This is a genomic window from Paraburkholderia solitsugae, assembly GCF_013177695.1.
In the GTDB taxonomy this organism is placed as follows: Bacteria; Pseudomonadota; Gammaproteobacteria; order Burkholderiales; family Burkholderiaceae; genus Paraburkholderia; species Paraburkholderia solitsugae.
This window is the reverse complement of record NZ_WOEY01000173.1, coordinates 1-41,578: the sequence shown is the minus strand read 5'-3', so window position 1 is coordinate 41,578 and position 41,578 is coordinate 1. Positions and strand designations below refer to the sequence as shown.

The following is a 41,578-nucleotide window of genomic DNA, read 5'->3' as shown; positions in this document are numbered from 1 at the left end:
ACACTCCGTCGTTTACAAGCGCAATTCATCACCGGGTGCGAGCAAGTTGTCGGCCTATCTTCTCTGCAGGTTCACAGCCGCGGCGCACAGATGCCCCCGTGTTCGCCCCGGGTTATTGAGAAGCTACGAGATGTGGCGGATTTTTTATGAATCCCGGTCATACCTCCAATAGCAGCGCGGCGCGTTCGGCGTGCTGTTGTGATCGGTTGCGCTCTGATCCTGTGTTCGCTGTGCCAGCTATTCCCGCAAGGCAGCGGGACCGGCTACCTCCTGCCAGTCCGCCCACCCCCACCGATCCATCCCACGATCTCAGCAAACAGCTTCATGTCGGGCGGCACGGAAAGGTCCACCGCCAGACAATGGCGGTAATACGGGCTGAGATCCAGCCCGACACCCAGGCCCAGCACCTCCACATCGCGCGAGGCTTCATGGCGCGCCACGACGGCCTTGAGATGGTTGTCGAGATAGAAGGCGTCGTTGGCCTGGCCCGTCGCGCTGTCCATGGGGCTGCCATCCGAGATCACGATCAGGATTCGTCTCGCTTCGGGACGGGCGACGAGACGCCCGCAGGCCCAGTCGACCGCTTCGCCGTCCACGCCCTCGCGAAACAGGTCCGCCTTGAAGAGCGCGGCAATATCGGCGCGAGCGCGTCGCCAGCTCCGGGCGGCGTCCTTGAACACCAGATGAGACAGTTCATTGAGCCGGCCCGGATGAGGCGGCCGGCCGTGCGCCAACCAGTCGAGCCGGGCCCGGCCGCCGTTCCAGGCGCCGGTGGTGAAGCCTAGTACCTCGGTGGTCACGCCCGCCTGGTCGAGCGCGCGCGTGAGGATGTCCACCATGGTCGCCACCGGCTCGATATGCGCTTTCATCGAGCCCGAGCAATCGATCAGGAAGCCGACCGCGCAGTCGGCCATGAGCGTGTTCCGCTCGAGCCGGAACAGGCGCCGTTCAGCGGGAGAACTGACCAGTTGCGCGAGGCGTCGCCCGTCGATGCGGCCATGCTCTTCACCGAACGACCAGCCATCGCGTTGCGAGATCGCCAGCGCCGCCTTCAGTGCGTGCGCGAGCCGCGCCACGTTGATGCCCTGGGCCGCGACGCGTTCGTCGAGCCGCTCGCGAAACTCGCTGAGCAAGGCTTTGCGGACCAGCGCGCCAGGCGCTATCTCGCGGTCATAACGCGTCGTAAAGGCCCGATAGCCCTGCTCCGAGGCTTCGAACACGCGGCTCTTGCCGGTCAGCGCGACGGCCATGTCCTTGTACTCGTCGTCCTCGACATCGAACCACAACGAGAACTCCGTGCGCGGGGCCTTGTCGTCGCTCTCCTGCGGGTCATCCTGTGCATCGTCCAACGCCTCGGCGCGGACGGCACGGATCATGTCGCCCACTAGCCTTGCGAGTTCGAGCGCATGGATAGCGAACGCACCCTGCTCCTGCCGATGCCGGCGCAGGCCCGCCAGCGACACGCCCAGCACTGGCACGATAGCCGCGCGCGTGGCTTCGATCAGGCCTTCGGTCTCTTCGAGTACGGGCCAGCCTGTCAGGCGCGACCACGCAATCTGCGCCACCGTGTACAGAAGAATGCCGAGATGGTCCTCCGCAAGCCCGGAGCGGTAGAAAGCCTGCGACCAGGCCTCGAAACGATCGCACAGATTCTGCACCAGGCCCGGCATGCCGGGCGGGGTCTGCGTTTCGCACCGCAATTGCTCCAGCAGTTCGAACACCAGGCGTTCGACGCGATCGCTCGGGCATAACCGGCTGTGCAGCGCCGCATCGGAGTGCATGAGTCGCAAGGCCGCGCCATCGGCGGCGCCGCGCAGGGAGGCGAAGTCGTCTTGCTGTGGGTCGGTGCGAAGATGGGGGGCGTGCAGGGGCAAAGGCCGCATATCGCGGCACAACCGGCCTTCGCGGTAGTGCAACGCGGCGTCGCCGGTCAGCGCGCGCACGGCCGCCGCGCACAGCGCCTCGCGCTGCTCCGCGCGGAGGGTCGCTTGTCTGTCCGCCGTCATCAGCGGCTACCCGCTACCTGGTTTTCAGCGTTGGCCCCGACCTCGAGCTCAGTCCCGAAGCAGCGCTGGAAATACTCAGCCACGATCGAACGCTCGGCCTCATCGCACTTGTTCAGGAAGGTCAGACGAAACGCCATCGCGGGATCGTGGAAGATCTGGCAGTTCTCCGCCCAGTTGATCACCGTACGCGGCGACATCAGCGTCGACAGGTCACCGCTGGCAAAGCCCTTGCGCGTGAGCTCCGCCACGCTCACCATCGATTCGATCAGCGCGCGCCCCGCCTCGTCAGCGAGTTCCGGTACGCGCGCAAGCACGATGCCAGCCTCTTCCGCGCGCGGCAGATAGTTGAGCGTGGCCACCACGTTCCAGCGGTCCATCTGCGCGTGATTCAGCACCTGCGTGCCGTGATACAACCCGTTCAGGTTGCCCAGCCCCACCGTGTTGGTGGTGGCGAACATGCGGAAGTACGGATGCGGATGAATCACGCGGTTCTGGTCGAGCAGGGTGAACTTGCCGTCGCGCTCGAGAATGCGCTGGATCACGAACATCACATCGGGACGCCCCGCATCGTATTCGTCGAAGATCAGGGCAACCGGGCGCTGCAATGCCCATGGCACGATCCCCTCCTGAAACTCGGTAACCTGCAGGTCATCGCGCACCACGATCGCGTCTTTGCCAACGAGATCGAGGCGGCTGATATGGCCGTCGAGATTCACGCGCACGCACGGCCAGTTGAGCCGCGCCGCGACCTGCTCGATATGCGTCGATTTGCCGGTACCGTGCAAGCCCTGCACCATTACCCGGCGGTCACGGCTGAAGCCGGCCAGAATCGCCAGCGTCACTTCCGGATTGAAGCGGTAGACCTCGTCGATCTCCGGCACGTGGTCGTCGCGCTCGCTGAAAGCGGGCACCATCAGGCTCGAATCGATGCCAAAAACGGTGCGTACCGCGACCATTCTGTCGGGTTTGCCAGTCACGATATCAGTCACTTCATTCTCCTCCCCGCTACGGGGATATTCGTTCGGCGCCGCCGGGCGATGTTGTATTTTTCGGTACAATTTGTTCCGTTTATTATAAACGGAATCTCGCACCGTGGACGGCACTTCGTCCGCATCGCCGCGGCGAACCGCGCCGTCAACGCGCCGCCGCCATCTCGTCGAAGGGTTTCGCACGCCGTTCCATCGCGCGCGCGGCCCATGCCGAAAGCAGCGCCGACAAAATCACGTAGCCGCACACGTACCAGGGCTTGCCGCCATTCAGGCGTAGCAGCGCCGTCGCGATGATCGGCGTGAGGCCGCTCGCGAAGATGCCCGAAAACTGATACACGAACGAGATGCCGGTGTAGCGCACCTCAGGGTCGAACAGTTCGGCAAAGAGCGCGGCTTCCGGTCCATAGACCATGGCGTAGAAGATGCCGAACGGGATCACCACGCCGAGCCAGACCGCCAGCGTATTGCCGGCCTGCGTCTCCATCAGCCAGAACGCCGGCAGCACCGAGGCGCCGCAAATCAGCGAGCCCCAGCGATACACACGCGCACGTCCCATCAGGTCCGACATCCTGCCGAAGAACGGGATGAAGAAGCACATCACCATCGCCGCGATCATCACGCCGGTGAGCGCTTCCGTGCGGCTCATCGAAAGACGTTGCGTGAGGTAGCCGATCATGAACACCGCGAAGATGTTGAAAAACACCCCGTCGATCCAGCGTGCGCCCATGCCGAGCAGCACCGAACTGCGATAGCGCGTGATCATGTCGACGAACGGGATTTTCACGTCGCGGCGGTTGCGCTTAAGCGCGAGAAACTCGGGCGTCTCCATCACCTTGAGTCGGATGTAGAGGCCGAGCACCACGAGCAGCAACGAAGCACCAAACGCGACCCGCCAGCCCCACGAGAGGAACGCCGCTTCCGGCAGCAGCCGGGAAATGCCCGCGACGATCCCCGACGCGAGGCACAGGCCAATCGACAAGCCGATCTGCGGCAAGCTTGCGTACAGACCGCGCCGGTTCGGCGGAGCATATTCATAGGCCATCAGCACCGCGCCGCCCCATTCGCCACCGAGCCCGATGCCCTGCAACACGCGCAAGAAGAGCAGCAGAATGGGCGCCCAGATGCCGATCTGAGCGAAGGTCGGCACGAAGGCGACCCCCGCCGTCGAAATCCCCATGATGACGAGCGTGCAAATCAACGCGGACTTGCGTCCAACCTTGTCGCCGAAGTGACCGAAGATCACACCGCCGAGCGGCCGCGTCACGAAGCCGACGGCGAACGTGCCGTAGGCCAGCATCGTCGAGACAAGCGGATCGTGAGCGGGAAAGTAAAGCTTGTTGAACACAATGCCGGCCACCACGCCGTACAGAAAAAAGTCATACCATTCAACCGTCGCTCCAATCACGCTCGCGAATGCAACGCGGCGGATCACCCGCTTATCGATTGCCATAGCGCCTCCTCCAATGGTTTGCTTCGTTGCTTTTTCCTCAGTGATGCGCTTCCATGCTCTGCGATTGCACTTGTCCAGCCGGCAAGTCGCCGGCGCGGGCATCGTCGAGGATCATGCTGGACGCCTTTTCAGCGACCATCACGATCGGTACGTTGGTATTGCCGGAGACCAGCGTCGGCATGATCGAGCAATCGACCACCCGCAATCCTTGCGTGCCATACACGCGCAATCGTTCGTCGACCACCGCGCCCGGATCGCTCGCGACACCCATCTTCGCGGTGCCGGACGGATGAAAAATCGTCTGGCCGTATTCGCGGCAAAAGTGCAGCAACTCGTCGTCGCTTTGCGCCTGCGGGCCGGGACGCACTTCACGTTTCATCAGGGATGCCATGGGCTCCGTGGCAGCGACGCGGCGCGCGAAACGCACACCCGCGACCGTCGTGCGGCGGTCGAGATCGGTCGCCAGATAATTCGGCTGGATTGACGGTGCGTCGTGCATGTCGCCCGAGCGGATCCGCACGCTGCCGCGCGACTCCGGGCGCAACTGACAGATCGAATAGGTGCAGCCTGGAAACGCGTGGACGTCGCCGCCCGCGGTGTCGGCCGAGAGCGTTGAGAAGTGGAACTGGATGTCAGGGGTTTTGGCTTCATCCGGCAACGCGCGGCAAAACATGCCGCCCTGATTGATGCCGACGGATAGCGGCCCTTCGCGAAACAGTGCCCATTGCAGCCCCATCTTCGCGCGGCCCGTCCAGGAGTGCAGCAAGTCGTTCGTCGTGATCGGCCGCGTCACTTCATAGGTCAGGCGGACTTGCAGATGGTCCTGCAGATTCTCGCCGACGCCGGCTCGATTGGCGACCACCGGGATACCGAACTCATTGAGCAGTTTCGCCGGCCCGACACCCGACACCTGCAGCAATTGCGGCGACTGCAGCGCGCCGGCCGTCAGCACTACCTCGCGGTGCGCGCGCACTTCGTGCTCCTTGCCGTGCTGCACATAGCGAATACCCGTAGCACGCGTGCCTTCGAAGAGAATCTTCGACGCCAGCGCGTCGGTCTCGATCTGCAGATTCGGACGCTTGCGCGCGGGTTTCAGGTAAGCAACGGCAGTCGAACAACGCCAGCCATGCCGCGTGGTCAACTGGTAGTATCCGACCCCTTCCTGATCGCCCTGATTGAAGTCGTTGACCGTCGGGACGCCCAGGCGATTCGACGCAGCGATAAACGCATCCACGAGTTCGTGGCGCTGCTTGATCGTGGATGCCCACAACGGGCCGTCGACCCCACGTGTCGGCGACTCGCCGAGCTCGTTGTGTTCAAGCCGCCGGAAGTAAGGCAAGCACTCGTTCCAACTCCAGCCACGATTGCCGAGTGCCGCCCAGTGGTCGTAATCCTCTTTCTGACCGCGAATATAGATCAGCCCGTTGATGGAACTGCAGCCGCCCAACGTGCGCCCGCGCGGCCAGTAGAGTTTGCGGCCGTGCATGTTCGGATCCGGGTCGGTGTAAAAGCCCCAGTTGTAGACCGGATGAAACATGGTCTTGCCGTAACCGATCGGGATATGGATCCACAGAAAGCGGTCGGGCGGCCCGGCTTCGAGCAGGCATACCGAGTAGCGGCCATTTTCAGAGAGGCGATTGGCGAGGACACAACCAGCCGATCCCGCGCCGACGACCACGTAGTCGAAACTCCGTACCATTGATGTCTCCGTACCGATTCCGTTTGTTTTCAAAACCGGATCATTTCGTCCCAATTTATTGGATGATAGTTTCGACTTCAAGCAAATCCGGTTACGATTGATTAATCCGGTACGAAAACCGACTTTTTCGTTTCACTATTCAATCTGTCCGCGCGCATTCATCCGGGTTGTCACTGATCCGTTCGGGCTGCATTCACCTTCATCCGCCTCGGGAAGGAAAATGAGAGACACCACGCAGCTCCCCTCACCCGCTCACGAGCCCGCCGACGACACCCGCGTCCTGCGCGCGCTTAGCGTGCTGGAACAACTTGCATCCGCTGGACAACCGTCTTCACTCTCCCAGTTGTCCTCACGTCTGCAGATTCCGAAGGCGACCTTGATGCGTCTGATCGAATCGCTCGAAGCACGCGGTTACGTCACGCACATGCCGGACTCGCGCGGAGCCGATCGCGCTATTGCGCTCGGGCCACGCGCCGCGCAGCTCGCCCTGACCACGCTCGCAAACAGCACGTTTACGCGGGCGTGCCGCTCGTTGCTGCGCACGCTCGTGGAAACGCTCGGCGAGACCTGCAATCTCACCGTGCTCGACGGTGACACCGTGCTGTACGTCGAGCGCGTCGAGACGAGCGAACCCCTGCGTCTGCACCTGCAACCGGGCACGCGCGTCCCACTGCATTGCACCGCCAGCGGCAAGCTGTTTCTTTCGCAGATGACGCCGGCCGAGCGCGGACTCGTCATCCGGCGCTTGCCGCTCAAATCGATGACGTACCGCACCCTGACCGATGTCGATCTGCTGGAAGCGGAACTCGACCGCCTCGCCATGCGCGGTATCGGTGTCGACAACGAAGAGTTCGTGCGCGGGATGGTGGCGGTCGCGGTGCCGGTGCGCCACGTCGAGGATGGCCGTGTGCTCGCGGCGTTGGCCGTTCATTCGCCCACGGCGCGCTCCAGTCTGGAGGATCTGTTGAAAGCGGTGCCGAAGCTCAAGGAGATAGCCTTGCGCATCGGACCGCTGCTTCAGCCTGCTACAACGGGTGCGGTGGCCGTGTCGAAGTAGCAAGGACGCGCCGCCCGCTTGTCATGAGCAGAGTGCAGCGGCGATCGCGAACGACCCACCGCTGCACATCAAACAGCGCGCGTTAGGCAGGCCTCAATGGGTACGAGGCCGATAGTCCACGAATTCCGCTTCAGTTCCGGCCGCGCGGCGTTTGCGGGCCCGCCATGCATACGCCACGAGCAGCACGCCGAGACTCACCACGCCGAGCCACAGCGGCGTGCGCTGGGCCGGTATGAACGCCATCGCCACCAGAATGCCGACCATGCCGACAATCGCGAAACAGGTCAGATACGGATAGCACCACATCCTCACGCGCAACTTCTCCGGCGCCTCGCGCTCGAGCCGGGCGCGCAGCTTCAATTGCGACACGGCGATCAGCACGTAGACGAAAATGGCCACCGTGCCGTATGAATTGACGAGGAATGCGAACACCGTGTCGGGCGATACGTAAGACATGACGACCGACACATAGCCGAACAAGGTGCCGACCAGAATCGCGCGAACAGGGACGCCGCGGCGATTGACCTTGGCAAGCCCGGCCGGCGCGTCGCCGTGGCGGGTCAGCGCAAAAATCATCCGCGACGCTGCGTAAAGGCCGGAATTGAGCGCGGACAGCACCGCGGTCAACACGATCGCATTCATGACGTTAGCGGCGGCCGGGATACCCATTGCACTGAGCGCGCTCACATACGGCGTGGCCATGTGCGGCGAATTCCAGGGGACCAGCGCAACCACGAGCATGATCGAGCCGACATAGAAAATCAGCACGCGGGTGATCACCGAATTGGTGGCCTTGGCGACCGCCTTGACCGGCTCATGCGCTTCAGCGGCGGCAATGGTGACGATCTCGGCGCCGAAGTAAAAACCCGTCGCCGCGACGGCACCGCTCAGCACTGGCCCGATCCCCTTCGGCATCAGCCCGCCGTGCGAAAGCAACGTCGGTATCACGGCGGTGGTGTGCATCGACGCGGGCCACAGACCCAGTACATAGAGCCCGCCGAGGAACAGGAACACGACGATCGCCGCCACCTTGATGGACGCGAACCAGAACTCGAACTCCCCGTAGCTGCCCACCGAGATCAGGTTGGTCGCGGTCAACACGACCAGTAACACGAGACTGATCGCCCACGCCAGCGTATCCGGCAGCCAGAATTGAACCAGTTTCGCGCCCGCCACTGCCTCGACGGCCACGACGATGACCCAGAAATACCAGTACATCCACCCGGTCAGAAAGCCGGCCAGTTTGCCCGGCCCGCGCTTGCCGGCAAAGGCGAGGCGCGCGTATTCATAAAACGAGCCAACCGCCGGCATGGCGCACGCCATTTCTCCGAGCATGCGCATGACGAGCACGATCAGGCCACCGGTAATCAGAAACGACAGAACCGCCGCTGGACCGGCCTGCTGGACCACGACACCGCTGCCGACAAACAAACCCGCACCGATCACGCCGCCCAGCGCGATCATGGTCATGTGGCGCTCCTTGAGGCCGGTCTTCAGTTCACTTTTATTCGATACTTCCATGTCACCTCCACATCCTGTTGATGCCGGCGCCGGTCGCGCGGGGCTGCATGCAGGGCTGCGTGCATTCCCGCAACCTGAGCGCCGTCAATTCGGATCGAGTGAGGACGCGTATGCGCCTCGCTATAGTGTGTTTTTTCTTATGACTTAACGCGCAGACCTGTCTGGCTGCGCAACGCCGTGCGCGTGAGGCACGACGACCGGCGAATCACGTGCCGCGGGTGGCGCGGCACGCAGGCCGCGTTCAAGGTTTTTCGTCGCGCCGGAAATACAGTTGGTAGAGCATCCGTTGTCCGATACGACGGAACGGCGCGAACGGATGACCGGGCAACGGAGAAGTGAAAATCGGCAGCGTCTGCTTCGCCCCTTTACCCGCTATCCGTTCGGCGAGCCTGCGCCCCGCCTGCTGGGAATAGGACACGCCGTTGCCGCCATAGCCCAGAGCGTAAAACACCGACTGCTTCGGATCCGGCTGGCACACGCGCGGCATCATGTCGTGGCTCACATCCACCCAGCCCCACCATGAATAGTCGATCTGGACACCGCGCAACGCGGGGAACTTGCGGCCCATCCCTTCGACGAGCAACTCGTAATGGCGCGGATTCGGTGCATCGGCTCCGGTGATCGCGCTGCGGCTGCCGATCTGCAGCCGGTTGTCCGGCAGGAAGCGGTAGTAGAAACGCAAGGTGCGCGTATCGGTGAGCACCTGGGTCGTTCGAAAATTGCAGGCGGCGATTTCCTGCTGCGTGAGCGGACGCGTCACCATCGAATTCGACAGGATCGGCATCACCCGGCTCGTCAGCGAAGGATGAAGGTTCGGCGCCGTGTAGGCGCCGGTCGCGATACCCACGGAGCGGGCCCGCACGACGCCACCCGGCGTGCGCAGATGATGAATGCCGTTGATCGTTTCCCAGCCGATCACCGGGCTCGCCGGATGGACGCGCGCGCCCGCTTCGCGTGCCAGCCGCAGATAGCCATAGGCGAGTTTCAACGCGTGGATGCCGATGCCTTCGGGCTCGTGAAGCGCGCCGGCTGCCTCGCTATCGTTGACGTACTCGCGGCGGAACGTGGCCTGATCGATGAGCTCGGACGGGTAGCCGAACACGTCTTTCCAGACTTTGGCTTCGGCGGCAAGTTTGGCCATCATGCGCGGCCGATGCGCGATCAGAAAGTGGCCGCCCGGCTGCGGATCGCAATCGATCTCGGCCACCAGAGACTTGAAGTTGTCGAACCCTTCCTGGATCTCGTCGTGCATTTTCAACGCGACGTCTTTACCCCAGCGCTCGATCCATTGGGAACGCGACAGACGACCCGATGCATTCTGCCCTTGTCCGCCATTGCGGCTGCTGCAGCCCCAACTGGTTTTGTTGGCCTCGAGCACCACGGCCTTGATGCCATGGTCGCGCGCGAGACAAAGCGCCGTCGCGAGTCCCGTATACCCTGCGCCGATGATCGCCACGTCCACGTCGATGTCTTTCGTGATCGGACCATCGTCGGGCGGCGGCGTGCCGGCAGTCGCGGCCCAATAGGTCGGAGCGTACTGCTTGCCGTGCCCGGGCCCCGGCGAGACCAGCGGGTCGTATCTCGGGTCATATTGCGTCGCGCTGTCCGGCCCTGCAGACAGACCTTCGCCGACCCGTGTGATAACACTTTGCGCCATGTGAAGCTCCTCGTCGGCGTCAAACGTTCTGCTTCGGACGTTCCTTGCGGAACGCGCGCTTGACTGCGATCAGACCATCGCGGAACTCGAAGAGATCGCACCCTTCCGCTTCGATGCGCCAGCCTTCCGCATGCGTCCCCGTGAACACCCATTCGGACACACCACGTTCCCCTATGACGTAATGACGGCCCTCCCCCCAATGTGCATCCGGGAAGGTTTTGAAGACCGTTTCGAACGCGGCGCGCACCGCGTCGCGACCCACGAAACGCGCACCGTAGACTTCGCGTCCACCGGCGGCATCGAACACGCAGTCTTCGGTCATGAAGCTCATCAGTGCATTCGCGTCGTGACGGTTGAACGCATCGGAAAATGCGGCGAGCGTGTCCGCGGTAGCCTTCCCTGCGGACGTTTCTGTTGTGGCCATGCATGTCTCCTGCTCAGTGAATTAGGCCAAGCCTCGTGAGCTCGCCTGAACGGCGAACTCTCACTGAAAAGTGTAAGTTTGGGGTGGCCTCCACGGTAGGGCCAGTGCGCTGGTTTCGCCTGGTGCAGCGCGCGGCGAGGGCACGTGGGTTGACTGGCCTCGAACCGAGGTTTTCGGATGCAGGCCGTTGGGGTGCTTGGGGTGCTTGGGGTGCTTGGGGTGCGTGAGGTGCGTGGTGCGACTAGCGTCATTCGCACCAATAGCGCGGCACGCTGGCGCTAGTTCAACGCTTGCGTGCTTTCGAGGCAGCGCTTCACGGTACGCTCGTCTTCGTCGGTGAAACGGCCAATCAGGACGATCGTCGACTCGGCCGCAGCGTGCCCCGCAAAGGGCGTGATCAGAATGCGACCACCGACCACATGGAGCTCCTGCGGAGAAGCATCCTGATCAAGCCAGACGATGCCCTTCGCTCTCAATAGCGGAACAGAGAGGCCGCGAAACACCTCTCTGAGTTTTTTCCTGTCGAGGCGGAAGTCCGATCGAAAGGAAAAGCTGCAGATATCCTGATGACTATTGAAACGCTCGCCCGCCGCGAGGGCCTGCTCACCGGTACGATGACGAGGCGCGACACTCGCGTCGAAGATCAACTCCAGCGGGATGGATCCGTTTGCCGAGTCGAGCAAGATGGCCGTGGTCGCCAGCGACGACACCGCTTCTGTCGCCACCGCTTTTTCCTGTCCAGTGACGAGGTCGGTCTTGGTGAGCACGAGCGCCGTGGCGCCCGCGATCTGCCGGCGCACGATATCCCCGACATACGGATCGCGCAACGTGGCGCCGATCCGCTCCGTATCGACTGCCACGATAATCCCGACCAACCTGAAGCTCCGGTCGAGCAAACCGATCTGCGCGATCTTCACGGGGTCGGACACGCCACTGGCTTCGATGACCAACAACTCGGGGCGCTCGGGACGCGCGCTGATTGCCACGAGCGCGTCCACCAGGCGGCCACCGATGGAGCAGCAGACGCAGCCGTTCTCCAGGTTGATGACATCGTCGGTGCGTTCGCGGATCAGCGCGGCGTCGATATTAATATCGCCGAAATCGTTGACCAGCACCGCCACCCGGCGCTGACCCGCATTCGAGAGCACATGGTTGAGCAAAGTCGTCTTGCCGGCGCCCAGATAGCCGCCGAGCACGACCAGTGGAATGGGTGGCCGGGCGCGCCCGGCCGCAGCATCATTCATTTTTTCCCGGCGACTGAAACACACGCCCGCCCAGCACCGTGCCCCACACTTCGACGTCCTTCAATCGCTCGGCCGCGACCTCGGTCGGGTCGTCCGCCAGCACGGCGAAGTCCGCGAATTTGCCCACCTCGATACTGCCGATCAGATGGTCCATCTTGAGCGTATAGGCCGCACCCAGCGTGATCGCGCGCAACGCGTCCGCCACGGGGATGCACTCGCTCGCGCCCAGCACACGACCGCTGGCGGTCTTGCGCTGCACCGCGCACCAGGCGGTAAACAGCGGGCTCAACTGCGTGATCGGCGCATCCGAATGAAAGGCAAAGGGAATGCCCAGACGCCGCGCCGATCCCGCCGCGTTCATCCGGTTCGCCCGGTCGGGACCCATGGTCTGCGCGTAATGAGCGTCGCCCCAGTAGTAGATATGGTTGGAGAAAAAGTTGATGCACATGCCGAGTTTCGCCGCGCGGGCCAACTGGCTCGCGTCGGCCATCTGACAGTGCTGCAGCGTGTGGCGGTGATCGCTGCGCGGACAGGTGTCGAGCATCTTCTCGAGGGCGTTCAATACGACCTCGGTGGCTTCATCGCCATTGGTATGAATATGGAGTTGCAGCCCGGCGCGATGAAACGGCGTGAAGACCTCCTCCAACTGGCTGGGCGGAATCAGCCACAAGCCGTTCGGCTGTCCGCCGACATAACCCGGCCATTTCAGCCGCGCCGTGAACCCCTGAATCGACCCATCGACAATGAACTTGATCGGGCCGAATCTCAACTTTTCGGTGCTGTCGCTGATGGCCGACAGTACTTTTTCGACGCCGCCCTCGGGGCTTCGCTGCGGCGCAAACGCGGGCACGATCCTGACCGGATACTGCGGATCCGCCGTGACTTCACGCAGATTGCGATTGCCCAGCGCCGACAGATCGTTGACCAGGTCCGTCGCGGTCGTCACGCCGGCGAGTTGCGCGACCTTGCCGAAATTCCAGATGGCCTCGGTCTTTTCACTCGCCGCAATGGAAAGCTGGCTGCCGATCACCTGGTACACGGGGAACATGGCGGCGAATTCCTGCAACTCGCCGGTTGGCTGGCCCGCTTTGTCTTTATCGATCCCATCGATGTCGGTGTTCTCGTCGATAGCGGCGAGCGCCAGCATGGCGGAGTTGACGTTCATCAGGTGCACACTCGCGTGCAGCACGACAATGGGCCGGCGAGTCGAAACGGTATCGAGTTCCTTGACCGACAAGCGGCTCTCGCCGAAGAAAATCGGATCGAAGCCCCATGCAAGCAGCGGTGCCGTCGCGTCCGTCATGGCGCGTTGCGCAACGGCCAGCCGCTCGATCACCTCGTCCAGCGTTTTCAGACCTCGCCACACCTTGCCGTCGGGGCCGCGCCGGTCGTAGTAGCCGAGATACACGGCGTCCCACATCGCGCCTTCCATCAGATGGCAATGCCCCTCGACGAGACCCGGCATCAACACCTTGTCCTTGAACGTATCGACGATCTCAGCCTCGCCCCACCGGCTGACGTCTTCCAGCGTGCCGACGGAGAGAATTCTGCCGTCTCGCACGGCAACATGCGTGGCGTGCGGTTGAGCCGGATTCATCGTCAGAATCTTTCTGGCGACGAAGACGGTGATGGGACCTCGTTCAATCTGATTCATAGATAAGTGTTAATGGGTTTAGGACGCAGTCCGAACGGTCAGGACAAAGCATGCACCGGCTTACGCTTCCAACCATGATTCAGCACGGCGGTCACCGCGATATTGATCACGAGACACAGCAGGCCCAGGTTGAATCCACCGAGCTCGGCATGAAAGAGGTAAAGGATGATCGCGAGTATCTGCCCGGTCAGAATACCCGTTGCAACGGCGGACGGTTTGACTCGAAGCGAAAACAGAATGATCATCACGCCGGGGAAAAACTGGGTCACACCGTAGTACGCGGTATTGATCAGCGTGAGCATCAGATTCGGCGTCAGCAAGGTCATCACGATCGAGACCAGCAGGTAAATGACGATCACCGTTTTCGCGGTGGCTTTCTGCTTGCTCTCGGGCATCTTCGGCAACAGATTGCGCGTCACGAGCGGGCCGATGGCGAGGCAGATGCCCGTCAGCACCAGCAGGCCGGAGAGCGCGGCGCCGGCCGCGACCAGACCCAGCAACCAGCCTGGCAGCAGCCGGATCGCCGCCGCAAAGAAGGCTTCATTCGGCGACGCAAGGTGCAGGTTCTGACTGATCGCGTAGTACGAAGCAATGACCAGAAACGGATACATCAGCATGTACAGCGGCATGGCGACCTGGGTACGCCGGATCGTGTTCGGACTGGTGGCCGTGAAGAAAACCTGCACGGCGAACGGCATCACGTAGAACCCTAACGACTGGAACAGCATCGTGCTCATCGAAAACGTCAGTTGACTGGCATTCATGCTGTTGCTGACGTGCAGGCTCGCGGCGTGAAAAACTTCCGTGACGCCGGCTTGCCACGAGACCGCCAGCCCGGTGATCACGATCGCCGCGACCATCAGCACGTCCTTCAGGATCGCAATGTACGCCGACGCCCGCACCCCGGAAATGGCGATATAGGTGAATGCCAGCATCGCTGAGATCAGAATCAGATAGAGCGGCTGGAAATTCCAGCCGAGGCCCTTGAACGCCGCAACAAGCCCCGTGAATTGCAACTCGCCCCAGGGCAGCAAAAACAGGATCGCCGATCCGCCGACGATCACCTCCAGCGCACGGTTGCCGAAATAGCCTTTGAACAGATCGGGCAGCGTAATGGCGTTGTAGCGTTTGCCGGCCTCCCAGATTTTCGGTCCGATGAAATAGCCGACGGGATACGCCAGCAGGATATATCCCAGGAACCAGACCCCATAGGTTGGCCCCTTGGCATAGATGCCGCCTGGAAAGCCGACCATCGTGCCAATACTGTAGATTTCGCCCGCGGCGAGGAAAAAGACCAGATACGCGCCAAACTGCCGGGACGCGACAAAGAAGTCATGAACGCTTTGCGCGCCATGCCCTTTTTTGGACCGTATCGCCAGATACAGCGAGAAGAGAATAAAACCGAGAAAGACAACGGTGGACATCCTGGCTCTCCTGCTGCGTCAGTGGGTTTGCGGAGGGGCATCGTCCGCGGGACGATCGAACAGATGCCAGCACACCTGCAGGCAGATCGACGTCAGGACAAACCACGCGAAAATCCACGCATAGATGAACGGCACACCGAGGACGAATCGATCGACCGAAGCGACCCAGGGCAGCAGGCCTATCACACCGATATAGGGGATGCCGATCCCAATCAGGAACTTGAGCATGGAGTCTCCGTCTGCTTTTTTTGATCGATGAAATCATGTCTGCTGAATCCGCCTGCCATTGAAAGACCGGACCGGGTGGTAGCAGTCAGCGGCGAGCGGAGGTGGCACGGCGGCCAAGGCAGACAAATTCAGTATCGGTGGCCGAAAATGCACCTGACTAGTACCAGCGATAATAAATCGCCTGGTCCACATGCGGGACCCTGAGCAGACATTGCGCCCGCTCCTATGCCTATGGCAAAGTCGTTTTTACGTGACTAGGGCGACCAGCCCGGAACACAGCAACAAAGCGCTCACGAGATGTTCGAGCCGGCGCACCGGCACGCGTGGACCCAGGCGCTCCCCCAGGCAGACGCCGAGCACGAACACCGGCACGAGCAGCACCAGCGAACTGAGCTGGGGCGTGTGAACCTGATGCTCGGCCACAAAAAGGGCCACCACGCCCACATAGAGCACCGCAAAATAAGCGAGGAGATTGGCGCGCAGCGTCGACCCCTGGCCGATGCCGTTGAAGTAGTAGACAGCCGGCGGACCGCCGATGCCGCCCAGTGCGGTCAGCGCGCCGCTCATTGCGCCTGCTGTGAAGGTCGGTCGCCAGCCGCTATTGTGAAGCCAGCGCCAGCCCCGCATGTGCATCACCGTGGAGGCAAGAACGGCGACCGCTACGAGCCGGCGAAGCTCCACCGCGTTCTCGCTTGCCATCCACCGTGTCGTGACAGCGGTGCAAACCATGGCGACCAGCGCGAGTGGAACCACCGTTCGCCAGCGCACCGCGCTCGCCCAGCTGCGCACACCTTGCAGCGAGGTCGCAAAATGGATCAGGACGATGAGGACGCCGGCTTCGGGCGCGGGTATCAACAGGCCGAACAGCGGCGCCATGACGAGCGCGCCGCCGAAACCGGTCAAACCTTTTGCCATGCCCGCCACCAGGGTCACCAGGGCGAGGCACCCCAGTAAGGAAGGAGTATCGGCAACATTCATGAGTCGTGTGTTCGCAATAGACGGAGAATCGAAGGTCAAATCGATTGCTACGTTTCGCGCACGACGACATCTTCAGGGAAGGGCCGGTATCGTCGCAGTATTCCTAACGCGCGCGTAGTGCCAGCGGCGTCCTTTCGATGGTGCCAACCGCGACTGGCGCTCCGAACGCCCCGTTATCGATGGCACTCGCAAAGGGGCGCTTACCTTACATTTTTTGCCCTTTTTCGTGGCCGACCGCACTCACCAGGCATCACTGCCTGCATAACGCGTCGCCACGGCCAAAGCGATGCCCCAGACCAGCGCGGCGAGCAGCGACAGGCCGATCGCCAGATAGACCGCCATGCGAATGCCCGTGTCGAGCGGCTGGATCGCGCTCATCAGCGCGCCGAAGATCGCGACGCAAAATGCAGACCCTGTCTGCCGGCTCGCGTTGAGCACGCCCGCCGCGACGCCGGCGCGCGCCTTGTCCACCCCCGCCATCAACGCGGCGGTCGCTGCCGGCGTAATCACCCCCGCCCCGAAACCCACAGCCGGGCAGCAAAGCGCAATACGCCAATACGGCGCATCGTCCGCTAGCGCGACAAGCCCGGCAAAACCGAGTGCATATAACAGGAAGCCACCGCAGACGAGCCGGTGCGCGCCACACGCCCGGTTCAGCGCGCCGGATACGAAGCTGCCGAGGGTCACCATCACGGTCAACGGCAGGAATGCCAGGCCGGTCTGCAACGGTGTCCATCCGCGAGCAGACTGGAAGTACAGGCTCAGCAGGAAAAACAACCCGTAAAAAATCAGGCCGGAAATCAGCGAAACGAACGCCGATGCCGAAAACACCGGACTCCGAAAGAAGCCTAGCGGCAGCATCGGCTGTTTGCGTTTTGTCTCGACCCACACGAACGCAATCCAGGCGGCGAGCGCGACCACGGCGCCTGCACGGATGGCGCCCACGTGCCACCCGAGCTTCGCCCCCTCGATCAACACGGCGACCGACGCGCCGAGCGCCACGATAGCGAGCATCTGACCGGCGATATCCATCGGCCGGCCCGACGCGGCCGGACGGACCGATTCGACGCGCGTCGTCAGCCAGGCACCGATCAGCGCGATCGGCACGTTCACCAGAAAAATGCTGCGCCAGCCCAGCAGATGAATCAGCAGACCACCGGCCAGCGGCCCCGCCGCCATCGCAATACCGCCGCATCCGGCCCACACGCCGATTGCACTGGCGCGCTGCCGTGCAACCGGAAAAGCATGATTGATAAGGGTCAGCGAACACGGGACCAATAATGCCGCGCCGACGCCCTGCAAGATCCGCGCGGCAACCAGAATCTGCAGATCCGGCGCCAATCCACATAACGCCGAGGCGCAGGCGAAAACCAGCAATCCGGCGAGATAAGCGGTTTTCGCGCCGATCCGGTCGCCTAAAGCGCCGCCGCTCAGCAGCAGACTGGCAAATGTCAGCGTATAGGCGTTGACCACCCATTGCAGGCCGGAGATATCCGAGCCCAGACTGGCCGCAACCGGCTCCAGCGCGACGTTTACGATCGATGTGTCCAGTATGACAATGACGTAGCTGAGGCTCGTCGCGGTCAACACCCGCTTCTGATATTCACGTTCATTGTTCAAGAGTTCCAACCCCTGGTTATCGGTTCGCCGTTGACTATAAGGCGGCTCGCACCGAGAATGCTTCGGGCTGTATCGAAGTGTGCAACCGAACGGTTTTCTTCGACCGCCAGCGGGCATCAAACGCGCATCAATGACGGAGGCTGCGAATAAATGGGCCAGCACAATATTTCGAGCGTTGCTCACCTGATCGCCGAGCCGGTTCGCTCGGTGATGCTGATCACGCTGGCCGACGGCAGCGCCCTGTCGGCCAGCGCGCTTGCGGAAGCGGCCGGCGTAACCGCGCAGACCGCCAGTTCACACCTCGCCAAGCTGCTCGACGGTGGCTTGCTGAGCGTCGAAAGCAAGGGCCGGCATCGCTATTACCGGCTCGCCGGCGCACACGTTTCGCACGTGCTTGAAAGCCTCGCGTCGGTTGGGCCGGTCACTCCGGCCTGGCGCAATACGCCCAATCGCGCGGCCCAGGCGCTTCGCTTCGCGCGCTGCTGCTACGACCACCTCGCAGGTCAAATCGGCGTCGAGGTGACGCAAAGCATGCTCATGCGGGGCTTCATTGTCGAGGCGGCCGAGCGCCAGTACGCCCTCACCGCGTCCGGCCGCGCGTGGCTGCAGCATCTCGGCATCGACATGGGAGATCCGGCGTTCGACCACGCGGAACATGCGCGCCAATGTCTTGACTGGACCGAACGGCAGTATCACGTCGCCGGGCCCTTAGGCGCCCGGCTCATGGACGCCTTCCTTGCATGGGGCTGGATGCAGAGGTCGCCCGCCGCCCGGTCGGTAACCGTCACGGCGCTCGGCTGGGACGGCCTCAACCAGCATTTCGGCATCGTGCGCGAAGCTTGCGAAGCTAACCCCGGAAACACCGCCGCTACACCCGCCTAATTGTTAAATCCCCGCCGCGCCGGTTCGTTTTGTTGATGCCGGCTCACCGAGGGGAGGCAATGTGCACGCACAGAAACATCATCGCGGAGCTCATCGCCCCCCGTATCTGAAAGCGGTCAAGCCAACCGATCAGCCGCGTCCGGGACCCCAACCCGGGCCAGAACAGAAACCAGGGCCGACGCTCAGGAAAGCGAGTCCCGCGCAGCAAGGCCGCCTGGCGAAGCTCGCAACCTTCACGACTGACCTGCGCATGGTTTCGCTGAACCTGCTGCTGCTCATCGGCGCGTGTCTTGCCGGGGCCATGCTGTGGAAGCTGGTATTCGCACGCGAGACCCTCATCGAAAATATCACCGTGCCCGAGGCGTTCACCCGAATCGGCTATTCCAGCGAGGCGTTCCAGTCATTCGTTGCGGGCCATCTGATCGCCCTCGAAGCGCGCGCGGCGGACGTGATACCCGCCTCGGCCAAAGAAGAAATCAAGCTCGATTCCGACATGCCGGATTTCTCGGTGCCCGGCACGTCGATTTCCGCGAAGACGATCCTGCAATACGTGCGCGAGGCGCTGCCGCTTCCGGTCTCGACCATCTCGGGCAGCGTAACCGGCACCCCGGATCACTACGTTTTGCATCTGGTCCTGGCGGAGCGCGGCGCGGTGTATCGCTTTGCTACGCCCGAAGGCTCGATCGCCGTTCTGGAGCAGAATCTCTCCAATCTCGCCTTGGACGTGCTGAAGAAGCACAGCCCTTATATCTACGCGTCGTATGAGTCCGCCGAAGCTCAGGCGCGTTGCTATTCCGGCAAGGGGGCCTGCGATTTCTCCGAAGCTGAGCGGGTATTTTCGAGCATTGTCGACGCCGGAGACGAACAGCCGAATTACAAATGGGCCCTGCTCGCGTTATCGAAGATCGACGAGGCATACCACGATTACAACGGCGAAATCAACGCGGCCAGCCGCCTCTCCGCCGAATACCCGTCGTCGTGGAGTTTCTATAACTGGGGGGTCGCACTCAGCGAGCTCGGTTGCTACAAGATGGCGATCGGCGCGTTCGACCGGTCCATCGCCTTGCGTTCGTCGCGGGAAGCCGCGTTCAATGCAATCGGCCGCGCCTGGCTGGCACTCGCCAAACGGGTGCCGGATCTTCATTCCACAGAAGCCAGAACCGACCTGCACAACGCGCGCGACGATTTCCGCGTAGCCGTTTATCTGAAACCGGACTACCAGGAGGCGCACGTCAATCTGGCGGAGTCGCTCAAGCTGCTCGACGATGACAAGGGCGCGCGCCGCGAATACGTGAGCGCCATCGAGATGGATCCGACACACGCGGGTCTTGCGTATGCCAGGTACGCCGAACTGTTCGGGGATCCGAAAGAGCGAAGCAAGCTCCTCGGCTTTGCGAATTGGGCCGACAACTTGCACGATGAATGCCGCGCGACTAACTCCACCTCGCTACTCGAAGCGCTCGGTTGCAGTGTCGCCATGCAAGCCAAAACGACCCATGTCGCGAAAACGGACAGTCATGGCGGAATCGAGACCGTTGCAGCGGCGGGTCCGGCAGCGGGTTGCCGTGGCCTCGCGGTCGACGACAGACTTCCGCCTGAAGAGGGCTGGCCCGATTTCGCGCAGATTGCACCTTGAAACCGGGTTCTTAAAGGCGCACCGACGCGGACCGCGCTTCACCTCGATCACTTACGCCAGACATGGAATGCGCGACTCACCTCGCGTTCCGCCCCCAATTCCTTCAACTTGACCCCCGGCAGATGCGAAGGCAATCTACGAAGGTAACCTTCACATCTGCCGGTATGTCCAGCAACGACACTCAGCCCACACGCCCCCCCTCCGACCCCGACGCCCTGCACGCAACGGCGGAAGACTTACGCGTGCTGATCGGCAAGTTGCGCCGCCGCTTGCGAGAAGAAGCGCATGTGGGCGATTTCACGCCGTCGCAGGTGCAGGTTCTCGGCCTGCTGGAACGCGAAGGTCCGGCAACGGTCACTACGCTCGCACGCCTCCAGGGTATGCGCCCGCAGTCCATGGGCGAGACGCTTTCGGTTCTGAAAGCTGCCGGACTCGTGAGCGGCACACCGGACCCGAACGACGGGCGGCAAACCGTTCTCTCCCTCACGCCCGCCTTCCGCAAAAAGATCAAGGCAAGCCGCGCGGCCCGCGAAGACTGGCTATTCCGTACGATGCAGACCCGCTTCTCCGCTGCCGAACAGAAACAACTCGCGATCGGCGTCGACCTGCTCAAACGCCTCGTCGACTCGTAACTCCCAGGAAAACACCATGGCTCTCACCACGCTCGACGCAAAGACCGCATTGGTCGTCATCGATTTGCAACAAGGTATCGTCGCGCTGCCTACCGCCCACCCCACCGGCGAAATTGTCAAACGCTCCGCTGACTTGGCCGATGCATTTCGCCGTCACGGTCTGCCCGTGGTGCTCGTCAATGTGGCGGGCGGTGCGCCCGGCCGCGCGGAACAGTCGCGTCCCGCGGGTGACTTCCCCGCCGGCTTTGCGGACCTCGTTCCCGAACTGAATCAGCAGCCGTCGGATCATCAGGTGACCAAGCGCACCTGGGGCGCGTTCACGAACACGGATCTCGAGGCGTATCTGCGCAAACAAGGCGTTACGCAGATCGTGCTGGTCGGCGTGGCCACCAGCATCGGCGTCGAGTCCACCGCGCGTTTCGCACACGAACTCGGCTTCAACATCACCTTCGCAGTCGATGCGATGACGGACATGAGCCTCGACGCACACACCAACAGCCTCACGCGAATCTTCCCGCGCCTCGGCGAAACCGGCACCACGCAGGACGTCCTCGATCTGCTCGAACGGTCGCGCGTATGACCACGCGTTTGAACCGATGCACGGCGCGGATCGTCCACACGGAGATGTCCCAGTGAGTGGCACATTCCGTTCGCTGCGCACGTTCAACTACCGGGTCTGGGCCAGCGGCGCGATCGCCTCTAACATCGGGACATGGATGCAGCGCACGGCACAGGACTGGCTCGTGCTCACGGAACTCACGCATCACAATGCAACGTCCGTGGGCATTGTGATGTCGCTGCAGTTCGGGCCGCAAATGCTCCTGCTGCCCCTAACCGGCTATGCGGCCGATCATTTCGACCGCCGCAAGCTGCTGTTCGCCACCCAGGCGGCAATGGGCACGTTGGCGTTATGCCTCGGGATTCTCACCGTAACCGGCCTCGTGCAGTTATGGCAGGTCTATGTGTTTGCGGGCTTGCTCGGCTGTGTCACCGCGTTCGATTCACCGGCGCGTCAGACCTTTGTCTCCGATCTGGTGAGAGAAGCCGATCTGTCGAACGCGGTCGCGCTGAACTCCACCTCGTTCAACGCGGCGCGCATGATCGGGCCTGCCGTCGCGGGGCTGTTGATCGCCTCAGTGGGCACGGGCTGGGTGTTTCTGATCAACGGGCTCTCCTTCGTCGCCGTGCTCGGTTCGCTGCGCATGCTGCGCATCAGCGAACTGAATTTGAAGCCACATGCGACACGCACGCGCGGCAGCTTCGTGGAAGGCTTCAAGTATGTGTGGACCCGTCCCGATCTGAAAGCCGCGCTGTTGATGATGTTTCTGATCGGTACGTTCGGGCTGAACTTCCCGATCTTCATCTCGACCATGTCGGTCACCGCCTTTCATGCGGGTGCGAGTCAATACGGCGTGCTGAGCTCGACCATGGCAATCGGTTCGGTAACCGGTGCGCTGCTCGCCGCACGCAGAGCGAAACCTCGCATGGCTCTTCTGCTCGGCGCAGCGGCGGTTTTTGGCGTGGGCTGCACGGTCGCCGCGCTAATGCCGAACTACGTATTGTTCGGCCTGGCACTCGTCGTGGTTGGCGTGGCGACACAGACGTTCAACACGTCGACAAACAGCCTCGTGCAAATCTCTACCGAGCCGGCCATGCGTGGCCGGGTCATCGCGATCCTGCTGGCCATCGCGCTAGGCGGCACGCCGCTCGGCGCGCCGGTGGTGGGTTGGGTCGCGGATCGTTTCGGCCCGCGTTGGGCACTCGGCGTCGGGGCTGCATCGGGTTTCGCCGCGGCGATCGTCGGCTTGATCTATCTGATGAAGTATCGTCAGTTGCGCGTGTATGTCGAAGCGGGCCGGTTGCGCTACAGCATCGACGACCCGCGCCAGGCGCCGCCTTACGTCAGCCCCGTCACGGCAGTACGGAATGCCGTGTTGAGTGAAGCGGAAGAGGATACATCCGCTGGGATTTGAGGAACGCTGCGCGAAACGCGCCGAAGCGCAACGAAGCGCCCCGTCAATTCGTCGAGCAGTGCCGCCGGCCCGCAGCTATACTCAAGTGCATCATGAAGCCCGCCGCATTGTCTTTCAGCCGCAGCCGCCACGCCGATCCGGCGTGCGCGCATGCACGCCTCGCCATGGCGCGCCTCAATCCCCTGCTGAACGTGATTCTCGCTTTCTGGGCGATCTGGCATTGCCGTCACGCACGCCCCCCGCTGTTCTCTCTGCATCCGCTCTCCTGAGCTGAATCCGGCGCCGCCATCCGCGCGGCTCTTCCGATTTTTTCGTCACTCCGCGCGCCTGATGCGGAGGACGATGCACGCGCCAACGCGCAGAGAGAACCGACATGCAATTCGCCCACGAACAGGAAGCGCTGAGTTTCCTCGAACAGTATCCCGATATCGATCTGATCGAACTCTTTATCGTCGACGCCGCCGGCGTGCCGCGCGGCAAGCTGCTTCATCGTGAAGAACTACTTGCCGTGTATCGCAGCGGACGGCCGCTGCCGAGCGCGATCATGAATCTGACCATCAACGGCGACGACACCGAAGACAGCGGCCTCGTCTGGGACGTGGGCGATATCGACTGCCGCGCCTATCCGCTGCCGGGCAGCCTCGTGCGCCTGCCGTGGCGCAAGATGCCGACCGCCGCCGTGCAGGTTCAGATGCATCCCGAAGAAGGCCTGCCCGCCGGCGTCGCCGATCCACGGCAACTGCTTGCGCGCATCGTCGACGGTCTGCAAGCGGATGGTTTCTTTCCGGTGATGGCGTGTGAACTCGAGTTCTATCTGCTGGATGCAAAACCCGATGCACAGGGCCGTCCGCAACCCGCGCTCGATACGGACGGCCGCCGGCCGCGAACGACCCAGGTGTATGGCCTGCGTGAACTCGAACAGATCGAACCGTTCCTGAAGGATCTCTACGATGCCTGCCGCGAACAGAACATTCCGGTACGCACCGCGATTTCCGAATACGCGCCGGGCCAGGTGGAGATCACACTCGAACACGGCCCCGCGCTCGAAGCGATGGATCACGCCGTGCGCTACAAGCGCATCGTCAAGGGAGTCGCGAACGCGCATGGCATGAACGCATGTTTCATGGCGAAGCCGTTCGCCGACATCGCAGGTTCGGGCATGCACATGCACGTGAGCCTCGCCAATGAAGCCGGCGACAACCTGTTCGCCTCCGAAGACAAAGCCGGCACGCCACTGCTGCGCCAGGCAGTGGGCGGCATGTTGCACGGTCTGCTCGATTCGATGCTGATGTTCTGCCCGAACGCGAACTCGTATCGCCGCTTCCAGGCAAACAGCTACGCGCCGTGCACGCCGACATGGGGCGTCGATAACCGCACAGTCAGCCTTCGCGTGCCGGGCGGTCCGGCGCCGAGCCGGCACGTCGAGCATCGCGTGTGCGGCGCCGATGCGAATCCGTATCTCGCTGCCGCGGCCATTCTCGCGGCCTCGCACCACGGCATTCGCGAACGCCTCGACCCGGGCGCGCCGATCGAAGGCAACGGTTATGCGCAAGCCACCACACTGCTGCCGACCGACTGGTTGAGCGCCTTGAACGCGCTCGAACAGTCAGACTGGGCGAGGGACGTATTTGGCGCAAAATTCCTTAAGGTGTTTCTCGCGATCAAGCGCGCCGAGTACCGGCAGTTCATGGGCGAAGTCGGTGAGCAGGACTGGCGCTGGTATCTGAACCAGGCTTGATTGTTTGTCACTGCGTGCCGCGTGCACACTGCTGATTCATTGCAAAAAAGCCGCGCCTGAAATCAGGCGCGGCTTTTTAACTACGGCAACACTGCTCTATTGCTTACTTCGCCACCGGCATCGTGAACTCGGCACCCTTCGCGATGCTATCCGGCCAGCGCTGCATGATGCTCTTGTAGCGCGTGTAGAAACGCACGCCTTCTTCGCCATACGCGTGGTGATCGCCGAACAGCGAACGCTTCCAGCCGCCGAACGAGTGCCATGCCATCGGCACCGGAATCGGCACGTTGATGCCGACCATGCCCACCTGAATCTGCCGGCCGAACGCGCGCGCCACACCGCCATCCGACGTGAAGAGCGACACGCCGTTACCAAACTCGTGCGCATTGATCAACTCGACCGCACTCGCAAAATCGGGCACGCGCACCACCGCCAGCACCGGGCCGAAGATTTCTTCCTTGTAGATCTTCATCTCCGTGCCGACCTGGTCGAACAGCGTACCGCCGATGAAGAAGCCGTCTGCGTTCGTGACCGGATGCGCGCGGCCATCGACGATCAGCTTCGCGCCTTCCGCCACGCCCGAGTCGATATAGCCGGCCACCTTGGCCTTATGCTCGGCTGTAACCAACGGACCCATTTCAGCGTCGAGGTTCTCGCCGTTCTTGATCACCAGCGACTTCACGCGCGGCACCAGGCGCTCGATCAGTTCATCAGCGACATTGCCAACCGCCACCGCAACCGAGATCGCCATGCAGCGCTCGCCCGCCGAACCGTACGCGGCGCCAATCAAGGCGTCGACAGCCTGGTCCAGATCGGCGTCCGGCATCACCACCAGATGATTCTTCGCGCCGCCGAGCGCCTGCACGCGCTTGCCGCGCTTCGATGTTTCCGTATAGATGTACTCGGCGATCGGCGTGGACCCGACAAACGACAGCGCCGCGACGTCGGGGTGTTCGATCAGCGCATCCACGGCCACCTTGTCGCCGTTCACGACGTTGAACACGCCGTCAGGCAAACCGGCTTCCTTCAGCAGTTCGGCAATGCGCAACGACGCCGACGGATCACGCTCCGACGGCTTCAGCACAAACGTGTTGCCGCAGGCAAGCGCAACCGGGAACATCCACATCGGCACCATCACCGGGAAATTGAACGGCGTGATCCCTGCCACCACGCCCAGCGCCTGACGCAGATTCCAGTTGTCGATCCCGCCGCCGATCTGGTCGGTGAAATCGGTCTTCAGGAGGTTCGGAATGCCACAGGCGAATTCGACGACTTCGATGCCGCGGACCACTTCGCCTTGCGCGTCCGTGAACACCTTGCCGTGTTCACGCGTGATCAGCATCGCGAGTTCGTCGTGATGCTTGTTCAGCAGTTCCTTGAACTTGAACAGAATGCGGGCGCGCTTGAGCGGCGCGGTTTCGCTCCAGGCGGGAAAAGCGGCCTTCGCGGCCTTGACCGCCGCGTCCACTTCCTCGACCGACGCCAGAGCGACCGAACCGGTCACCTGGCCGGTGGCGGGATTGAACACGTCCTTGAAGCGGCCGCTGGTTGATGCAGCCGGCGCGCCGCCGATGTAGTGGCCCAGTTGCTGCACCGACAACTTCGCTTGTTCGTTCACTGCATTCATTTCGTTACCTCGTGTTCGGGATAGGCCGCAAGAGTTGACCTGCCAACTGTATCGACGGCGCCGGCCATATTCCCGATACAGCACAATAAAACCGCGCCTCACTGTATTGATTTTCGCGCGGCAACTGTATTGGTCGGTGAGGTCGGAGCAGTATCAGGAAAGGACGCCCAACTCAGCGCCATTGCTCGGTCAATTCGTTGGCCAGCACCATCTTCTCGCGGACGAGTTCGATAAAACCGGCGTCGGCTCCGTTCTGCGTCTTGAGGAACTTCAGCGCCGCGGAATGAACGGCCCGCATCGACCGGCCGTCGATCCCGACCATGCGCGCCGCGCTGCGACGCGTTTCCTCGACCAGATCGCGCGCGCTGCCGAAGTCAGGCACCAATCCGCTCTGCGCCTGGAACCCGGCGCGCAATTCTGCCGCATACTCGCGCGACTGCCCCAACCGGTCGACGTCGATCATCAGATCGACGCCATCCGCCATACGCGACGCACAGAGCATCCACAACGCGATGAACGCCCGATATGCGTTGTTGCCTTCCGCCGTGCGCGCATAGTGCTCGCACGCCACGGCGTAGGCGTCATCCGAAACCGGCACAGCGGGCGGCAAGCTCACGCCGCAGATTTCGATGGCCTGCCGGACCAAGGGTTCCGACTGGTTCAGACCCAGCACGCGAAACGGCGCGGCCACGAAGAACGGATTGCTCCATTGCTGATTGAGCAGCCACCCAGAGGCAAACTGCGATGCGGGATTTCGCAGCACCGCCGCATGCATGACTTGCGGGAATGCACGCTTGAGCCACGGCAACCGGCCTGACGAACGGCAAAACTTGAAGACGGGTACGCTACCGTGCTCAGCGGTACGCTCGCACAGGTTGGCCAGATAGGCCTGCAATGCGGGGAATTCCGCGTCGGGTGCAGGGGAGAAGCGATCGGTGCCGAAGCGCTTCCTGTATCCGGCTACACCGCGCGCGCGCTCCTGGAGAAACGGCCGGTATTCTTCGAAATACGGCGCGGCAAGCGGCGGGTGTCCAGAGGTCAGCGTAGGACGGGACGCGGAAACGTCCGCGAGGCTCAGATCGGCGAGCACGTTGCTAAACGGTTCATAGAACCCAGTGACGGAATCGAGTGCGCGCAGACGCGACCAGATCCACGTTCCTGCGCTGCGCCAACCCGTGTGCAGGAATACGCCCTGTTTCAGGGCGCTTTTCTGCGCGGCGTCGCCCGGACTGATAGCCGGGTCATTCGACATGCGGGTCAACCCCTCAGCAGCGCCTGATGGACCAACTGAGGGACCGCTCGACGGTTCATGTGGCAACGGCATTGGCCTTCTCTTCAAATGGAAGCGACAACGAATCGATGGACGGCAGGCGCAGCCTGCCCCCTTGGCTCAAACGCACACTTTAGCGGGTCAAGCTGTCGACTGCGTTACGAAAGTATCCGTTTGCCTTGCGATCACGTCCTGTCATGCACTGGAACAGCGCATTCAAACGCTTTAAGCTGCCAGTCTTCCGAACTCAAAAGTGGCTGCCATGAACAACTCAGCCGACATCCGGTTTCTGCTGACCATCCGCGAGAGTGGCAGCCTGATCGCCGCAGCGCGAAAACTGGGACTGTCGCCCTCCGCGGTGACCCAGCGCCTGCAGCAACTGGAAAAGAAACTCGGCACGCAACTGCTCAACCGCACCGCGCGCCGTTTGCAGTTCACGGAAGAAGGCACGCTCCTGTGCGAACGCGGCGCCGAACTGGTCCAGCAGTTCGACTCGCTGTTCGAAGACTTGCAGACGCGCCGGGGCGGTCTGATCGGCACGCTGAAAATCAATGCGCCGCTGGGATTTGGCCGGCGACACCTTGCGCCCGCCATCGCCGACTTCCAACAGCAGAACCCGGCTATTGACGTGGTGCTCACGCTGTCCGACCAGCCGTTGACCGAGACAATAGACCGCTTCGACATTGTCGTGCATATCGGCGAGTTGCCGGTATCGAATCTGGTCGGCTATGCGATAGCACCGAATGCGCGCTTCGTATGCGCCGCACCGGCGATCATCAAGCGGCTTGGTCAGCCGGAGTCGCCGGAAGAATTGAGCAAGCTGCCATGCATCGTACTGCGCGAGAACAACGAAGATGTCTCGCTGTGGCAGTTCAGCAAAGGCCGCACGCGTCGCAGCGTGCGCGTTTCTCCGCATTTGAGTTGCAACGACGGCGACGTGATCCGCCAATGGGCTTGCGAAGGCCGCGGTGTAATCCTGCGCTCCGAATGGGACGTGGCCGACGACATCGCCAAAGGAAAACTCGTCCGGCTGCTGCAAGGCTGGAAAGCGCCGGAGGCTAACGTGATCGCGCTGACGCATCAGCGGGCGGGATTGCCGGCGCGCACGCGGCATTTCATGCAGTATTTGCAGGGTAGATTCAGGCCATTGCCACCGTGGAGGAGATAGAGCGTGAAACGGGGTGAATCACTTCGCGAATGGCACGTTCACTCAAACTGAATTTGAGAGTTAGCCTGACTGAACTCCACGCGAGTAATGAAACTTTATAATCGGCTTACCGTCCTTCGCCGGTTAAATCAATGACTTCTGTTTCGACCCCAACCGCCTACCCCAAGGCGGTCCTCTTCGACCTCCTGACCGCCTTGCTCGACTCGTGGACGTCATGGAATCACGCCGCGGGCTCCGAAGCGGCGGGCCGTGCGTGGCGTGCCGCCTATTTGCGCCTGACCTACGGCTGCGGTCGCTACATTGCGTATGAACAATTGGTGCGCGCGGCAGCCACCGAAGTTGGGCTGCCGGAATCCGCCGCGCTCGCGCTCGAAGCGGACTGGCTGAAGCTTGCGCCATGGAGCGGCGCCGTCGATGCATTGCAGGCGCTCAGTCCACATTGCAAACTGGCGGTTGTCACTAACTGCTCCATTCGCCTCGGTACGCAGGCCGCCGCGTTGCTCCCGATCCGCTGGGACGCCATCGTCACCGCTGAAGAAGCCGGGATGTACAAGCCGGACTCGTTGCCTTACCGGCTCGCGCTCGGCAAACTCGGCGTAAGCGCGCATGAGGCCGCGTTCGTGGCAGGCTCCAGCTACGACATGTTCGGCACGGCTGCGGTCGGCTTAAGGACATACTGGCACAATCGTGTCGGTCTGCCGCTGGTGGCGGGTGCACAGCCGCCCGAAATCGAGGCGCCGACGCTCGACTCGCTGATCCCATGGCTCAGCCGTTTCGGCCACGCGGAAAGCCACTCTATTCCCCGGTGAAAGCATGAAACTCGACCGCATCGACACCCCTGCCGCGCTGATCGACATCCCCCGGATGCAGAAGAACATCGCGCGGATGCAGGCGCACATGAACACGCTGGGCGTGGCATTCCGTCCGCACGTCAAAACCACCAAATGCATCGACGTGGTCCGTGCGCAGATCGCCGCCGGTGCGCGCGGCATCACGGTCTCGACTCTCAAAGAGGCGGAGGCTTTCTTTGCGGCCGGCGTCAGCGATATCCTTTACGCGGTCAGCATCGCGCCCTCAAAGCTGCCGCGAGCGCTGGCGCTTCGCCGCCAGGGTTGCGATCTGAAACTCGTGGTGGACAATCCGACCGCCGCCACGGCCATCACCGCATTTGCGGACCAGCACGGCGAAACCTTCGACGTGTGGATCGAGGTGGACACCGATGGCCACCGCTCCGGTATTACGCCGGAACAGGACACGCTGCTCGAAGTCGGCCGGATTCTGCATGAGAACGGCATCAAGGTAGGTGGCGTGATGACCCACGCCGGCTCCAGCTACGAGCTTCATACGCCGGAGGCGCTAGCCGCGCTAGCCGAGCAGGAGCGCGCAGGCTGCGTGCGCGCGGCAGAGCGGCTGCGCGACGCAGGCATTCCGTGCCCGGCCGTCAGCGTCGGATCGACGCCCACGGCGCTGGCCGCCGGGCAACTGGATGGCGTGACCGAAGTGCGAGCGGGTGTGTACGTTTTTTTCGATCTGGTCATGCACAACGTCGGCGTGTGCGGACTTGAAGATATCGCCCTCAGCGTGCTGGCCACCGTGATCGGCCATCAGGCGGACAAGGGCTGGGCGATTCTCGACGCAGGCTGGATGGCGATGAGCCGCGATCGCGGCACCTCGAAGCAGCCGCACGATTTCGGCTACGGCCAGCCGTGTTTGCTGAACGGAACACCACTAGCGGGTTTCGTCGTCAGCGGCGCCAATCAGGAGCACGGGATTCTGTCGTCATCGGAAGAAGGCGCGCATGTGGACGACATCGCGCAGCGCTTTCCGATCGGTATGAAGCTGCGCATCCTGCCGAATCATGCCTGCGCGACCGGTGCGCAGTTTCCGGAGTATCACGCTGTTTCGGCGGATGGCAGCAGTGTCGAGTGGAGACGTTTTCAAGGTTGGTGAGGGACGGGTAAGGCGCTGACGCGGCGCCTCGCCTCGCCGTGCCGTGCCATGCCATGCCATGCCATGCCATGCCATGCCATGCCGTCCTCATTGAATCAGAACCGATGCTGCCACGTCGCCCGACACGACCAGTTGCCGGTCGACCAGTTCGAGCTTGAGTGGCGCATCTGCCGACAGTTTCTTCTTCGGTACCACGCGACGCCAGGTTCCATTCGAATTCGGGTCCCGGTAGAACGCGACGATACCCACGTATTCCGTGTCGGGTTGCATCGGCTGCGACACGCTTGCGGAAGCGCCGGGATTCACTACCGTCGCAACGCTGGCCTGCAGATCCTGCGCGAGGACGGTCTTGTCGTTCTTCAGCAGATCGTCATACGACGCCTTGTCGAAGAGCTTGCGATCCTTGAGCTGGTACACACGCACGGCGACTGAGGTCGATCGCATTGCTTCGTCGGGGTTGACCGCAGCGCGCGCGGTGAGGTCGACGTTCAGCACTTTTACCTGTTTGTAGAAGACGGCGTGAACCACGCTTGAGGTCGAGTCCGACACTGTCTGCCATGCACCACATGCGCTGAGCATTAGACTGGCGGCAAGGAGAGTCGTCGTTAAACGGATGGACATACGGGTACTCCAGAATCAGTCAAGCGGCGCAAGGAACGGGTTCGGCTCCGGAGCCGGAAATGCTTCGTAAGAACCGAGCGGAATGGTGATCAGACGTTCGTCGTCTGAAGGCAGGATCGTGGTCCACGCAAGACGTGGCGCCGGACCTTCGTGCGCCGCGCCGATTTTCGGTGCGGGTGCGATGCGCGACGATACTTCCATGCGCAGGAACACGTCGGCCTTCGTACCAGCGTACAGGCGGATAAAGGCCATCAGTTCACGGTGCAGCCACGCTCCGGGCAACAGGTCGTGGGCCTGTTCCGCACTCGCTGGCCGCAACGTGACGCGGGCGGCCCGGCTCCGGTACGCGACGCGCGTGCCCAGCACGTAGCCGCCACCGAGGCCACGGCGCCTGCCCTCGCCCTGTGCGCCGTCGGCAGTGCCCGCAGACGTGAGCGGTTGAGGCTTGCCCGCGCCCTTGAGGGTCGGGAAGAACTCGTCGACAAGAACATCGACACCGGGCACGGCGAGTGCCACGACACCGGCAAGACCTTCAGGGGTACGCGTACGCTGGATCAGCAGTCCTAGCAGCGGGAGTACCCGCGAGTCGGGCAGCCCGGCGCGCGCCGGTTTCTCACCCCAGCCGAAGCCGGCGAGACTCAGCAGCTTGCGCGAATGGGCATCGGTGCCGCCTGGACGAAAGCCGATCGGATAGCGGTACTTCTTCGACGCGCGATACAGTAGCGTGACAATCCGGTGATTGAACTGGTCGAGGAACGCTTCGAGTGCTTCGTGTCCTTCCGTTCGCAGCACGATGTCGTCGATCATGTGCGAGGGCATTGCCGCGTCCACGCCGTACAAACCCATGAACGTCGTGCGCACAGTCGGCGGGGCATTGGATCCATACGTGACGCCCTCCTCGTCAAACTCGACTGAGGCGATTTCGCCGGCCGGAAAGCCGACGCGAGCTCGCGGGCGGAATCTCACGGGTTCATGTTCCGGCGTATCACGCGTACCGAAGCCAGGATGCTCCGATACGCGCACTTCGAGCAGCCGACACAACTGCATGAAGTTCATCTTCGGAGCGCGTGCGAGCAACGACGCGACCAGCGGCTCCAGGTTGGGTAGTTCTCTGGGCCTCATAGCGGGGAGCGCAGCGCCTTGCTGCGCGGCCATTCAGTACGCTGCTGCGACGGCAGGCTCACGATTGCGAGCTTCGTGAACAGGTTGATTTCCGCGTATAGCGCGAAGAACTGATGCAGCAGTTCACCGAACAGCATCACGTCGCCAACGCCTGCGAATGCGTGACTGTCGAGCGTGACCTCGATCAACACGCCCCGCTCGACCGACCCACCCGACACCTCTTCCAGCAATTCCTCCGACACGTGCAGGATGCCCGCGAGGCGGCGGCGGTTGAGCTCGTCGTTGGTCCAGTCATAGAGCGCGAGAGCTCCCCGTCGATCGAGATCAAGTGGTACAAGATCGATGATGCGGGCAAGGAGAAGGAATACTTCAACACGAAGCTCGACAACGTGAAAGTCGTCGCGGTCAAGCCGAAGATGCTCGACATCAAGAACCCCGCCTACGAGAAGCACAACCACCTCGAAGACGTCGAACTGCGCTACGAGAAGATTACGTGGTCGTACAAGGACGGCAATATCATTCACGCCGACAGCTGGAACGAACGCTCGTAAGGTTCTCAAGGAGGCTGGCACGGGCTACTTGATCCCTCGAGGTCGGGGACTGCTTCGCCTCCTTTCGCCAGTCCGCCTTGCACGGGCTGGCGCTTCTTATTCATGCCGCCCGTACCTGACGGAGAACGCGATGCCAGTCGGCCCTTCCTTGTACGACAAACTGCTTGGCCAGATCGGTGGTGAGCCGCTGGATGCCTACGACGACAGGACACTCGAGATACTGAGCGTCCAGCAAAACATCCGTCGCATTCTCAACGCACGGGCGGGCGCGCTCAAGCACCTGCCCGATTACGGACTACCGGATCCCACGAACATCTACAAGGCGCTACCTGCTTCGGCGCATTCGCTCAAGCAGCAGATGGAGGCGACACTGCTTGTGTACGAGCCTCGCATCCGATCAATCGACGTGGAATACATCGACAATCCTGACCCCGGCGTCCTGGTGAGCTACGAAATGACGTGTCACCTGAAGAAGGCCGGACTGGTACGGTTCGGAACCTACTTCGAGCCACCGGGCCGTATGCGTGTGCAGCGGATTCAGGGGGAACGCTGAGCTGGGCCGGTCAGGCGAAACCAGCTAAAGCGTTGTACCAGTATCGGATCTAATCACGGTGATAAGTGCGGCTGTGCCACCTCATCCGTTACAACCTCGATCGCCCCAGCCGTTCAAACGCGGTACGGTCGCGTTGCTTGAGTTTCTTCGCCGCGAGCACGCCAGCCACTGCGAAGGTCGGTAGCAATGCGGTCAACGCGTACGACACGCCCACGCCCGCACCGATCAGGCCGAGCAGGACGCCGATCATCTCGTCGCGGAGACAACGCTGCTGCAAACGCGCCGACGCCCGGCCAGGGCGATTGAACCGCTGCGTCACTCGTCCTCTTCTTCGAGGCCGGCAAGCAGATCGTCGACCGCGCGATACACGCGCTCGACGATTTCCGGCCCGACCTTGCGCTCCAACTCGCGATAGTGCGCTTCGAGATCCTTCGAGATCACGCGCACCAGATCCACACTCGTGTCGGTGAGCGACACCAGCACGCGGCGCTGGTCTTCCGCGAAACGCTCCTTGGTGACCAGCTCCATGCTTTCCATGCGCGCGAGCACGCCGGCCATGCTCGGGCTCGAAATCGTGCAGATATCGGAAATGTGACGCGGCTCCATCGGACCGTGCTCATTGAGCGCACGAATCACGCGCCATTGCTGTTCGGTCAGTCCGTGCGCGGTAATCAATGGGCGGAAGCGCTCCATCATTTTTTCTCTGGCGCGCAGCAACAACATCGGCAGGTTGCGGTGCAAAACTCGGGTAGAGGCGGAAGCGGACATGGCGGAAGATAGGTAAAGGCAGCCGTCGAAACTTAAGGGAAAACCCGCAATCAGCCGACAGGCTATTGACCGTGGATGATATCAAGCGCAATACTACTAACATGTTAGTGTTTTTCCCGGGAGACAGCTGCTTTATGTTTGCACTTGCCGATCACCTGCTGCATCCGGAAGGCGACGCGCTGCCTCGCGACGTGGATGCGCACACCGTTGCCGCGCTGCTCGCACGTGGCGTGGCCTGCCGCGCGCCGGTTTCCGGCGCTGTCTATGGAACGTTGCTGAACGACCGCGCCGCGCTGGAAGCATTGGGCGACGCGGTGCATGCCGCTCCGTATAAAGCACCGCCCAAAGCGCCCGTTCTCTATCTGAAGCCGCGCAATACGTTCGCGGGTCATCGCGCCCGTGTTGTCGTGCCTGACAACGCATTTGGTGTGGAGGTCGGCGCTTCGCTGGGTATCGTGATTGGCCGCACTGCTACACGCGTCAGTGCGGGCCAGGCGTTCGACTATATCGCCGGCTACACGCTGGTTGCCGATCTGAGCGTGCCGCATGCGAGCGTGTACCGGCCGTCGGTACGGTTCCGGGCGCGCGACGGCTTTTGCGTGATCGGACCGGCGGTGGTTGCGGCGCGTCATGTTGCTGCGCCGGACGATCTGACGATCAAGGTTGCGCTTGCCGGACGTGAGGTCTTCACTGCGGGAACTGCCTCGTCGGTACGCAACGTGGCGCGGTTGATTGCGGACGTCAGCGATTTCATGACACTTAACGCGGGTGACGTCATTACGCTTGGCGTGCCTCATGGTTCGCCGGTTGCCCATATCGGCGACACGGCCACGCTATCGATTGGCGGATTATCGCCCCTCGATGTGTCGTTTGTCGGTGCAGACGAACAAGATGGAGAACAGCAATGATGCGCGGCCGTGTTGCGTATGCAGGGGCGATTCACGAAGCCTATCCCGACGCCAACGGCGTGCGCCTCGCCGATGGGCGCGTGCGTCGTGAAGATGAAGTGGTGTGGCTCGCGCCGATCGAGGTCGGCACGATCTTCGCGCTCGGCTTGAACTACGCGGAGCATGCAAAGGAATTGCAGTTCAACAAGCAGGAAGAGCCTTTGGTCTTTCTCAAAGGCCCGGGCACGGTCATCGGTCACCGAGGCTTCACGCGCCGCCCCGCCGACGTCACCTTCATGCACTACGAGTGCGAGCTGGCTGTCGTGATCGGGCAAACCGCGCAGAACGTCAAGCGCAAAAACGCCATGCAGCATGTGGCCGGCTACATGATCGCCAACGACTACGCGATCCGCGACTACCTGGAAAACTATTACCGCCCCAACCTGCGCGTGAAGAATCGCGACGGCGGCACGGTGCTCGGCCCCTGGTTCGTCGATGCCGCCGATGTCGAAGATGTCACGCAACTCGAATTACGCACGTTTGTGAACGGCACGCGGCAGCAACACGGCAACACGCGCGATCTCGTCACCGATATCCCGGCGTTGATCGAATACCTGAGCAGCTTCATGACCCTCGCACCCGGCGACGTGATCCTGACCGGCACGCCGGAAGGCATCGTCAACGTCAATGCGGGCGACGAAGTGGTCTGTGAAATCGACGGCCTTGGCCGTCTCGTCAATACGATTGCATCCGACGCGGACTTCGGCCGCGCCTGATCGACAGGCTTTGCATGGGATTGGAGTAAGTGCTTTGCACCAACTCCGATCGACAAAAGAGAAAGGACAACGCAATGCGAATCGACCATCTGATCAACGGCAAATCCAGCGCCGCGAAAGACTACTTCGAGACCGTCAATCCGGCGACGCAAGACGTGCTCGCCGAAGTCGCCCGCGGCGGTGCGGAAGAGGTCGACGCCGCCGTGCGCGCGGCCAAAGAAGCGTTTCCGGCATGGGCCGGCAAACCCGCGGCGGAACGCGCAAAAATCATTCGCAAGCTCGGCGAGTTGATCGCGAAGAACGTGCCGGACATCTCGGAGACCGAGACGAAAGACACCGGCCAGACGATCTCGCAGACGCGCAAGCAACTCGTGCCGCGCGCCGCTGACAACTTCAGCTATTTCGCGGAGATGTGCACGCGCGTCGACGGTCATACGTACCCCACCGATACGCATCTGAACTACACGCTGTTCCATCCGGTCGGCGTCTGTGCGCTGATCTCGCCGTGGAACGTCCCATTCATGACGGCAACGTGGAAAGTCGCCCCCTGTCTCGCGTTCGGCAATACCGCTGTGTTGAAGATGAGCGAACTGTCGCCGCTGACCGCTTCGATGCTCGGCAATCTCGCCCTCGAAGCCGGGATTCCCGCAGGCGTGCTGAACGTCGTGCACGGCTTCGGCAAGGACACTGGCGAACCGCTGGTGGCACACCCGGACGTGCATGCGGTGTCGTTCACGGGTTCGACGGCAACCGGCAACCGTATCGTGCAAACGGCCGGCCTGAAAAAGTTTTCAATGGAACTGGGCGGCAAGTCGCCCTTCGTGATTTTCGACGACGCCGATTTCGAGCGCGCCCTCGATGCCGCCGTGTTCATGATCTTCTCGAACAACGGCGAACGCTGTACCGCGGGTTCACGCATTCTGGTGCAACGCTCGATTTATGCGCGTTTTGCCGAGCGTTTCATCGAGCGCGCGAAACGCTTGACGGTGGGCGACCCGCTGGCTGACAGCACGATCGTCGGCCCGATGATCAGCCAGGGGCACCTGGCCAAAGTGCGCAGCTATATCGAACTGGGTCCGAAAGAAGGCGCGACGCTCGCGTGCGGCGGACTCGATGCCCCCGACTTGCCCGACGCCATGCGCAAAGGCAACTTTGTTCAGCCGACGGTGTTCGTCGACGTCGACAACCGCATGCGGATCGCGCAGGAAGAGATCTTTGGCCCGGTTGCCTGCCTGATTCCGTTCGACGACGAAGCTGACGCGATCAAACTCGCCAACGACATCTCCTACGGTTTGTCGAGCTACATCTGGACCGAGAGCACTGGCCGCGCGCTGCGCGTCGCTGCAGCCGTCCAGGCGGGCATGTGCTTCGTCAACAGCCAGAACGTGCGCGATCTGCGCCAACCGTTCGGCGGCACGAAAGCATCGGGCGTGGGCCGCGAAGGCGGCACGTGGAGCTACGAGGTGTTCCTCGAACCGAAGAACGTGTGCGTATCGCTCGGCTCGCATCACATTCCGCGCTGGGGCGTCTGACGTGCCGGTCATTTTCGCGCGAGTGCATCACGCCTTGCGCCACACAGAATAGGAGACCGCGATGGGCAAACTCGCGTTGGCAGCAAAAGTGACCCACGTCCCGTCGTTGTATCTGTCCGAACTCGACGGTCCGCATAAGGGCTGCCGTCAGCCCGCGATCGACGGCCATCATGAAATCGGCCGCCGTTGCCGGGAATTGGGTGTGGACACGATCGTCGTATTCGACGTGCATTGGCTGGTGAACAGCGAATACCACATCAATTGCGCGCCGAAGTTCGAAGGTGTCTATACGAGCAACGAACTGCCGCACTTCATAAAGAACATGCCGTACGCGTATCCCGGCAATGTCGGACTCGGCGATCTGATCGCGGAAGTCGCCAACGAAATGGGCGTCAAGAGCCGCGCGCACAGCGAGACCACGCTCGAACTCGAATACGGCACGCTGGTGCCCATGCGCTATATGAATAGCGATCAGCACTTCAAGACCGTATCGGTAGCCGGCTGGTGCATGTGGCACGACCTCGAAACCAGCGCGCGCTTCGGCCTCGCGGTACGCAAGGCCATCGAGGAGCGTTACGACGGCACCGTGGCGATTCTGGCGAGCGGTTCGTTGAGCCACCACTTCGCCAACAACGGCACCGCCGAGCAGTTCATGCACAAGGTGTGGAGCCCATTTCTCGAACAGATGGACCGCAGGGTGGTCGAATTGTGGGAAGCTGGCGACTGGAAGACCTTCTGCGAGATGCTGCCGCTCTATAACGAGAAATGCTGGGGCGAAGGCGGCATGCACGACACGGCGATGCTGCTCGGCGCACTCGGTTGGGATCGTTACGACGGCAAGGTTGAGGTCGTAACGCCGTATTTCGGCAGTTCGGGCACCGGCCAGATTAATGCGATCTTCCCCGTGACGCCCCTGCCCGCTTAAGTCCTGAGAAAGGAGCTTGCTGTGCCACATTTGACACTCGAATACAGCGCCAATCTTGCTGATGAAGCAAGCATTGGGCAGCTTTGCACATCGCTCGCGGCTTGCCTTGACACGCAGCGCGAGAACGACCAACGCGTTTTTCCGCTCGGCGGCATCCGCGTGCGCGCCTTGCGTTGCGAGCAGTACAGCATCGCTGACGGACGGCCCGACGCCGCCTTCCTGCATGCGAACCTGAAGATCGCCGCGGGCCGCTCGGACGCCGCAAAAAAGGCGACCGGAGACGCACTGTTTGATGCGATCAAACAGCACTTCGCCGCAGAGTTTGAAAAACACGGCTTGGCGTTGTCGCTGGAGATCAATGAATTCAGCGAAGCCGGCACGTGGAAACACAACAATTTGCACGCACGGCTTAAGGCCTAATACCTAGGCTTGAGGCCTGAGCCTGAAACCTTGGCCTGAAACCTTGGCCTGGGACTTGGGCCTGGGACCCGGGCTTGACGCTCCGGTTTAATATTCCGACCCGGTAGCTGGGCGCGGCAGCCGCTAATAGAGAATCCATCATGCTAGACGAACAGACAATCCGCGATCTTGCGGCGGAACTCGACAACGCTGAGAAAACGCGCACTCAGTTGCGCCACTTCTCGGCCAGGTATCCCGGGATGACGGTAGAAGACGGGTACGCGATTCAGCGCGAGTGGGTGAAGCTCAAACTGGCCGAAGGCCATGTGATCAAGGGGCGCAAGATCGGCCTGACTTCGCGCGCGATGCAGCGTTCGTCGCAGATCGACGAACCGGACTACGCGCCGTTGCTCGACAGCATGTTCATCGAAAGCGGCCAGGACATCCGCACCGACCGCTTCATTGCACCGCGAGTGGAAGTGGAATTGGCATTCGTATTGAGCAAACCCTTGAAGGGTCCTGGCATCACGCTATTCGATGTTCTGGATGCCACGGCTTACGTGACGCCTGCGGTGGAAATTATCGACGCGCGCATCGAACAATTCGACCGCGAGACGAAGGCGCCGCGCAAGGTGTACGACACCATTTCGGACTTCGCGGCCAATGCCGGCATTGTATTGGGTGGCCGTCCGGTGCGTCCGATGGACGTCGACCTTCGTTGGGTAGGCGCATTGCTTTACAAGAACGGCGCTGTGGAAGAAAGCGGACTCGCTGCCGCGGTGCTGAATCACCCTGCCACGGGCGTTGCATGGCTCGCGAACAAGATTGCTCCCTACGATGAAGGACTGAACGCGAACGACGTGATTCTGAGCGGCTCGTTCACGAGCCCGATTCCGGCACGAGCGGGCGACACGTTCCACGTTGACTATGGCCCGCTCGGCGGCATTGGTTTGAATTTCATTTGAGTTGCCGACATGTCCTTACCGCAAAACACATTCAAGCGCGCGCTGACTGAAGGCAGGCCACAATTCGGCTTATGGGCGGCGCTTGCCGATGCCTACGTGACCGAATTGCTGGCCACGGCCGGATTCGATTGGCTGTTGATTGACAACGAGCACGCACCGAACGATGTACGCAGCACGCTGGCGCAATTACAGGCTGTGGCTGCGTACGCATCGCATCCGGTGGTGCGTCCGGTGCGCAGCGATAGCGCGTTGATCAAGCAGTTACTCGATATAGGCGTGCAGACCTTGTTGCTGCCGATGATCGACACTGCGGAGCAGGCTGCGGATGCTGTCGCGGCGACGCGCTATCCGCCGCAGGGTATTCGTGGCGTGGGGAGCGCGTTGGCGCGGGCATCGCGTTGGAACCGGATACCGGACTACCTGCACACGGCGGCGGCGGAGTTGTGTGTGGTGGTGCAGGTAGAAACCGTGCAAGGCATGGAGAATCTTTCGGCGATTGCGGCGGTGGACGGCATTGACGGTGTGTTTTTTGGTCCGTCGGACCTGAGTGCATCGATGGGATTGCTGGGTAAGCCTGGTGATGCGGGTGTACGCGACGCGATATGCAAGGGCATCGGGAAAGTGCGGGGCGCCGGCAAAGCGGCGGGCGTGCTAGCACCGGACCCGGGGATTGCCGCGGAGTATGTCGCGGCGGGCGCGACGTTTGTGGCGGTGGGGACGGACACAGGTTTATTGAGTCGCGCGGCGGCGGATCTGGCTGCAGCGTACAAGAAGACTGCCTGTGCGGCGACGCCTGTGAAGGGCGGGTATTGAGAGGTAAGGGGTGCCTGCCAGGCATCAGGGGCGCCGCGCGGCGGGCTTGTTTTTGCCTTCGCGGTGCTTGGTCTGCTGTTTGCCTGCGGCGATGGGCCTTGATTGGTTTTTTGCCTTCGCGGCGCCTGTTTGTCTGCATGCCTACGGCGTTGGCCTTTCCTTGAATTGATGTTGGTTTATTAGCGTCGCCCCTGTGCGGGGCTAGGCAAAAGAAAGCGGCTCAAACCGCAAATTCTTAAGCGGGTCCCTCGCACAGCCACGGTAGTGGTGCATCTGGAATCTGTGTTCTCGCACATTCCGCCCTGGTGACTAAGCAGTCATACTTCCGGCGGCGCTGCGCGCGCCGACGCGCATTTCTTAAACCCGCGCGCTGCGTTTGGCTCCCGCGTCTTTGCTCGAACACTAGCGCGTCATTGCGCGGCCACCGCCAGACATTGCATTCGAAGTGAGGCTTCGCTCGTAAGGGCACAGACGCGTCGCCGAGGCGAAGCCGATGGCCCCCGCCACGCCCAAACGAAGCACCAGGTTTCCCTGGTAGACCCATCCGCGACGCACGCAGTGCGGAGTGGGAGCTGATGACTCCCTTGTCACTAACGCAGAATGCGCGAGGGCACGGATTCCAGATGCACCACTACGCCCTCCAAGCCAGGGGACCCGCTTATGAGCTAGCGGTGTGAGCCGCTTTCTTTTGCCTACTTTTCTTTGCGGCAGGGTAACTATTCAGCAGTTAAGGGCGAAGGCACATGACCGGCGAAGCTCAGAGCGAGAGCATCAACAAGCGGACGGCGTTGTTTGCGTAAGGTAGCCAAGTACGATCGGATCGTGCAAAACGCCTGAAG

The 41,578-nt window shown here is 62.1% G+C and carries 38 protein-coding genes and 2 pseudogenes; 20 read left to right on the top strand and 20 right to left on the bottom strand.

What is annotated here, in order from left to right; translation table 11 throughout:
* Positions 1-263 precede the first annotated feature (263 nt).
* The 4 genes from GNZ12_RS41970 to GNZ12_RS41955 all read right to left on the bottom strand — a co-directional run bounded on the left by GNZ12_RS41970 (position 264) and on the right by GNZ12_RS41955 (position 6,144).
* Positions 264-2,006: a cobaltochelatase CobT-related protein gene (locus tag GNZ12_RS41970; protein WP_172318618.1), complete on the bottom strand. Its 1,743-nt coding sequence runs from the start codon at positions 2,004-2,006 to the stop codon at positions 264-266.
* On the bottom strand, positions 2,006-2,995 hold the full coding sequence (locus tag GNZ12_RS41965) for an AAA family ATPase (protein WP_172318616.1): 990 nt from the start codon (positions 2,993-2,995) through the stop codon (positions 2,006-2,008). The genes GNZ12_RS41970 and GNZ12_RS41965 overlap by 1 nt, the downstream gene beginning before the upstream one ends.
* A 145-nt stretch (positions 2,996-3,140) precedes the next feature.
* On the bottom strand, positions 3,141-4,445 hold the full coding sequence (locus GNZ12_RS41960) for an MFS transporter (RefSeq protein WP_172318614.1): 1,305 nt from the start codon (positions 4,443-4,445) through the stop codon (positions 3,141-3,143).
* A 37-nt stretch (positions 4,446-4,482) separates the two neighbouring features.
* Complete coding sequence (locus GNZ12_RS41955) at positions 4,483-6,144, bottom strand: GMC family oxidoreductase (RefSeq protein ID WP_172318612.1); 1,662 nt, start codon at positions 6,142-6,144, stop codon at positions 4,483-4,485.
* A gap of 220 nt (positions 6,145-6,364) precedes the next feature.
* Between GNZ12_RS41955 and GNZ12_RS41950 the strand changes: the two genes are divergently transcribed.
* Entirely contained in the window at positions 6,365-7,201 is an 837-nt protein-coding gene (locus GNZ12_RS41950) for an IclR family transcriptional regulator (RefSeq protein WP_172318610.1), read from the top strand.
* Between the two features lie 93 nt (positions 7,202-7,294).
* Here the strand turns inward: GNZ12_RS41950 and GNZ12_RS41945 are convergent, their stop codons facing one another.
* The 9 genes from GNZ12_RS41945 to GNZ12_RS41905 form a co-directional block, all read right to left on the bottom strand.
* Positions 7,295-8,722: an amino acid permease gene (locus GNZ12_RS41945; protein WP_172318608.1), complete on the bottom strand. Its 1,428-nt coding sequence runs from the start codon at positions 8,720-8,722 to the stop codon at positions 7,295-7,297.
* Positions 8,723-8,963: 241 nt separating this feature from the next.
* Positions 8,964-10,379 carry an NAD(P)/FAD-dependent oxidoreductase gene (locus GNZ12_RS41940; RefSeq protein WP_172318606.1) on the bottom strand — a complete coding sequence of 472 codons (1,416 nt, stop codon included), beginning with the start codon at positions 10,377-10,379 and terminating at the stop codon, positions 8,964-8,966.
* A gap of 19 nt (positions 10,380-10,398) precedes the next feature.
* Positions 10,399-10,803 (bottom strand): nuclear transport factor 2 family protein, encoded by a 405-nt coding sequence (locus tag GNZ12_RS41935; protein WP_172318604.1) that lies wholly within the window; start codon positions 10,801-10,803, stop codon positions 10,399-10,401.
* A 278-nt stretch (positions 10,804-11,081) separates the two neighbouring features.
* Entirely contained in the window at positions 11,082-12,047 is a 966-nt protein-coding gene (locus tag GNZ12_RS41930) for a CobW family GTP-binding protein (RefSeq protein WP_172318602.1), read from the bottom strand.
* On the bottom strand, positions 12,040-13,701 hold the full coding sequence (locus GNZ12_RS41925; RefSeq protein WP_172318600.1) for an amidohydrolase: 1,662 nt from the start codon (positions 13,699-13,701) through the stop codon (positions 12,040-12,042). The genes GNZ12_RS41930 and GNZ12_RS41925 overlap by 8 nt, the downstream gene beginning before the upstream one ends.
* A 38-nt stretch (positions 13,702-13,739) precedes the next feature.
* A complete protein-coding gene (locus GNZ12_RS41920) occupies positions 13,740-15,125 on the bottom strand; it encodes a sodium:solute symporter family protein (protein ID WP_172318598.1) in 1,386 nt (461 codons plus the stop codon).
* Between the two features lie 18 nt (positions 15,126-15,143).
* Positions 15,144-15,353 (bottom strand): DUF3311 domain-containing protein, encoded by a 210-nt coding sequence (locus GNZ12_RS41915; RefSeq protein ID WP_172318596.1) that lies wholly within the window; start codon positions 15,351-15,353, stop codon positions 15,144-15,146.
* 246 nt (positions 15,354-15,599) lie between these two features.
* The gene (locus GNZ12_RS41910; RefSeq protein ID WP_172318594.1) at positions 15,600-16,331 is read right to left on the bottom strand and encodes a sulfite exporter TauE/SafE family protein; all 732 of its coding nucleotides are present in this window, start codon (positions 16,329-16,331) and stop codon (positions 15,600-15,602) included.
* A 240-nt stretch (positions 16,332-16,571) separates the two neighbouring features.
* Entirely contained in the window at positions 16,572-17,951 is a 1,380-nt protein-coding gene (locus GNZ12_RS41905) for an MFS transporter (protein WP_235994079.1), read from the bottom strand.
* A 150-nt stretch (positions 17,952-18,101) separates the two neighbouring features.
* Here GNZ12_RS41905 and GNZ12_RS41900 point away from each other — a divergent pair, with 150 nt between their 5' ends.
* The 7 genes from GNZ12_RS41900 to GNZ12_RS41870 all read left to right on the top strand — a co-directional run bounded on the left by GNZ12_RS41900 (position 18,102) and on the right by GNZ12_RS41870 (position 24,812).
* Positions 18,102-18,833 (top strand): ArsR/SmtB family transcription factor, encoded by a 732-nt coding sequence (locus tag GNZ12_RS41900; protein WP_172318590.1) that lies wholly within the window; start codon positions 18,102-18,104, stop codon positions 18,831-18,833.
* A 61-nt stretch (positions 18,834-18,894) separates the two neighbouring features.
* Complete coding sequence (locus GNZ12_RS41895; RefSeq protein WP_172318588.1) at positions 18,895-20,469, top strand: tetratricopeptide repeat protein; 1,575 nt, start codon at positions 18,895-18,897, stop codon at positions 20,467-20,469.
* Between the two features lie 164 nt (positions 20,470-20,633).
* Positions 20,634-21,101: a MarR family winged helix-turn-helix transcriptional regulator gene (locus GNZ12_RS41890; protein ID WP_172318586.1), complete on the top strand. Its 468-nt coding sequence runs from the start codon at positions 20,634-20,636 to the stop codon at positions 21,099-21,101.
* A gap of 16 nt (positions 21,102-21,117) precedes the next feature.
* Positions 21,118-21,681 carry an isochorismatase family protein gene (locus GNZ12_RS41885; RefSeq protein WP_172318584.1) on the top strand — a complete coding sequence of 188 codons (564 nt, stop codon included), beginning with the start codon at positions 21,118-21,120 and terminating at the stop codon, positions 21,679-21,681.
* Positions 21,682-21,733: 52 nt separating this feature from the next.
* A complete protein-coding gene (locus GNZ12_RS41880) occupies positions 21,734-23,074 on the top strand; it encodes an MFS transporter (protein ID WP_172318582.1) in 1,341 nt (446 codons plus the stop codon).
* 92 nt (positions 23,075-23,166) lie between these two features.
* A complete protein-coding gene (locus GNZ12_RS41875; protein WP_172318580.1) occupies positions 23,167-23,343 on the top strand; it encodes a hypothetical protein in 177 nt (58 codons plus the stop codon).
* Positions 23,344-23,447: 104 nt separating this feature from the next.
* Positions 23,448-24,812, top strand: a complete 1,365-nt coding sequence (locus GNZ12_RS41870; protein ID WP_172318578.1) for a glutamine synthetase family protein — start codon at positions 23,448-23,450, stop codon at positions 24,810-24,812.
* Between the two features lie 103 nt (positions 24,813-24,915).
* On the opposite strand, the gene GNZ12_RS41865 is transcribed toward GNZ12_RS41870, so the two are convergent.
* A complete protein-coding gene (locus tag GNZ12_RS41865; protein WP_172318576.1) occupies positions 24,916-26,439 on the bottom strand; it encodes a CoA-acylating methylmalonate-semialdehyde dehydrogenase in 1,524 nt (507 codons plus the stop codon).
* A gap of 172 nt (positions 26,440-26,611) precedes the next feature.
* Positions 26,612-27,691 carry a hypothetical protein gene (locus GNZ12_RS41860; protein ID WP_172318574.1) on the bottom strand — a complete coding sequence of 360 codons (1,080 nt, stop codon included), beginning with the start codon at positions 27,689-27,691 and terminating at the stop codon, positions 26,612-26,614.
* 280 nt (positions 27,692-27,971) lie between these two features.
* Between GNZ12_RS41860 and GNZ12_RS41855 the strand changes: the two genes are divergently transcribed.
* The 3 genes from GNZ12_RS41855 (at position 27,972) to GNZ12_RS41845 (ending at position 30,827) form a co-directional block, all read left to right on the top strand.
* Positions 27,972-28,877, top strand: a complete 906-nt coding sequence (locus GNZ12_RS41855) for a LysR family transcriptional regulator (RefSeq protein ID WP_172318572.1) — start codon at positions 27,972-27,974, stop codon at positions 28,875-28,877.
* Positions 28,878-29,008: 131 nt separating this feature from the next.
* On the top strand, positions 29,009-29,686 hold the full coding sequence (locus GNZ12_RS41850) for an HAD family hydrolase (protein WP_172318570.1): 678 nt from the start codon (positions 29,009-29,011) through the stop codon (positions 29,684-29,686).
* A gap of 4 nt (positions 29,687-29,690) precedes the next feature.
* Entirely contained in the window at positions 29,691-30,827 is a 1,137-nt protein-coding gene (locus tag GNZ12_RS41845; protein WP_172318568.1) for a DSD1 family PLP-dependent enzyme, read from the top strand.
* 87 nt (positions 30,828-30,914) lie between these two features.
* On the opposite strand, the gene tssJ is transcribed toward GNZ12_RS41845, so the two are convergent.
* From tssJ to GNZ12_RS41830, 3 genes and pseudogenes are all read right to left on the bottom strand, one after another.
* The gene (gene tssJ, locus GNZ12_RS41840) at positions 30,915-31,448 is read right to left on the bottom strand and encodes a type VI secretion system lipoprotein TssJ (protein WP_172318566.1); all 534 of its coding nucleotides are present in this window, start codon (positions 31,446-31,448) and stop codon (positions 30,915-30,917) included.
* A 15-nt stretch (positions 31,449-31,463) separates the two neighbouring features.
* The gene (gene tssG, locus GNZ12_RS41835; RefSeq protein WP_172318564.1) at positions 31,464-32,570 is read right to left on the bottom strand and encodes a type VI secretion system baseplate subunit TssG; all 1,107 of its coding nucleotides are present in this window, start codon (positions 32,568-32,570) and stop codon (positions 31,464-31,466) included.
* Positions 32,567-32,884, bottom strand: a pseudogene (locus tag GNZ12_RS41830) (type VI secretion system baseplate subunit TssF); the annotation flags it as partial. The pseudogene GNZ12_RS41830 and the gene tssG, both read right to left, overlap by 4 nt.
* Between GNZ12_RS41830 and tssD the strand changes: the two are divergent.
* Positions 32,885-33,121, top strand: a pseudogene (gene tssD, locus GNZ12_RS41825) (type VI secretion system tube protein TssD); the annotation flags it as partial. It abuts the pseudogene before it with no gap.
* A gap of 130 nt (positions 33,122-33,251) precedes the next feature.
* Positions 33,252-33,674 carry a type VI secretion system baseplate subunit TssE gene (gene tssE, locus GNZ12_RS41820; protein WP_172318562.1) on the top strand — a complete coding sequence of 141 codons (423 nt, stop codon included), beginning with the start codon at positions 33,252-33,254 and terminating at the stop codon, positions 33,672-33,674.
* A gap of 88 nt (positions 33,675-33,762) precedes the next feature.
* On the opposite strand, the gene GNZ12_RS41815 is transcribed toward tssE, so the two are convergent.
* Both GNZ12_RS41815 and hpaR read right to left on the bottom strand, forming a co-directional pair.
* Positions 33,763-33,993 carry a hypothetical protein gene (locus GNZ12_RS41815; protein WP_172318560.1) on the bottom strand — a complete coding sequence of 77 codons (231 nt, stop codon included), beginning with the start codon at positions 33,991-33,993 and terminating at the stop codon, positions 33,763-33,765.
* Complete coding sequence (hpaR, locus tag GNZ12_RS41810) at positions 33,990-34,397, bottom strand: homoprotocatechuate degradation operon regulator HpaR (protein WP_169488206.1); 408 nt, start codon at positions 34,395-34,397, stop codon at positions 33,990-33,992. The genes GNZ12_RS41815 and hpaR overlap by 4 nt, the downstream gene beginning before the upstream one ends.
* A 179-nt stretch (positions 34,398-34,576) precedes the next feature.
* Here hpaR and GNZ12_RS41805 point away from each other — a divergent pair, with 179 nt between their 5' ends.
* The 7 genes from GNZ12_RS41805 (at position 34,577) to hpaI (ending at position 40,739) form a co-directional block, all read left to right on the top strand.
* Positions 34,577-35,350 (top strand): fumarylacetoacetate hydrolase family protein, encoded by a 774-nt coding sequence (locus tag GNZ12_RS41805; RefSeq protein ID WP_172318558.1) that lies wholly within the window; start codon positions 34,577-34,579, stop codon positions 35,348-35,350.
* The gene (locus tag GNZ12_RS41800; protein WP_172318556.1) at positions 35,347-36,105 is read left to right on the top strand and encodes a fumarylacetoacetate hydrolase family protein; all 759 of its coding nucleotides are present in this window, start codon (positions 35,347-35,349) and stop codon (positions 36,103-36,105) included. The genes GNZ12_RS41805 and GNZ12_RS41800 overlap by 4 nt, the downstream gene beginning before the upstream one ends.
* A 74-nt stretch (positions 36,106-36,179) precedes the next feature.
* Complete coding sequence (gene hpaE / locus GNZ12_RS41795) at positions 36,180-37,637, top strand: 5-carboxymethyl-2-hydroxymuconate semialdehyde dehydrogenase (protein WP_172318554.1); 1,458 nt, start codon at positions 36,180-36,182, stop codon at positions 37,635-37,637.
* A 61-nt stretch (positions 37,638-37,698) separates the two neighbouring features.
* A complete protein-coding gene (hpaD, locus tag GNZ12_RS41790) occupies positions 37,699-38,562 on the top strand; it encodes a 3,4-dihydroxyphenylacetate 2,3-dioxygenase (protein ID WP_120308159.1) in 864 nt (287 codons plus the stop codon).
* A 21-nt stretch (positions 38,563-38,583) separates the two neighbouring features.
* The gene (locus GNZ12_RS41785; protein WP_172318552.1) at positions 38,584-38,982 is read left to right on the top strand and encodes a 5-carboxymethyl-2-hydroxymuconate Delta-isomerase; all 399 of its coding nucleotides are present in this window, start codon (positions 38,584-38,586) and stop codon (positions 38,980-38,982) included.
* Positions 38,983-39,122: 140 nt separating this feature from the next.
* Positions 39,123-39,926, top strand: a complete 804-nt coding sequence (hpaH, locus tag GNZ12_RS41780; protein WP_172318550.1) for a 2-oxo-hept-4-ene-1,7-dioate hydratase — start codon at positions 39,123-39,125, stop codon at positions 39,924-39,926.
* 9 nt (positions 39,927-39,935) lie between these two features.
* Positions 39,936-40,739, top strand: a complete 804-nt coding sequence (gene hpaI, locus GNZ12_RS41775; RefSeq protein ID WP_172318548.1) for a 4-hydroxy-2-oxoheptanedioate aldolase — start codon at positions 39,936-39,938, stop codon at positions 40,737-40,739.
* Positions 40,740-41,578 lie beyond the last annotated feature (839 nt).

What these genes read in the sequence shown, in the direction of transcription:
- GNZ12_RS41970 (WP_172318618.1), bottom strand. Translation starts at nt 2,006, where the DNA reads ATGACGGCGGACAGACAAGCGACCCTCCGCGCGGAGCAGCGCGAGGCG.
- GNZ12_RS41960 (WP_172318614.1), bottom strand. Translation starts at nt 4,445, where the DNA reads ATGGCAATCGATAAGCGGGTGATCCGCCGCGTTGCATTCGCGAGCGTG.
- GNZ12_RS41955 (WP_172318612.1), bottom strand. Translation starts at nt 6,144, where the DNA reads ATGGTACGGAGTTTCGACTACGTGGTCGTCGGCGCGGGATCGGCTGGT.
- GNZ12_RS41950 (WP_172318610.1), top strand. Translation starts at nt 6,365, where the DNA reads ATGAGAGACACCACGCAGCTCCCCTCACCCGCTCACGAGCCCGCCGAC.
- GNZ12_RS41945 (WP_172318608.1), bottom strand. Translation starts at nt 8,722, where the DNA reads ATGGAAGTATCGAATAAAAGTGAACTGAAGACCGGCCTCAAGGAGCGC.
- GNZ12_RS41940 (WP_172318606.1), bottom strand. Translation starts at nt 10,379, where the DNA reads ATGGCGCAAAGTGTTATCACACGGGTCGGCGAAGGTCTGTCTGCAGGG.
- GNZ12_RS41935 (WP_172318604.1), bottom strand. Translation starts at nt 10,803, where the DNA reads ATGGCCACAACAGAAACGTCCGCAGGGAAGGCTACCGCGGACACGCTC.
- GNZ12_RS41930 (WP_172318602.1), bottom strand. Translation starts at nt 12,047, where the DNA reads ATGAATGATGCTGCGGCCGGGCGCGCCCGGCCACCCATTCCACTGGTC.
- GNZ12_RS41925 (WP_172318600.1), bottom strand. Translation starts at nt 13,701, where the DNA reads ATGAATCAGATTGAACGAGGTCCCATCACCGTCTTCGTCGCCAGAAAG.
- GNZ12_RS41920 (WP_172318598.1), bottom strand. Translation starts at nt 15,125, where the DNA reads ATGTCCACCGTTGTCTTTCTCGGTTTTATTCTCTTCTCGCTGTATCTG.
- GNZ12_RS41915 (WP_172318596.1), bottom strand. Translation starts at nt 15,353, where the DNA reads ATGCTCAAGTTCCTGATTGGGATCGGCATCCCCTATATCGGTGTGATA.
- GNZ12_RS41910 (WP_172318594.1), bottom strand. Translation starts at nt 16,331, where the DNA reads ATGAATGTTGCCGATACTCCTTCCTTACTGGGGTGCCTCGCCCTGGTG.
- GNZ12_RS41900 (WP_172318590.1), top strand. Translation starts at nt 18,102, where the DNA reads ATGGGCCAGCACAATATTTCGAGCGTTGCTCACCTGATCGCCGAGCCG.
- GNZ12_RS41890 (WP_172318586.1), top strand. Translation starts at nt 20,634, where the DNA reads ATGTCCAGCAACGACACTCAGCCCACACGCCCCCCCTCCGACCCCGAC.
- GNZ12_RS41885 (WP_172318584.1), top strand. Translation starts at nt 21,118, where the DNA reads ATGGCTCTCACCACGCTCGACGCAAAGACCGCATTGGTCGTCATCGAT.
- GNZ12_RS41875 (WP_172318580.1), top strand. Translation starts at nt 23,167, where the DNA reads ATGAAGCCCGCCGCATTGTCTTTCAGCCGCAGCCGCCACGCCGATCCG.
- GNZ12_RS41870 (WP_172318578.1), top strand. Translation starts at nt 23,448, where the DNA reads ATGCAATTCGCCCACGAACAGGAAGCGCTGAGTTTCCTCGAACAGTAT.
- GNZ12_RS41865 (WP_172318576.1), bottom strand. Translation starts at nt 26,439, where the DNA reads ATGAATGCAGTGAACGAACAAGCGAAGTTGTCGGTGCAGCAACTGGGC.
- GNZ12_RS41860 (WP_172318574.1), bottom strand. Translation starts at nt 27,691, where the DNA reads ATGTCGAATGACCCGGCTATCAGTCCGGGCGACGCCGCGCAGAAAAGC.
- GNZ12_RS41855 (WP_172318572.1), top strand. Translation starts at nt 27,972, where the DNA reads ATGAACAACTCAGCCGACATCCGGTTTCTGCTGACCATCCGCGAGAGT.
- GNZ12_RS41850 (WP_172318570.1), top strand. Translation starts at nt 29,009, where the DNA reads ATGACTTCTGTTTCGACCCCAACCGCCTACCCCAAGGCGGTCCTCTTC.
- GNZ12_RS41845 (WP_172318568.1), top strand. Translation starts at nt 29,691, where the DNA reads ATGAAACTCGACCGCATCGACACCCCTGCCGCGCTGATCGACATCCCC.
- tssJ (WP_172318566.1), bottom strand. Translation starts at nt 31,448, where the DNA reads ATGTCCATCCGTTTAACGACGACTCTCCTTGCCGCCAGTCTAATGCTC.
- tssG (WP_172318564.1), bottom strand. Translation starts at nt 32,570, where the DNA reads ATGAGGCCCAGAGAACTACCCAACCTGGAGCCGCTGGTCGCGTCGTTG.
- tssE (WP_172318562.1), top strand. Translation starts at nt 33,252, where the DNA reads ATGCCAGTCGGCCCTTCCTTGTACGACAAACTGCTTGGCCAGATCGGT.
- hpaR (WP_169488206.1), bottom strand. Translation starts at nt 34,397, where the DNA reads ATGTTGTTGCTGCGCGCCAGAGAAAAAATGATGGAGCGCTTCCGCCCA.
- GNZ12_RS41805 (WP_172318558.1), top strand. Translation starts at nt 34,577, where the DNA reads ATGTTTGCACTTGCCGATCACCTGCTGCATCCGGAAGGCGACGCGCTG.
- GNZ12_RS41800 (WP_172318556.1), top strand. Translation starts at nt 35,347, where the DNA reads ATGATGCGCGGCCGTGTTGCGTATGCAGGGGCGATTCACGAAGCCTAT.
- hpaE (WP_172318554.1), top strand. Translation starts at nt 36,180, where the DNA reads ATGCGAATCGACCATCTGATCAACGGCAAATCCAGCGCCGCGAAAGAC.
- hpaD (WP_120308159.1), top strand. Translation starts at nt 37,699, where the DNA reads ATGGGCAAACTCGCGTTGGCAGCAAAAGTGACCCACGTCCCGTCGTTG.
- hpaH (WP_172318550.1), top strand. Translation starts at nt 39,123, where the DNA reads ATGCTAGACGAACAGACAATCCGCGATCTTGCGGCGGAACTCGACAAC.
- hpaI (WP_172318548.1), top strand. Translation starts at nt 39,936, where the DNA reads ATGTCCTTACCGCAAAACACATTCAAGCGCGCGCTGACTGAAGGCAGG.